Raw genomic sequence first — 57,671 nt, 5'->3', positions numbered from 1 at the left:
TCCTGAAGCTACTTTTGAAGTAACGGAAATTACTGAAGAAAACGGACAGAAAATGTTATCTGGTAACCTTACAATAAAAGAGGAAACAAAAAATGTTACTTTCCCGGTTAGCATTAACCAATCTGATGATAGTATTGAAATCACCAGTGAAGAATTCACTATAGACAGAACAAACTGGAATGTGAATTTTGGTTCTAAATCTGTTTTTGATGGACTTGGAGACAACTTTGTAAGTGACGATATTACTTTAAAAGTTAACCTTAAAGCTAATAAAGCTTAAGAAGATTCAAGATTTGAATACAAAAAAAAGGCTGCCAAATTTGGCAGCCTTTTTTAATGTTTAAAAACTTCAGGAACCCTAAATTAAATCTTCCAGGGCTTTAGAGAGGTTTACATACTTAAAAATATAACCTTCCTGTTCTATTTTATCACTACTCACCAATTGACTGGACAAAACCAGGCGGGACATTTCTCCCAGTACTAATTTAAGTGCTACTTTAGGAACATTAGGCAGCCAAACCGGTTTTCCCATTTGCGAGGCCACTTCGTTAACCAGTTCTTTATTAGTAACAGGATTTGGTGCTACAGCATTATAAACGCCGGTAAGCTCTTTTTCTAGAGCGAACATAAATATTCCACTAATATCGTCTATATGAATCCAGGATTGCCACTGTTTCCCGTTTCCCAATGGAGAGCCTACATTAAAATTTACGGGTTCTTTTAATTTTTGGAGCATTCCGCCGTTTTTAGCAAGAACAAGTCCTATTCTAATTTTAGCTACTTCAATGCCCAGGTCTTTAAAGTTATCTACAGCTTCTTCCCATTTTACCACCACTTCTCCTACAAAAGAATCATCTACACCCTGGTCTTCTTCAGTATATAATTTCTCTAGAGAACTTGGGTAAATACCTATGGCACTGGCTGAAAGCAGGTTTTTTACCTCGTGCTCATTTTCCTGTAAACAAGTGTAAAGTAAATTTGCCGTTTCGGTACGGCTCTTTAAAATTTTCTTCTTTTGTTCTGGCGTCCATCGTTCTGCAATACTGGCACCTACAAGATTTATTATAGTATCAACGCCTTCTATGGCCTTACTGTCTATTTCATTCTCGTTAGGATTCCAATAAAAACCCTTATAGTCTGTTTTGTTTTCCAGCTTGTCTTTACTGGTAGAGAGGTAATGAACTTCTATTCCTTTTTCCCGACACAACCGACTAATTTTAGATCCAATTAAGCCGGTAGCTCCTGTGATTAATACTCGCATTTTTCTTTACAAGATAGCAACAAGTATAAACCTCAACTAAAGTTTATCACCTATTTAACAGCAAAATAGCCTACTTTTTTAATGCTCTTAACATTTCTCGTTTACCTGGAGGCCCGGGAAGCCTTTCAACTATAAAACCTGCAGTTTGCATAGCTCTTCTTACACTGCCTTTTGCCGAATAAGTAACTAAAACCGAGTTACTTTTCATCCCAGCAAACATTCTGGCAAAAATATCTTCTGTCCACAATTCGGGTTGAACCCTGGCACCAAAGGCATCAAAAAACACTAAATTATATTTGTTAATATCTTCAATTTCTTCAAAGCGCTTCTGTTGTTTTTCAAGCTGAAAATTTTCTGAAATATCTACTTTATTATTCCACGGAATTTCGTGCATGCGTTGAAAAGTTTCTATTTGATTTTCTGCGGAAAGCATTTCGGCATAATTCAGGGCTTTTATTTCAGAAGTTGAAACGGGATAAGCTTCTACCCCAGTGTAGTCTATCTTTAGCTGAAGCTTTTGAGCTTCCAAAAAAGTAATAAACGCATTTAGGCCGGTACCAAAACCAATTTCCAAAATAGCGGGATTTTTTTCCTTATTTAGTCCAACCCAGTATTCCAGGCCCATTTTTATAAAAACGTGCCGGGCTTCCTGTATTGCACCGTGTTTGGAGTGGTATTGCTCATCCCATTCGCTTAAATGAATAGTAACCGAGCCATCGCCGGTTTTTATAATCTTTCTTTCCACATTATTCCTTTAAAAGTACTCCATTCGCAATAAACGCCCTGGAAACCTCAGGGGAAGTAATTGCTGCTATTTCTGCTTCAGATTTCCCTTCATCCTCGGCATAATGTTTTTGATCTTCAATAGACATTTGGTTTATAAAAGCTTTTCCTTCTACAATCACATCGGTATTTTCGCTGTCTTTGGGTACAAAAAATCCATAATCTTTAAAAGTTACTCTTACATCTTCCCCTTCAGGAAGTTCTAAAATCATCCAGCAACCTTTCTTTTTACAAACATTATTGATTTTTGAAGTAAATTTTAAATCTAAAGTATCACCGGGTTTTAGGGAATTGAATTTATTAAGAGCTTCGCTGGCAGAAATAGCACTTTCTGAGTTTATTTCGGCTCCAAAAGAATTATAGGAAGTAGTATTCTTTTCAGCTACAACTTCTGTCTCTTTATTAGATTTTTCATTTTTACAGCCTATAAATATTAAGGATAAAGCCAATATAGCGGCGAATTTTTTCATTTTCCTATTTTTAGTTAAAACCTTGCAGGTAAACAAATTTACCAAAACTTTAGATTTTGATTCTGTTTTAATTTAGGTAAATTTGTTAACTAAATTAATGATAATGAAATACGATACTAACCAGCTTGAAATTAATAAAGTCCAAAAATCTAAGATTGAAGAGGTAAATTTTGAAAACCTGGTTTTTGGCGAAATTTTCACCGATCATATGTTTGTATGTGATTATGAAAATGGCCAGTGGCAAACCCCTAAAATTACACCTTATGGGCCAATACAACTGGATCCATCGGCTAAAGTATTTCATTATGGGCAAGCAGTTTTTGAAGGAATGAAAGCCTACAAAGACGATGAAGACCAAATTTGGCTTTTTAGACCTGAAGAAAATTATAAAAGAATAAATAAATCCAGCGCCAGATTGGCAATTCCTGAATTTCCAAAAGAATATTTCTTCCAAGGATTGGAAGAATTACTAAAATTGGATAAGGATTGGATAAAGAAAGGTTTTGGGAACTCGCTGTACATTCGTCCGTTTGTAATTGCTACCGAGGAATGCGTTTCTGCCAATCCTGCAACAAAATATAAATTTATGATTATTTGTTCTCCCGCCCAGGCTTATTATAGCGGCGAAGTAAGAGTTCAGTTTTCAGAAAAATACAGCCGTGCTGCCGATGGTGGTGTTGGAGCTGCCAAAGCTGCCGGGAATTATGCCGCGCAGTTTTACCCTACCAATCTTGCTAAAGAAGCCGGGTTTCAGCAAATAATTTGGACCGATGCTAATACGCATGATTACCTTGAGGAAGCTGGAACAATGAATATTTTCTTTAGAATTGGAGATAAACTTATTACTGCTCCTACCAGCGATAGAATTTTAGATGGAGTTACAAGAAAATGCGTGATAGATCTCGCAAAAGATATGAATATTGAGGTTGAAATTAGAAGAGTTCCAGTTTCTGAAATCGTTGAAGCCGCCAGGAAAGGTGAGTTAAAAGAGATTTTTGGTTCGGGAACCGCGACAGTTATTAACCCTATTGCCGGTTTTGGATATAAAGACGAAAAATTTGAACTGCCAAAAATGGAAGATTCCTACGGAAAATCTTTTAAAGACCGCCTAATGAAAATTCAATATAACCAGGCTGAAGATAAGCACGGTTGGAGATACCAGGTGAAGTAATTTTTCCTGATTTTTATAAAAAAAACCTCACAGATTTAAAAACTGTGAGGTTTTTTTTGTTTTAACCTGAACTTATTTCAGGTTCTAATTTTGAACTATTCCTGATTAAAATTATTCCGATGGGAAACGTACCGGCAGCGTAAACTTTCTATCTAATTCAGGTTTTCCTGATGCATTTGCCTTTTCAAAGATTAAATAGCCTTTTTCATCCTCCGGAAAATTGCCAAAAGACAGTTCGGTAGAGAACGGCACAAAATCGTTAGTCATCCATTCCCCCTTCGCTTTTATAGAACTTTCTGCCAGGGTATTATAATTTTTATCAACTAACTTTACGGGCGCTTCGGCTTCAAAAAACCAGGTTCCGCGTGCTTCACCAGAAATTTGTATGGGAGATTTAATAAGCTTATTTACCGCGGGTTTTTCAACTTTTATAAGATCTGAAAGTTCTTTACGCTCTTCAGCATTCTTCCTGAAAAAATAAAGAGAGCTCATTATTTTATCCAGTTGCATCTTACTTTTTTCATTAATTTCTCCTGAAAACCTCACTTCATCTTCCCCCATTGAATCGCATTCTTGCATTGGCTTTGATTCTCCCCCGGTTGAAATGCAGGTAGCATTAAAATTTTCAATTTGATAATGCACAAAAATACCTCCGTATTCATCCCACTTTTCCGGAGACTGGTAAAATTTTAAATAATAAGCCCAGGCCTCACCGTTTTCTAAAAGATAAACCCGGGAATCGTTTTTATTAAAATTAAAAGATAAATCCAGGCCCGATTCCCAATTGTTAATAGATTTTTGCTTACCTGAAGGCCCATCTACGCCAAAACCTTTAGGTAAAAATGCGATATACGCTATTTCGGGTTCTTCGTGAATAGCGAGCGGTTTACTAATATCAACTTTTTTTGAATAAACATTTACTACAGGGCTGTTTGCCGGTAATTCGTCTTCTAAAACTTCAAAATTTGAAGGATATTCCAGGGCAAAATTCCAGGTACTATCAACATATTTTTGAACTTCATGACTGATTTTTTTAGTATCCTGTTCCTTTTGGTCGTTAGAAGTTTCAGCACTCCCAGGATTATTTTTGCAACCAAAAGCTACAAGAACCAGCAAAATAGCGAGTAACGAAATTTTCATACTATTCGGTTTTTAAATTAGTTAGCAGTTTTAATTTATAAATTCAACCTTTTAGCACTTTCACTATATTGGGTTTACAATAGTTAGAACCTTTAATAACTTTACCTTTTTCATTATAAAGTGGGTTTCCATCTTCACCAAGTTTACTCATATTACTAAGCTGAATTTCATTAAAAACAGCTTCAATTTTATGTTCAAGGCCGTGCTCAATAATGGTTCCACATAAAACGTACAGCATATCGCCAAGAGCATCGGCAACTTCAATCAAATCACCCTTACTTGCAGCTTCAAGATATTCTTCGTTCTCTTCCTTCATTAATTCATAGCGTAAACGATTCTTTGTAGCTCCCAAGGAAGCCTGCGGATTTTCTGCAATTCCCAGCCTAAAAGTTTTATGAAATTTCTTTACCGCAGCAAGTGTCTTTTTCATCTGTTTATAATTTAAAATCGATTAGAGGTTAAGCCTAAAACCTTAACTTTGCATAAAATTAAATAAAATGTTTAGCACCGGCCAACTCGTTTTCGCGGGTTTATTTGTGTTTGTTTTTATAATAATAATTGCATTTAGTTATAAAAAAGACACCGTATTACATAGAAAGCAATATAAAGGAAGTTTATGGGTGCTGATAGCATTTCTTGCTTTTATAGGACTTCTATTTATTTTGAAGGGCTTCTTAAATCCGTAGTTTACTTCTTATAAAGTGAATTACTAATTATGTTAAATTAAGTATCTTCGCTTATAAACCCACCAATATGAAAATTTTAAAATATCTATTCTTCCTACTGCTTATTGTAATAATTGCAGGTTCTATTTATATCGCTACAAAAGATGGTGATTACCAGGTTGAAGAAACCAGGGTAATTACAGCACCGGTAGAAATGGTTTTCCAGGAAGTAAATGAATTTCAAAATTGGGAGAATTGGGAACCCTGGTCGGCTGAAGCAGATGATATGATTATTGAGTATGGCGCAAAAACCAGCGGCGATAGCGCTTCTTATTCCTGGAAAAGTGATAACGCGGGCGATGGGGAAATTAAGACTATTTCAGCAAAACCTTATTCAGAAATTGAACAGGAAATAATTTTTAAAACTCCATTTGGCGAATCTACCAGTGATGTTTACTGGGAATTTAACGAGATAGAAAATGGCACTGAAGTTACCTGGGGAATGAAAGGCAAACAAAGTTTTATGGAGAAACTGGCCTTTACTTTCCAGGAGAAATCTATTACCGAAATGATGCGGCCAAAATTCCAGACCGGGCTAAATAATATGGAAAGTGTGGTGTTGAATAAGATGGATAAATATACTATTAATGTAGACGGAGTTATTCAGCACGGGGGCGGTTATTATATGTATACCACCACTGCCAGCAAAATTAGCCAGGTAGATGAAAAAATGGCTTCTATGTTTTCTGAAGTTTCTACTTATATGGATGAAAACGGAATAGAAAAAAGCGGCAATCCGTTTGTTCTTTATAACGAATGGAATGAAAATTCTGGAAACGTAATTTTTTCCGCTGGAATTTTCACTCCCAGCGAAGTAATTACTCCGGCTGCAAGCGAAATTTTAACCGGATTTTTACCAAACCAGAAAGTTTTAAAAACTACCCTAAAAGGAGATTATAAGAATTTAAAGGAAGCCTGGGATACTGCATATAATTATATTGAAGCAAACGATCTTGAAATAGCAGAAGACACAAAGAATTTTGAAGTGCATTTAACATCGCCAGAGAACGTGGCAAACCCTGCTAAATGGATTACACACTTATATATTCCGGTTAAATAAACAAGTATGCTTAAACAACTATTACTGATTTTCTTAGGTGGCGGACTTGGCAGTGCCTTGCGCTACCTCATCAGTAAGAGTTTAAATTTTGAAACTGCATTTATTCCTTTTGGCACTTTTACGGTAAATATCCTGGGAAGTTTACTTTTGGGATTAATCCTGGGAATCGCTGCTAAATCTGATTTTTTCTCGTCTAATATTGTTTTATTTCTTGCCGTGGGTTTTTGTGGCGGCTTTACTACCTTTTCGAGTTTCGCTTTTGAGAATCAGGCACTTTTACGTTCCGGAGATTATCTAAATTTCTTCTTTTACACTTTTGGAAGCATAATTCTGGGAATTTTGGCTGTCTTTTTAGGTCTTTTTCTCTCAAAATTGACCTAGACCCTGGTCAAAAAATTAGAAACAAATCAAAACACATATGTAATTTAAATGAACCCCTAATTTATTAGGGGTTGTTTTTATTTATTTCACATTAATTTAGCATATACCCCTATTTTTTAATGGGTGTTATGATTTTTTATACATTTACATCATCAAAATCAAGTTTTTATGAAAAAAATAGAAGCCATTATTAGAAAATCTACGTTTGATGAAGTTAAGAAAGCACTTCATGAAACCGAAGTCAATTTTTTTAGCTATTGGGATGTTACCGGAGTAGGTAATGAAAAACAAGGTCACGTTTATCGGGGAGTATCTTACAGCACTAGCGATATTCAGAGACGAAAAATTTCTCTGGTAGTATCAGATGAAAATGTTCATAGTACTGTAGAAACAATTCTAAAAGCTGCGCATACAGGCTCTGTAGGAGATGGGAAAATATTTGTATCTCCCGTAGAAGAAGCCTATCGCATAAGAACAAAAGAGAAAGGCACCGATTCCCTTTCTTAAACTAATCAACTCATTATAAAAATAACTTTTATGGAATTACTTACTACTAATAATGTTTGGATGATGGTGTGTACCGCGCTGGTATTTTTTATGCACCTGGGCTTTTCACTACTTGAAGTTGGACTTACAAGGCAAAAAAATGCCATTAATATCCTATTTAAAAATGTATTTATAATTTGTGCCGGGCTACTTACTTATGCCATTATTGGTTTTAACCTTATGTACCCAGGGTCTTTTATCGCCGGGTTTATTCCAGATTATTTCTTCGACCTTTTTGGGTTAAGCGCGCCGGTGGCAGATGGTGCTTTAGACTTAGCCTATAACGAAGGTTATACCTACTGGACAGATTTTCTCTTCCAGGGAATGTTTGCTGCAACTGCGGCTACAATAGTTTCTGGTGCAGTTGCAGAACGAATTAAACTGGGAAGTTTTATGCTGTTTTCTGTGATCTATATTACTATTGTTTATCCAATTGTTGGTTCCTGGAAATGGGGCGGCGGTTTCTTAGACGGACTCGGTTTTTATGATTTTGCCGGTTCTACCTTGGTGCATTCTGTAGGAGGATGGGCAGCTTTAATAGCTATTTATTTACTGGGTGCCCGCTTAGGGAAATTTGGTAAAGACGGGCAATCTCACGCCATCCCTGGCCATAATATTCCTTTAGCTACTGCGGGAGTATTTATTCTTTGGTTAGGTTGGTTTGGCTTTAATGGCGGTTCTGTACTTTCAGCTGATCCTTCTTTGACTTCTATTACCCTTGTAACAACCTGCCTGGCTGCGGCAGCCGGTGGTATTTCTGCCTTCGTGGTTTCTACAATTGCTTATAAGAACTACGATCTCACCATGTTCCTAAATGGAATTTTGGGCGGGCTTGTTGGTATTACTGCAGGAGCAGACCTTATGTCACCATTAGACGCTGTACTTATTGGCCTGGTAGCTGGTGGAGTTATTGTCTTAGGTGTAGCACTGGTTGAAAAACTTAAATTAGATGATCCTGTTGGTGCCGTGGCTGTTCATCTTGCCTGTGGTATTTGGGGAACTCTGGCGGTAGGAATCTTTGGAAGTATGGCTGGTCTAAATCAATTACTTATACAGCTGGCGGGCGTAGGAATAATTGGTGCTTTCTGCTGCATTACAGCTTTCGGGATTCTTTCAATTATTAAAGCCACAATGGGTTTAAGGATGGAAGAAAAAGAAGAAACTGAAGGCCTGGATGCTCACGAGCATGGGATGGATGCTTATGCCGAATTTGGGACAGTACAGGAAAGATAATTTTTTTTAAAAAAAAGGAGCGCTTGGCGGAGCGCTCCCTATAAAGTAAACCTCTCATAAAGCTTTGCTCAACACATTTCAACTTATTAAACAAGACTATTAATTATGAAAAAATTTACTATTACAAATATCCAAAAAATATTCCTTTTAGGCGTATTCTTCGGACTAGGTTCTAGCCTTCAGGCTCAGGAAACTGAAACAACTGAAGTTGAAAGCTTTATGTCAAATTTCAGTATAAGCGGTTCTGTAGACAGCTATTTTAGAACCAATTTTAATGGATTAAATAAGTACGAATATAATGATGCGGGGGAACCAATTGCAGGTCCACAGGCACCCGCTTCTTCTTTTGCCAACGATCCCGGCTTTGCGATTGGGATGGCCAATGTTATTTTAGGCTATGAAGGGGAGAAAGTTGGGTTTGTAGCCGATTTGGTTTTTGGACCTCGTGGAGAAGATGCGGTGTTTGCTTCTGCTGCACCCAGTAATATCGTAAACCAATTATATGTTTACTGGAACGTTTCAAACGCAGTTACTTTAACTATGGGAAATTTCAATACATTCCTGGGTTATGAGGTAATCTCTCCGGCGGCCAACTTCAATTATTCTACTTCGTATATGTTTTCTTACGGACCATTTTCTCACACCGGGATAAGAGCTGATTTCACCATTGATGATAACTGGAGCGCAATGCTGGCTGTAATGAATCCAACAGATTGGACTGAATTTAATCCTTACGGAAAATATTCTTTCGGCGGCCAACTTGGCTATTCAACCGGAGAAGGCAGTGCTTTTTTGAACCTAATTTACGGGGAACAAATGCCACTCTCAGATGAAGCCACTTTTCAAATAGATTTAACTACAGGATGGGATTTTAGCGATGCCTTTTATTTGGGACTAAACACCACTTATAATTCTACTGATGGAGAAGGGTTTTATGGAGCAGCTGTTTATCCACAAATCCAGACTTCAGAAAATTTTGCTATTGGTTTAAGAGCAGAATATTTTAAAGAATTAGAAGACGGTGGGCCGGTTTATGGTGCAGATGCCGAAGCCTTAGACTTCACCCTTACCGGAAGTTATACTCTTGGAAGCCTTACCCTTAAACCTGAATTGCGTTTAGATAAAGTATCTAACACAGCATCACCGGTGTTTTTAAATTCAGATTTGGAAGGAACCGATAATCTTTCATCTTTTGTGCTAGCTGCGATTTATGCTTTTTAAAACAAATATTTGATTTTTTGACACCTGTTGAAATAGTTCTTTCCGAATAATTATCAGGTAGGGAATTAACAACAAATAAATTACAATTATTAGCATAGAAAGGATTATGCAGTAAAAGATCAACAAATTGGAATCACCCTCCGGTATCCTTAAGTCTGAATACCGTCCGCCGGAGTTGGTGGTTTCGTAATTATTAAACTCTACGTTTCAACACTCGTGAGCATCAGCAGTTTTTTCCTGAATTAACCTTCAGCTTTATAATATTTTGCTTCTCCCAGGTATTCCCTGATTTTGTCGTTATAAGCTTCACTTAATTTAAGGTCTAAAATACCCTCAATCTCATATAAAGCTTCCATATCGTCAAACCCGGTTTTTAGTAAATCTTCAAGATATAAAAGGGCGGTTTCGTGATCACCATCGTGACCAGCGATTTTGATGATGTTTAAATAAGCCTCGGGATCTTCCTTATCAAATATAGTTCTAAGCACACTAACAAACACTTTAGAGCGCGGTGTGGCCTGGGAATTCACATACCCATCGTAATAATTTTTGCTAAGATTATCTAGAAAACCTTGCAGCCTGCTAGCCATTTTTTGTTTGGGACCGCTAAACTTTTCTTCGTTTTCCTTTAAATCTTCTATCTGGGCAGCCCACCAGCCCACATTTTCGAAGTTTGAAGTCACCACATCGGTTTCCATATAATAAATATATTCTTCCTGCTTGGCTTCTTCAGATGCTGCTACATTTCGGTAATCCCGCCTCTGCTCTTTAAAAGCTTTATTTCTTCTTATATTTCTTATTTGATCACGCAAATCTGCGCCTATATCAAAATCTTCATACTTATCTTCTATTTGCTTCAGTTTTTCGAAAGCCTGGTAATAATTTCTGGTACGCCTTAAAACTTCGGCATATTCTACTTCAGCATCAAAAAGTGATTTTACTAAAATTAAATCTTTAGTCCTTTTACCTTCTTTCATCGCATTTAGGGTAAAGCCGGCTACAGCATTCCTAATTAGATCTACATCTGGCCACTCTACATCTTTTTCACAGGTATAATAATTTATTTCAGTGGGAAAGTTTTTACTGTCCAGGTAATTTTCAATTTCCTCTAAAACGAACATAGAATTATTACTATCGCAAGCCACAGCACTAAACATAAACTTATTATTGGTATTTAAATATTCGGTATTTATCCAGGCATTTTCTACCGCCAATACTCCTGAAACGTTGTTGTAAAGAAAAGGCAGTGCTGTAGCCAATTGCCCGCCGGCTGAAAGACCCGCCACGTAAACCTGTTTGCGATCTATAGACAGCATCCCATCTACCTGGTTAATAAAGGGAGCTACTTTATCCAGGTTATTTTTTAAAGAATCTTGTTTTAAATTTAAATTAGAAGAGGCAATTATATAAGACTGTTCTTCGGCTACTGTCCTAAAAAGCTGGGTAGTTGCTCTTCCCCTGCCTTCATGATCAAAAACAAAGATTACCGGCCATTGTTCCTTTTGATTAAAATTTTGCGGCAGATAAATGGCAAAACTACTCGCCGTGGTATCGGCAGTTGGTATAGAATCTACAATTTTACCAAGAGGAAGTTCTATTTCTTGCGCATTGCCAAATTGAAAAATAAAAGTAAAAAGCAATATTAAAATTGGTATCCTTTTCATCATAATCTTAAATAATTAATATAAATATAAGCATAGATATCAAAGATCGTGCATAAAAAAGCCTTCATCATAGATGAAGGCTAAATAATTATATAGGTGAGATAGATTCTATTTTTTTATTCGTTGTAATCTCATTTGGTCTTTTCTAAAAAACAAACGTGCAACTAAAGAGACTACTAATAAGTCTGCAAAGATTAAAAACAACACCCTCACTACTTCAATACCGGCAAAATTTAATCCGGAAAATCCTATCGCACCCGTTAATGCCGCTACGATTAGATATAATGTACTATACTTTCTCATAATGTAATTTCTTTTTTGTAAAAATAGCTATAGTATAGTCGTCATGGTATTAACAAAATTACAATTTGCTATACTTTAACTAAAACAAAAATTGAATTAAGAATTTCGTTAAAAACAGGTGAAAAAGTAAAAGGATTTAACGAATTTCTGCATTTTAATTATTAAAAATTAGCGAGTCTAAAATTTGAAGAAAGGAAAGTATTAAAAAACATTAAGATCATTTCATTTTACTCTTATTTATAGCTGCAAAATCTACTACCTGGGAAAGCACAATATGGGTTTTGGTTTCACCATAAGTAATAAGTTTATCTATAAATTCTTCCAAATGAACCTGATCCCGAAGAACAACTTCCATAATTATATTTTCATTACCAGTAATGCGATAACAATTATTAACTTCTTTAAATTCTTTTACTTTTTCCAAAAATGGTTTTAATCTTCCCATAAAGGCCCTAAGCGTAATAATTGCTTTTAATTGATAGCCTGCCCTATGATAGGAAATTTGGGTTTTATAGCCTTTTATAATCCCGGCATCTTCCATTTTCTTTACCCGCTCAGCTACTGCCGGGGAGCTTAAACCTACTTCCCTACCAATTTCGGCAAAAGAATATCTGGCATTTTCCTGCAATCGTGTTAAGATTGCCCAGTTAAGTTCATCTACATGCATATTAAAGTTTTTAAATATAAATACCTTAATTTTAAAGGTAAAACCTATAATTGAAATTAAAACACAAAGATAGACTATTTAATTTCTCATTAATTTTATGCTGAAATTAAATAAAAATGGCTCAGGCTTTTCCTAATAATACATATCACATGCCGGTTTACCGGAAAGCGCTGGAAATCTTTAAACTTTCCAGGGCAATGGCGGTGCATTTTACCCAGGACAAGCACGTTGTGGAAATGGGATTTTCAGCCTGCCCTAAAGACCGTTATGCAGGAGACCTTGTATCTGAATCGCTTCAACTTGCTCCCGGTATAGCTTCAGTGGCAACAGCAAAAAGTTCTGGTTCTCGTTTAGAACGAATTAGAAATATTAGGAAAGCAAGTAAAAGTTTACAATTGCTTTGTAAAAATCTAGAATTTTCAGGAGCTAAAGAACATGAATTTCTAAATTTACTTAAGAAAGAAATTCATATTTTCGATAAGATGATTGCCGACTGGATTCAACAAATTAGAAAGGTGTAACCTTCAAATTTAGAAGAAAGCGATTTTAATTCCTTCAATAAGCATATTGGTTCCTATAATTGCTATTATTAGTCCCATTATTTTTTCAATCACAATAATCTTATTTTGTCCAATAAACCGCACCAGGTAATCACTGGAAATAAATGCCAGGTGGTTTAAAACCATAATTAATCCGAACATTGCTACAATAATCGCCATATCTACATAACTAGCGGTGGTAGTATAGTTCATGGCGGTTACAATAGTTCCCGGCCCGGCAAGAATTGGAATTGCCAGTGGAGAAATTGAGATTCCTTCGTTAAAATCAATTTCGGTTTGGTTATCAATACTAGATTGCTGCGCCCTAATCATTTCAAAACCTACAAAAAACACAAGGATTCCCCCGGTAATTTTAAAGGCAGGAATTGTGAGACCAAAAAGTTGAAAAATGTATTTTCCCAACAGAATAAATCCTGTAACAATTACGAATGCCGTGAAAGTCGCTTTTTTAGAAATAAAACGCTTTCTTTTTCCATCGGCCTGTTTGGTAAGGCTAAGAAATATAGGAATATTCCCCACGGGATTATTAATCGCGAAGAATGCGGTAAACGCACCTATGGCATATAACCAGATATTTTCCATAGATTTAAATTTTTGGCACTTACGAAGTTACAGGTTAAATTTTAGAAGCTGCAAAACTAATCTGAATTTTAGCGCTGCCCAATAAAAAAGATGAAAATTTTAAAGCACCTTCAAACCTTGCAATTAAAATATTCCGTTTTTAGAAAATTGAAGAAATAACCGGGGCGGTTCATGGAATGATATTACTGAAACCCTGAGATAAAATTATTCTTAAATTAAAAATCCCAATGAGGCTTTCGCCCATTGGGATGATTTATCAATAACTCTGTAATATTAAAGCCGTGATCGCCAGGCTCATCACTTCATTTTTTTTCTAATAAACTGCTTTAACAACATTCCGGTTTTAAAGATCCCGATATCGCTGCGCTTATCGGGATAAGCGATTCGCACGCATTCTCAAAGCTTTTCGCTTTGAGAATGCGGCTCTCTGCTTACATATTTCTTCTATATTGCCCGCCAACCTCAAACATCGCCTGGGTTATTTGGCCCAAAGAACAAACTTTGGTGGCTTCCATTAATTCTTTAAAAATATTCTCATTTTTAATAGAGGCCTCTTTAATTTTCTCTAAAGCTGCCTCAGCTGAATCTTCTTTTGCTTTATGAAGCGTACGCAAAGTTTTAAGCTGATGTTGCTTTTCCTCTTCCGTAGCTCTAATCACTTCACCCGGAGTTACCGTTGGCGAACCGGTAGAACTTAAAAACGTATTTACACCAATAATTGGATAATCGCCATTATGCTTTAAAGTTTCATAATGCAAGCTTTCCTCCTGGATTTTTCCACGTTGGTACATAGTTTCCATAGCGCCAAGAACTCCGCCTCTTTCGGTAATTCTATCAAATTCGGTTAAAACGGCTTCCTCTACAAGATCGGTTAATTCTTCTATAATGAAAGAGCCCTGAATTGGATTCTCGTTTTTCGCAAGTCCCAGCTCTTTATTGATAATTAACTGAATAGCCATTGCTCTTCTTACCGAAGCTTCGGTTGGCGTGGTGATCGCTTCATCATACGCGTTGGTATGCAATGAATTACAGTTGTCATAAATCGCGTAAAGTGCCTGAAGCGTAGTTCTAATATCGTTAAAATCTATTTCCTGCGCGTGTAGTGATCTACCTGAGGTTTGAATATGGTATTTCAACATTTGCGCCCTTGGGTTTGCACCGTATTTATGCTTCAGGGCCTTAGACCAAATTTTACGCGCCACTCTACCTATTACCGCATATTCCGGATCTATTCCATTAGAAAAGAAGAACGAAAGGTTGGGGCCAAATTTATTAATATCCATTCCCCTACTTAAATAATATTCCACGTAAGTGAAACCATTGGCCAGGGTAAATGCTAACTGTGTAATTGGATTTGCACCGGCTTCAGCAATATGATATCCGGAAATTGAAACCGAATAAAAATTCCTTACTTTTTCTTTAATAAAATGTTCCTGAACATCACCCATTAAACGTAAAGCGAATTCCGTAGAAAAGATACAGGTGTTTTGCGCCTGGTCTTCTTTTAAAATATCAGCCTGCACGGTTCCGCGAACCACACTGATAGTTTTTTCTTTAATTTCTTCATAAACCTCTGCCGGGAGAACCTGGTCTCCGGTAAGTCCTAAAAGCATTAAGCCGAGTCCGTTGTTTCCTTCGGGCAATTCCCCTCGATAAATAGGACGGTCTAAATCACGATCGTCATAAAGTTCTTTATATTTCGCCTCAACTTTATCCTCAAGCCCGTTTTCTTTAATGTATTTCTCACATTGCTGATCTATGGCCGCATTCATAAAGAAACCAAGCAACATAGGCGCAGGGCCATTTATCGTCATACTTACTGATGTCATGGCATCTGCCAGATCAAAGCCGGAATAGAGCTTTTTAGCATCATCCAAACAGCAAATAGAAACCCCGGAATTTCCAATTTTTCCATAAATATCGGGACGTTCATCTGGATCATTTCCGTAAAGCGTTACCGAATCAAAAGCGGTAGAAAGCCTTTTTGCGGGTAAGCCCATACTTACATAATGAAATCGGCGGTTGGTACGCTCCGGTCCACCTTCCCCGGCAAACATTCTTGTAGGATCTTCGCCCTGTCTCTTAAACGGATAAAGACCTGCGGTATATGGAAATTCTCCCGGAACATTTTCCTGAAGGCACCATTTTAATATATCGCCCCAGGCTTTATATTTTGGAAGCGAAACTTTTGGGATTTGGGTATGTGAAAGTGACTCGGTATGTGTATCTATTTTTATCTCTTTATCACGAACTTTAAAGGAATAAACAGGTTCTACATATTTATTTACCTTTTCCTGCCAGCTCTGGATCACTTCCCAGTTATAGGGATCGAGATCCATTTTTACACGATCAAATTCTGCAAAAAGAAGTTTTAGAAAATCCTTTTGGGAATCTTCAGCAAACTCATTTATTTCTTCCTGGTTAATTCCCTGTTTTTCTATATATTTAGATTGATTATTTGTCATTTCCAAACCAGAAACCAACTCGATAGTTTTAAAAACTCCGTAAAGCTTTTGCGCTACCTCAGCCTGGTTTGCGGCTTTCTCGTCGTAGCTTCTGTTATTTTCTGCAATTTCTGAAAGATAACGAGTTCTTTTTGGTGGAATTACGAAGATCTTCTCACTCATTTCTGCTGAAATCTCAAAGGTAGAATTTAGATCGGCTTTGGTTTTTTCAGCAATCTTATCCATAATTTGACGATATAGGGTGTTCATCCCCGGATCGTTAAACTGAGAGGCAATAGTTCCAAAAACCGGAAGTTTTTCAGCGTCTTCATGCCATAATTGGTGATTTCGCTGATATTGCTTTTTCACATCACGCAAAGCATCCTGTGCCCCACGTTTATCGAATTTATTGATCGCAACTAAATCAGCAAAATCAAGCATATCAATTTTCTCCAACTGCGTTGCTGCACCAAATTCTGGCGTCATCACATATAGAGCAACGTCGGAATGATCCATAATTTCGGTATCACTTTGGCCAATTCCTGATGTTTCCAGGATAATCAAATCAAATTCAGCAGCTTTTAGAACTTCAACGGCTTCAGCCACGTGTTTTGAAAGCGCCAGGTTAGATTGGCGGGTAGCTAGGGAACGCATATAAACGTGTTTATTGTTTATGGCATTCATCCTAATTCTATCTCCCAGCAAAGCGCCGCCGGTCTTCCTTTTAGAAGGATCTACTGAGATAATCCCGATATTTTTCTTTGGAAAATCACCTAAAAATCGGCGTACTAATTCGTCTACCAAACTAGATTTTCCGGAACCACCGGTTCCGGTAATTCCAAGAACAGGAATTTCGCTTTTATCTGTGTCTTCTCTTAAAGGTTCAAAATGCTTCAGAAAAGAATCGTGTTTATTTTCAGCAAGGGAAATTAGCCTTGAAATAGTATTTACATTCTTATTTTTTAAATCTTCAGCAACAGATTTTTCTTCAACCAAATCGCGAGTTTCAGTATCTACCCGCTTCACCATATCATTGATCATTCCCTGGAGTCCCAATTCACGACCATCATCTGGCGAGTAAATTCGGGTTATCCCGTAATCCATCAATTCCTTAATTTCTTCAGGAAGAATTACTCCGCCACCACCGCCAAAAATAGCGATATGACCGGCGTTTTTCTCCTTAAGCAAGTCGTGCATATATTTAAAATACTCGGTGTGACCTCCCTGATAGGAAGTCATTGCGATAGCCTGGGCATCTTCCTGGATAGCGCAATTCACCACCTCGTCTACACTACGGTCGTGACCAAGGTGAATTACCTCAACTCCCGTAGATTGGATGATTCGGCGCATAATGTTTATAGCCGCATCATGCCCATCAAAAAGCGAAGCTGCGGTAACGATTCTTATTTTATTTTTAGGCGTATATGGTTTTTGTTGTTCCATTTGTAATGATATCGTGTTTTTGGTACTGCAATTTACGAAAATTGTAATTCTCAAGAGCCTTCTGTGATATTAATATAATTCTAAAATCAGGCCTAATGAAACAGCCCAAAATGCTTAATTTTATCTTTTAAAATCCTGCTATGTCAAAAATTACGCTTCTTATACATTGCCCTGACACTTCAGGAATTATTGCTCACGTTACCTCCTTTTTTTATAAAAAGCAGGGCAATATTATTTATATAGATCAATATGTAGATGTAGAAAATACTGTTTTCTTTATGCGTCTGGAATGTGAGTTTAATGCGGAAACCAATATTAGCGCCACCAAAGAAGAATTTAAGGAAACTGTTGCTGAAAAATATAATATGTCCTGGGAAATGTATTCAGACAATACACTACCCAGAATGGCCGTTTTTGTTTCTAAATACGACCATTGCCTGTATGATATTTTAAGCAGATATAAATCAAACGAACTAAAAGTATTTATACCATTAATTATTAGCAATCATAAAGACCTTGAGCAGGTAGCCCAAAATTTTGGAATTCCGTTTCATCATATTCCTGCAACTGCCAAGACAAAAGAAAAAGCTGCTGAAATCCAGCTTGAATTGCTTCAAAAAGAAAAAGTAGATTTTATTGTCCTGGCCAGGTATATGCAGATAATACCAAAGTCTTTAATAGCAAGTTTTCCCAATCGAATCATTAATATTCACCACTCATTCCTGCCTGCATTTGCCGGAGCCAAACCATATCACCTGGCCTACAAACGAGGTGTAAAAATAATTGGAGCTACCAGTCATTACGTAACTGAAGAGCTAGACGCTGGCCCTATAATTGAACAGGATATTACACGCATTTCACATAGCCATTCAATTAAAGACCTTATTTTAAAAGGAAGAGACCTGGAAAAAATTGTCTTAGCCAAAGGAGTAAAATATCATATTGAAAGAAAAACCCTGGTTTTCAATAACAAAACTATAGTTTTTATTTAACAGCTGTTTTCTCGGCCAATCGGTTTCTTTGCAAAAATGGTACATTTGCAAAAAAGCATTCTATGAAAAAGATTACTCTCATTTTAAGCATATTTATTTTCTCCTCCTGTGCTGAATTACAAACTATAGCCGAAAATTACCCGCAAGCAGGCGTTAGCAATACCGAAATAGCTTCAGGTTTGCGCCAGGCTTTAGACATGGGAATTGAAAAGCAAGTCACAAAACTTACGGAGGAAAATGGGTTTTACAACAATAAACTGGTAAGAATTACTTTGCCGGCAGAACTGCAAAAGGTAGACAAAACCCTTCGTGATATTGGGCTGGACGCTTTAGCAGATCAAGGCTTAAAAGTATTAAACAGGGCTGCTGAAGAAGCAGTTAAAGAAGCCACTCCAATTTTTGTAAATGCCGTTAAAGAAATCACGTTTAATGATGCGCGAAATATACTATTAGGCCAGGATAACGCCGCTACAATGTATCTTACCGGTAAAACCGAAGAGCCACTTTACAGCAAATTTAATCCTGTTGTAACCAATTCCCTGGAGAAAGTAGGTGCTACTGAAGTATGGACCAATATTATAAACCGATATAACAGTTTACCGCTAACCAACAATGTTAATCCAGACCTGGCCGATTATGTAACCAATGAAGCTTTAAATGGTGTTTATACAATGATCGCGGTTGAAGAAAAAGAAATAAGAGAAAAGGTTTCTGCAAGGACTACAAATCTTTTACAACGAGTATTCGCACTGCAAGACAACCAGTATTAAAAGGGCATCTCTAATATTTTAACATTTAAAGCCTGAAAGAAAGATTTTTTACATGAACATTAACGCCGACTTAGCAATCCTTTGCGGTGTTGGCTCCTATCTTTGCATCAAAGACGAAAACAAAATTATGTTCAAAATCTTTGAAACAAAATCTACAGAAGAATGCCTGTGTGATAAGTATACTCACCTTATGCACAAAGCTTACAAGTTGGCGCTTACCGATAAAGAGGAAAGTGACCGGTTGAACGCTCGTGCAAAATCTATTCTAAGGGAACTTCGAAGAATGAATTATGATAAAATAGATTATTAACTTCTAAGCGTTTTAAAATAATCTATTGCTCCTACCAAACTTGACCCGTACCAGCTAAAATATTCCCCATCTACCAGTTGAATTTCAATATTTAATTCTGAAAAATATTCTTTATGTTTTTCCTTAAATGGATAAGGTTCTGAAGAAAGTAAAATTACATCGGGATTTTTAGCCTTTAATTCTTCAAGAGTTGTTTCTGGATACCTTGATTCCTTGAACACATTTTCAAACTTATTTAGTTTTAAAAGTTCATCTATAAAAGTGTCTTTCCCAGCAACCATTAAAGGTTTTTTCCAAATAAAATAAGCTACTTTTTTTACCGGTTTATCCAGAAGTTTTTCCTGAAGAACAGCAATCTTGTCTCTAATGGAATTCACCATTGTTTTCACTAAAGCTTCTTTCTGAAAAATATCCCCATATTGATGCATTAATTCAAAAGCATCTTCAATTTTCACAATATCTGAAACGTGTACGGGAGCAATTTCTTCCAGCTCCGCCACCATTTTTTGAGTATTCTCCTCTTTATTGCAAAGAATAATATCAGGATCTAGTGCTTTTATTTTTTCTAGTTTAACCTGCTTTGTGCCACCTACAACGGTTTTGGTTTTCCGAAGATATTGGGGATGAACGCAGAATTTTGTGATGCCTACCAGGTTTTCCTCCAAACCTAAGTCTACCAGAAGTTCGGTTTGACTGGGAACTAAGGAAATAATTCGTTTTAGAACGTTGGGAAGGGAAATCTTTCTTTGTAATTGATCTATCACTTCCATGTTAGAATTTTAAAGTTTCCTCAACTCTTCTGCCATTTGTTGCTGAAGCACTTCAGCTTTGGCTCCAGCTATTTCAGCGAAATTTGAAGATTCTGAAGCATAAATAATCTTTCGGGAAGAATTTACTAAAAGACCAACATTTTTAGTCATTCCGTATTTACAAACGTCTTCCAGTTTTCCGCCCTGGGCACCAACACCAGGTACTAACAAGAAATTTTCAGGAATAATCTCCCTTATTTCTTTCAGAAATTCAGCTTTAGTCGCTCCCACAACGTACATCAAATTCTCAGAATTTTTCCAGGTTTTAGAGGTTTTAAGTACTTTTTTATAAAGTTCTTCGCCATCAATTTGCTGAGTTTGAAAATCGAAAGCACCTTCATTAGAAGTTAAAGCCAGTAAAATTGCCTGGCGATTGTCAAACTCCAAAAATGGCTCTACTGAATCTTTTCCCATATAGGGCGCTACCGTTACCGAATCGAAACCGAGATCCTGGAGAAAAGTTTTAGCATACATTCTGGAAGTATTACCAATATCGCCACGTTTGGCATCAGCAATGGTATATATTTCGGGATATTCGTGGTGAAGGTAATTTATTGTCTTTTCTAAAGCCTGCCAGCCTTCAACTCCATTAGCTTCATAAAAAGCGATATTAGGCTTATAAGCCACGCAAAATTTATGAGTTGCGTCTATTATAGCTTTATTGAATTCAAAAATAGGATCGTCTTCAGACAATAAATAGGTGGGAATCCTATCTATATCCACATCAAGTCCCACACATAAAAACGATTGCTTTTTAAAGATCTGTTCAGTTAATTCTTGTGGGGACATAGGTTAGTTTTTTGTAATTAATAAGATTCAAAATAAAAAGAAAATTCCGCTTTCGCGGAAAGTAATTCTTAAAATAAAACTCGAGGCTATTGAAAACATAGAAAAATCGTCATACTGAATTCATTTCAGAATCTAATTAGTTAATATCTCAAACAAGTTAGAAGCTGAAACAAGTTCAGCTTGACGATAAGAGGCACCTCCGAAATTGTTAAAATATATCTGAATTTTCTTTAAGCTTCTCTGTATTTTCTACAAATCGCAATTCGTCCAGTATTTTCTGGATATCCCCATTTATGATGTTTGAAAGATCATAAAGGGTAAGGTTTATACGGTGATCTGTAACCCTTCCCTGGGAATAGTTATAGGTTCTAATTTTCGCACTACGGTCACCACTGGAAACCATAGAGTTTCTTTTGGCGGCATCGGCTTCCTGCTTTTTAGCAAGTTCCATTTCATATAAACGGGAACGTAATACTCTAAAGGCTTTCTCTTTGTTCTTATGCTGCGATTTTTGATCCTGGCACTGTGCCACCAATCCTGTAGGCTCGTGAGTTAATCGCACGGCAGAATAAGTAGTGTTCACCGATTGCCCACCGGGACCGGAAGAACAGAAATAATCTATTCTCACTTCTTTTGGATCTATTTCTACATCAAATTCTTCAGCTTCAGGAAGTACCATTACGGTAGCTGCAGAAGTATGCACACGACCCTGTGTTTCGGTTTGTGGCACACGTTGTACACGGTGTACACCGGCTTCAAACTTCATTGTACCATAAACATCTTCACCAGAAACTTCAAAAATCATCTCTTTAAATCCGCCACTGGTACCTTCGCTATAATCTACAATATTATGCTTCCAGCCTTTGCTTTCCACATATTTGGTATACATTCTATAAAGATCTCCGGCAAAAATACTAGCCTCATCACCACCGGTACCGGCCCTAATTTCTATTACCACGTTCTTGGCATCGTCTGGATCTTTTGGAACCAGCATCATCCTAATCTTTTCTTCCAGCTTTGGCACTTCCTTTTCGGCTTCTTCCAATTGCATTTTGGCCATTTCGGTCATTTCCGCATCGCTGCCATCGGCAATAATTTCTTTGGCTTCTTCAATATTATTGGTGAGTTCCAAATATCTTTCGCGCTCATCCATTAAAGCCCTAAGATCTTTATATTCTTTATTTAATTCTATGTATCGCTTTTGATCTGAAATCACATCGGGCTGAATAATAAGATCATTCACCTCATCAAAACGCTGCTTTACTATATTAAGCTTCTCAATCATATAATCATACTGATTTTAGGAAAACAAATTTACGATAAATTGGGCGAATTATAAGATTGAAAAAAGAATTGTAAATTGAAACGATCTTACAACTTTTATGATAAGCAAAACCAGGGCAATATTTTATTTTTACCGACAATTTATTTTGGGGTCTATTTTATTGAATTTCTTTTTCCTGTTTTTCGGGAATCCTGTAGTCTTAATTGTAATGTTCAAGATTTTCCTCTCTTTTTTAGTCTATTATTTATATAAAACTACTTACAAACACCAGCTTTACTTTTACCAAAACCTTTCCCTTAGCAGTATAAAGCTATTTATATTCAGCTTACTTATAGATTTTATTTTCATCTTAATCTCTGCCGGAATTTATTCTCTGATAATATGATCTTCGAAATTGATAATGTGGAACTTTATTTTGCCGAAAAGCAAATTCTTAACGGAGTTTACTTAAAGGCTGAAATAGGAAAAGTTACTGGAATTCTTGGCGCAAATGGCTGCGGCAAGAGTAGTTTGCTCAATATTTTCTTCGGAAGGCTTCAGCCCAGGCACAAACTTATTAGAATTGACAAGAAACCTTACCTGAAACCACTTTTTAAATACGGAATGGTAAGCTATTTACCGCAACAAAATTTTATTCCGCCAAAAATGAAAATTGAAACCTGCTTTCAACTTTTTAAAGTAGATCTAAAGGAATTTTTAAAGATTTTCCCTGAATTTAAGGCCACAAAAAACAATAAAATGCGAGAGCTTTCAGGTGGACAACAACGTGTAGTAGAAATTTATATTTGCCTAAATAGCAGAGCTAAACTTATTCTTCTAGACGAACCATTTTCGCATCTTTCGCCATTGTATGTAGAGAAAATTAAACATTTACTTCAAAAATTAAAGAAAGAAAAAGCCATAATTATTACCGACCATATGTATCGGCATATTTTGGATTCCAGCGATGAGATTTATCTTCTAAAAAATGGCAGTACACAGCTTATTAAAGAGGAAAAAGCTTTGGAAGATTATCAATATTTAAGAGTTGGTACGTTTTAGATTTATAGCCTAAAAAAACAGAAAATTTTAATTTAAGCTTTCTTCAACTTAAAGATTATACTTCAGCATCCACCCCCTCAATGTAGTTGAATTCTAAAGGTTTCATCCAGAAAAGAATAATTAAACCAAGGCTAAAAATATGAAGAAATCTATCGGGGTAATAAAATACGGGCATATCTAAATAGAAGGCAATAAAGAAATTCACATCAGAGAGGGCCAGGAAAAGTGCAGCCAGCAAAAAATAAGAACTTTTTTTGTTGCTGTACCTATTATTATAAGTAATTGCTGTTCCAACCAACATCATCGTTAGAATGGTAAAGCCCAAATAGGCCGGATCAAAATAATCGTATAAGTGAACTTCTGGGACCATATCTAAGAGTTCAAACAATAGATAAATATTAATACCTACCACTGCCAAACCCAGAAACAATTCAAAAAACCTAAATTTTATAGCCCTAATTTTAGGAAAAACAATTAAAATCAACGCAAAGAAAATCGAAGATCTGGAAATAAAAGTTATAAAATTAAAGATTTGATTTTCGTAAAAAAGGAGCGCTATATCGCAAATCCAAAAGGAAAATAATACGCAATGAATTTTAGATTTAAAAGCCTGGAAAGACAAACTCCATAAAATAAAATACGAAGATGTTGCGACCCTTACCCACCTGCTGGCTTCTTCAGTAAAAAAATAGAGACTAAGTAAATTGAGTATAACCCAAACAACGGTTGAGGCAAAAACAAATTTGGAGTTATATATATTCAATTTATTCGCCAATAGGGTATATTTTTAGAGGTAAGTAAAGAAACCTTAAAAACTTAGCTTGAAATTCTATGCAATCTATACTTTTCAAAAAATCACTACTATCAATAAACTAGAAGAAGGTTTTAATACTCAAATTTTCCAAACTCACTGTTAATAGTAAGTTTCTTTTTATCTGCAGCTTCCACCCTACCAACAATTTGGGCATCTACATTAAAAGATTTAGAAATAGCGATAATCTCTTCGGCAATTTCAGGATTTACATAAAGCTCCATACGGTGGCCCATATTAAAAACCTGGTACATTTCTTTCCAGTCGGTTTTGCTTTCTTGCTGAATGAGTTTGAAAAGTGGTGGCACCTCAAACATATTGTCTTTAACAATATGCAAATTATCTATAAAGTGAAGAATTTTGGTTTGGGCACCTCCACTGCAATGCACCATCCCATTAATTTCTTTATTGCTGAATTTAGAAAGTATCTTCTTAATAATTGGTGCGTAAGTTCGGGTGGGAGAAAGCACTAATTTCCCAGCGTCTAAAGGTGAATTTTCAACCTTATCGGTTAAAGATTTAGTCCCGGAATAGATCAAATCTTCAGGAATATCGTTATCAAAACTTTCAGGATATTTTTCGACTAAAACCTTAGAAAAAACGTCGTGGCGTGCAGAGGTAAGTCCGTTACTTCCCATTCCACCGTTATATTCCTTTTCGTAAGAAGCCTGGCCGGAAGAAGATAGACCAACAATTACATTTCCAGGTTTAATATTGGCATTATCGATTACGTCAGACTTTTTCATCCTGGCGGTAACGGTAGAATCTACAATAATAGTTCTCACCAAATCGCCAACATCGGCAGTTTCGCCACCGGTTGAATGAATTTCAACGCCGAAGTCTTTTAATTCGGTAATCAATTCTTCGGTTCCATTAATTATCGCTGAAATTACCTCACCCGGAATTTTATTTTTATTTCGGCCAATTGTGGAAGACAGCATAATATTATCTACAGCTCCCACACAAAGCAGATCGTCTATATTCATAATTAGTGCATCTTGCGCAATGCCTTTCCAAACCGAAAGATCTCCGGTTTCTTTCCAATACATATAGGCCAGGGAAGATTTTGTTCCTGCACCATCGGCGTGCATAATTAAGCAATGATCTGCATCTCCGGTAAGATAATCGGGCACAATCTTGCAAAATGCTTTTGGAAATAATCCTTTATCTACATTTTTAATTGCATTGTGCACATCTTCTTTACCTGCTGAAACGCCGCGCTGAGCATATCTTTTACTAACTTCCTGACTCATAATTATATTGTTGAAGCCCCAAAGATAAACAGATTAGCTTAGTCGCTGAAAGATTATAAAATAAAAAAAGCGATAGCAAAAAATCCGCTACCGCTTTCCCCCGAAAAGAAAAATCTTTATTCCCAGTCAGGCATCTTTGCATTAGAATATAATTCCTGCCTACTGGATGCCCCCCCGTTTTCAATAAGGGTTTGTTCTATAAACATTTCTGAAATCCCATCGTTAGAAGTATTTACATAAGTAACTTCAGCTTCACTTGGTGAAAATCTTGGATCTAAATCGTTTGTTCCTTCAGGTTTATCATCACTAATATCAGTACTTTGGTTGGTGTTGAAGTTATAAATAAACATCCTGGAATTAAGTTGACGATAGTCGGCACTCTCATAACCTGAGACATCCCGGGTATACAAAAGTCTTTGGTTGTCTACCGATAAATTTAAACCACCCAGGGCACCATCGAGTCCAGAAATTACAGATTTCATAAAATTACCAGACATATCTATGGTATAAATTTCAGCATTATAACCGGTGGCATTATTTACTAACAATGCAATTCGAGTATTATCATTACTAACATCAACCTCTGTTATAAACTTGCCGTTACGTTCTTCATAAATTAGGCTTGTTCCGCCGCCGGTTACATTTACCTTGTATAATTTTTCGAAATTTGGATAAACTAAACTAGCTCCATCGTTAGCCCATGAAAAATCTACTTTCTCGAGGTTAAAGCCGTTTACAGGAATATTGGAAGTGATTTGCGTTTGAGCCGATCCATCTAAATTCATAGTAAAAAGATGGGTTTGATTGCCTACCGTTCTAAGGAAAGCAATTTTATTGGTACGATGATTTTTACGTGGCCTAAAACTATTTTGACTGGCAGAAGTTAGCTGATATTCATTTCCGTTTAAATCTCGAGCAAATATTACGTTATTGTTATTCATCTCCCGCACATACATAAACCTTGTTTTAGGAAATTCTAACGTATTAAAAGAATATACTTCACTTAAAACGGGATCGTTAAGGCTATCTGAAACCTTTACCTGCCAAAAATATTTATACCCATAATTTAATCCTTCTACTGTTTGTACGGTATCACGAAGCTCTGTAAACCGAATTACTTCGTTATTACGATCGTTTCTAATTTCAAGTTCGTAAGTAAGGGTATCGTTATCTGCATCCCGGGATTCCCAGGTAAAATCTACAGTGGTAGGTATTCCTTCTGCATTGTCCTGAGGTGTCAACAAAGTTGGTGCATCGGGTTTTCTATTATTAGCATTTGCAGGTTGCATTTCAAAAATAACATTTACTTCAGCATTTGCTAAAACTTCAGCACCTTCAAATTGGGTTAACAATCCTTCTTTCCTGGCCTGCACAGAATATTCATCTACCGGAACGTTTTCAATTATAAATTCCCCGTTCTCATCGGTAAAAACTGTAGAAGTTGCCGGTGTGGTTGAAATGCGTACATTTTCTATTGGTTCAAAATCACCCTCGGTCACTACGGTTCCGGTTATGCTTCCGCTTTGTAAAGCATCAATCGTGTCTTCACTACACCCCACTGAAATGAAAATAAATAACAGCGGAAAAATATATTTTAGATTTTTCATTATTGATTGTTTAAGTTGTTATTTCTTTCACGTTTAGTTTTACCAAGGTGAAAATTAAGACCAATATTAAAGTTGAAATAATGGTCGTTTCTCTTACCGTGAACAAACCGGTCCAGTTCGTCGTTAAACATAAGGTTATGCTCTGCAAAACCTCTTATGCCCAACTTATCGGTAATCATATACTCGAGCCCCAGGCCATATTGAAGTTTAAAATGCGTTGAAGTCATTCCATCTGGCACCTCATCGCTATCCAAACCAAAAACAACGCCGCCTCCGGCAGATAAATAAGGTCCAAAGGTGTCGTTAGGCAAAACATTATATTGTCCATTCACATCAAGGCCTACAAACTTTTCTGAAAATGCGCCCTGGTTTTTAAGCTCAAATGCATTGGCTGCCAGATTCACAGATAGGGAAGGGAAAATATTATTGGTATAATCTAATCTTAACATTTCACCTGCCTCAGCGTTGGAGAAATCCCCGCTCATTAAAGAAGTCCCTACATTAACTCCAATAGAACTGCCGGTTTTATCTATAAACTTGCGGTTATATAACCTGTCCATCCCAGCATCTTCTTTTTCGGTATTATAGAGAGCAATTAACTCGTTTGCTAAAGGTTGCTGATCTTCTCTGGGAGTCCATAAATTATCCTGAATTCCCTCCAAAACCAGGGCTTCTACTCCTTTTTCTATAGCTTCGGTAACCGCTAATTGTACAGGCTCGTTTCGGGTAAAACCGGTTTCAGCTTCCATTAAACGCTGAAAACTCACATATTTAAATAAACTGGCATCTAAAGCCTGGGAAAGTATAGTTTTAGAAATGTAAACATTCTTTAAAATTCTTCCGCTAGAAGTAGAAACAGCTCTCAAATAAATAGTAACCCTGTCCTGTCTATACTGGGTAGAACCACCAACCCCAAAATACCTGGCCCCTAAACCACCGGTAATAATATTGGTATCGTAAGATACTATACCTCCTTCCAAAATAATTCCGGCGTAAAGCAAAGGTGGAAGTTGCGGTTCATTGGTATTAGAATTAGCCCTGTATTCCTGGCGGGTAGAACGAATTATATTTCTTTCGTTTAAAAGGTTTCCTACATTTTCTCTTTCTATGGTAGTAAACCATTTAGAGTCTTCAAGTGCTTTAATAAGAATTGAAGTAGCTCCCTGGGTTACGGCTGTACTAAAGGTACTCCCCATTTCTGAGGGTTTATACTGGCCGGTTAAATCTCTAAAATTATAGACTCCTACTACCACTGGTTCTTCGGGAAGAGGGAGATTTTTAAGGGCGGTTGTAGCATTTGTACTCTCCCCTATTCTAGCATCCTGATAGTCTACAGGTTGGTTAAAATAAGATCCGCAAGAACAAAACAGCACCACTACCCCCACTAAAATGGAGTATTGCAAAAATTTCATAAATAGGAGGTTTATTGTGGAACTATTATTTGAGTTTGCTCGCCGGTATTGGTATCAAGAATATTGATTACCAAACCTTCGTTAGAGGGAAAAATATCTATTGCCAAACTGCCAAAAGTATATTTACCTTCCTGTAAACCTGCTTCGCCAAATTCTTCAGTAAATAACTGCCGGCCTACCTGGCCCAGTAACTGTGAATTTAAACTTTGGGTAAATTGTTCCATTTCAGAAAGTTCCTTGCGTGCAGCATCAGGATCTTCAAAAGAATTTTGTGATTGCGCACTGCTTAAAAGCCACTGGTAGTTAAATGTATCACCACCAAATGCGGGATTTTTAGGTGTATAGACCAATTCTTGAGCAGATATTGGGAGACACCAAAAAAATAATAGAATTAAAACTAATCTTTTCATAATCGGGGGGATTAAAAAATTAATATTGTGAAATCTTTTCGCTTCGGTTTTTTAGGTATTCCATATACCTATTCACCTGCTGTAAGGCCGTAACAGCCTGTTCTTTTAAATAGTCTAATTTTGGTCTGGCAAAAAATTCATAAATCACCTTATCATCTACCTTTACCATTATTTTTGTTGTTCGGCCAAAACTTATCATTTCTTCTATTTCTATCATTTTATTACCTTCTACAGGATTTAGACTGTATTGCTGGTAAAAAAAGTCGTAGAAATCTTTTCCGGGTTTCGTTTTTGTTCTTTGAATAACCATACTGGTTAATTCAATTCCTTCGTTTCTTTTTTCATAAGAGAGTTGGTTTTCTTCTTTTTCCTCTGTTTTCTCTTCAAATACAATTCTACTGGTACCCATAACCTCATCATCTTCGTTATAAATTATTAAAAGAATAATGCTGCGTTGTTGTGGGTTAATTGAAACTGTAGTTGAAGAAAGTTCCCGGGTTTCAAAAGGCTCTAAAGTGAACCGGCCCGTTTGAGAATTTTTGGAAGAATTATTATCTCCAGATGAAGTAATTACCGATAACTCGTAGTGCAAACTATAAGTAGCCTCGGTTAAATTTTTAGAAATTCCCGTAATCTCCAGGAGATTATCCTTATTATCATTGGTTTTAATAGAAGCTTCTACTTCTGAATTAAAATTTTGAGCTTCAGCAGAAACTGAAATTAAAAATATTAGAACCAGTAAATTCAATGGTCCCGATATTATTTTTCTCAATGAAATCATTTAAAATTTCTTACAATTAAAGAGCGTGAATCACCATTCATATGAAATTTCAGATTATTTCCAATAGAATTAGAACCATATTGTTCAAAATGATGGTTTTTCCCTTGCTGATTAAGCTCTAAACTTATTTCTTCTCCAGGACTGTTCACAAAATTGAAAGCCTTATGCCTGTCTCCATTTTGTACAATTGAAGATGAAAAGGTTGTGGCAGTAACATTAGAATAAATATTATTAAAATTTCCATTTTGAATGTAAACAGATTTATTCTCCTGGGCTCTTACCGAAGTATATACCTGGTTTCTATCTCCAATTTGATTTATGAAGACTTCATTATTTACCTGTTTATTCTCCTTTTGCACACTTGCCAAAAGATTTACTACAACCTGATTTTGAATTCGATTATGAGTTAAATTATCCTGGGCAGTTAACTGGAAATTAAAACAAAGCAGTAATAAAAAAGTGCTAAAACCAATACTTCTCATAAGATGAATTTTAAAATAAAAATAACCCGGATGCCTAAAATACATCCGGGTTATTTTCTATTTATTAATTAATTTGCTGATGGAACTAGGTTACCCTGGTTAACCATTGAAGTGTTATGGTTTCCACTCTGGTTCACTAAGCTCATATGCATGCTACCACCTTGAGTAACAGTGCTGGCGTTATGATTTCCAGATTGCATAGACCAGGACATATGGCGATCTCCTTTTTGTTCTACATCACTAGTGTTGTGATCTCCAGTTTGGGTTACGTAAGAATTACTTCCCCATCCGTTTTGGTAAACATCACTCTCATTGTGGTTTCCAGATTGAAAGGTATAAGATTCATGACTTGCACCAGTTTGAAAATCATCAGCAGAGTTATTATCCCCAGACTGCGTTTGAACAGAAACATGGTTGCTGTTTAATTGCTCGATACTAGCATCGTTGCCGTTTCCAGATTGTATTTGTATAGCCATACCATTTACAGTTCCGCTTCCTGCACCATTTGTATATGGAGAATCTTGAGAAATTACAGCTTCGTTGTGGCTACCACTTTGATATTGTATAGATAAATTCGCCGCTGGTCCTTGTAGACCATCATCATTCTGACCTGAAATAGCAGAGTTATGACTTCCGGTTTGAATAACAAAAGCTTCATTATACTCAGCTTTTTGATCTACATCAGCAGAGTTATGATCTCCAGATTGAGAAACAAAAGACAGGTTAGATAATCCTTGTTGATCTACATCAGATTGGTTATGATTACCAGATTGACCAACAAGACTTGAATTACTTTGAGCAAATGCAACTGCCCCAAACATTAGCGCGCTAGCGCAAAAAATCACTTTTTTCATAATAAAAAATTAAGGTTAAAAAAATATTTAAATTAAAAACTTACAATTTCACTTTGGGGCAAAACGAGTCTTCTTCATAACTATAATAAAACTATACTATAGAAATAGAATTAATGTTGGGGGCATAATGTGTAGGGAGTTAGAATTTGACGCAACCTTGGGGGGAAGGTTTAGGGGGGTGTTAAATTCTGATGCTAATATAGGATGGATTTTAGGACGAAAATATACTTTTCGATGAAGAGCTACATTTTTTGACAAGATGTGAAATGAATCTTAAAGGAATAATTATACGGGAAAACCCGTATGCACTTATTTGAATTAGTAGGAATTTTCTTATCCTCTTTATATTTTATATAATTCATTGAAAAGCAGATTCTAAATCTTTAGTTTTCAGTAGATTTATAAAAATTACAGTTATAAAAATTTTAAAAATTTAATAGGAAGAAATAAAATTATAGCCGCGCTCTAAAATCTTTAAAAAAATTGAATTAATCGATATGGTGTGAAATTTCCTATAAAATTTATCCAAATAATAAGCTCATTTCAAAAGAAGACTAAAACACACATAAAGCACTGATTTATAATAATTTATAATTATTTTACAAGTCCCCGATAAAAATTGAAGAAATTCTGCGCTAAAAAGCAGTTTAATACACGCTAAAATAAAAATTGTAGGAAATAACTTATAATTCTTAATAATAATAAAGGTAGTTTCCGGTACGGGAAAGCTCCAAAAATGCGGAAATCCTCTTAAAAACAGAAAAAGTCTTCTGTAATAGAATTAAAATAATGAAAATAGTACTCAAATTAGGTAATTAAAATTTTTAAAATTAGTTCTGAAACAAAAAAACCACGTGTTTGCACACGTGGTTTTTATAATTATATATTTAAAATTACCTGGTAAAAAGTAACTCTCTGTACTTAGTTAACGGCCATAGCTCATCATCTACCAGAAGTTCCAATTTATCACAGTGGTATCTTATTTCATCAAAATAAGGCTTTACATCATCACAATAAGCGAAGGCTCGTTTTTCAGAATCTTCTATCTTATTAGCTACTTTCCTGGCCTCTATCATAGCTTTAACTCCGCTGTTGATCTTAGCGATATGTTCAGAGATCTCTTCAATGAGTTCCAGTTGCTCGTTAGAATGCTTCTTGAAGTCTTCGTTATAAATATGCTTCAGGCCTTCTACGTTCTCTATAAGGATGTTCTGGTAACGGACTGCAGTTGGGATAACATGATTTCTGGCAATATCTCCCAGGATTCTACCTTCAATCTGGATTCGCATCGCGTAATCTTCAAGTTCAATTTCGTGACGCGCTTCAAGTTCCACTTTGTTCATCACCTTCATTTCTTCATAAAGAGCGATTGTTTTCTCAGAAATTTGAGCTTTTAAGGCTTGTGGAGTAGTTCTATTATTACTTAAGCCACGTTTTTTAGCTTCCTTCTCCCAGGCTTCACCATAACCATCTCCTTCAAAACGAATGTTCTTAGATTGCTTGATGTATTCTCTAAGTACATTAAAGATAGCATCATCCTTCTTCATTTTCTTGCCTTTAATCAACTCATCAACTTCAGATTTAAAGTCGTTTAGTTGTTTGGCCATAATGGTATTAATAACCGTCATTGGGTTAGCGCAGTTTGCGGTAGAACCAACAGCTCTAAATTCAAATTTATTACCGGTAAAGGCAAAAGATGATGTACGGTTACGATCGGTATTATCCAGTAAAATTTCCGGAATCTTACCTACAACATTAAGTTTTAGCTCGGTTTTTTCCTGCGGAGATAGTTTTCCGTCGGTTACCTTTTCTAATTCATCCAACACTTCGGTTAACTGAGAACCAATAAATGCTGAAATAATTGCGGGCGGTGCTTCGTTTGCTCCCAACCTATGATCGTTAGATGCACTTGCAATAGCTGCTCTTAATAATTCTTCGTTATCATGTACTGCTTTAATAATATTGATAAAGAAAGTTAAGAATTGAAGGTTCTTCATTGGTGTAGAACCCGGTGCTAATAAGTTTGTCCCGGTATCTGTTGCTAAAGACCAGTTGTTGTGTTTACCACTACCGTTAATACCGGCAAATGGTTTTTCGTGAAGAATTACCTTAAAGTGGTGTTTCTCGGCAATTTTGCTCATAATATCCATAATTAATGAATTATGGTCTACGGCAAGGTTACCTTCTTCAAAAATAGGTGCAAGCTCAAACTGGTTTGGTGCAACCTCGTTATGACGCGTTTTTACCGGAATACCAAGTTTCATACACTCAATTTCCAGGTCTCGCATATAGGCCAATACCCTGGATGGGATTGAACCAAAATAGTGATCGTCTAATTGTTGTCCCTTTGCAGGAGAATGTCCCAACAAAGTACGCCCTGCCAAAGAAAGGTCCGGACGCGTGGCCGCCAAAGCAGAGTCAATAAGGAAGTATTCCTGCTCCCAGCCCAAAGTAGCGGTTACTTTTGTAACATTTTTATCAAAATATTTAGCTACAGATGTTGCTGCCTGGTCTACAGCTTGTAATGCTCTTAAAAGAGGTGTTTTATAATCTAAAGCTTCACCTGTGTAAGAAACAAAGATTGTTGGAATACAAAGCGTTGTTCCCCAAAGAAAAGCAGGAGAAGTAGGATCCCATGCAGTATAACCACGGGCTTCAAAAGTATTTCTAATTCCTCCACTTGGGAAACTTGAAGCATCTGGCTCTTGTTGAACCAAAGCACCTCCACCAAATTTTTCTATTGCAGAACCATCGGCCTGGGTTTCAAAAAAGGCATCGTGTTTTTCAGCCGTTGCGCCGGTTAATGGTTGAAACCAGTGTGTATAATGGGTAGCTCCTTTTGAAATGGCCCATTCTTTCATCCCAGTAGAAATGTGGTCTGACACTCTACGGTCAATTTTCTTACCGGTTTTTATAGCTTCCATCACATTTTCGTAAGCTTCCTTGGTAAGGTATTGCTTCATGGAGGCTTCGTTGAACACATTTGTTCCAAAAAGCTCAGACCTTCTGGCCGGCTCTTTAATCTTAACCGGCTTGCGGTTAAAGGTTTCTTTTAAAGCTTCAAATCGTAAAGTTGACATATTGGTGTGTTTGATAAATTTTAAATTTCAGCTACCAAATGTATGTATTTTTACAGACACCCCGTTAAAAATCAAGCCTCTGATTTAAATTTTTATGTATTTATTAATACACCCCCTTAAAATTAACCCAAAAATGCAAGACCCGTAAAAATTACATAGCTTACGAATAAAATCACACCTTTATACCTGTTGAAAAGAAAGCGTTTTGGTAAAAAAGCTAGCGGTGCAATGGCAAAAGCAATCCCAATCATCCAGAAAATGTCGTTGGTAAGTATTTGATCTGACTGAATATAAATAGGTTGAATCATTGCGGTGATCCCCAAAACCGAAGCAATATTAAAAATATTAGAGCCTATAAGATTCCCCAGCGAAAGTGCTTTTTCCTTTTTTAAGGCTGCAATAACCGATGCTGCCAGTTCTGGTACACTTGTCCCAATTGCAATCATAGTCACAGAGATTACCCTTTCACTTACTCCTAACATTGTTGCCAGGTCTACAGCTCCATCTACCAGTAATTCTGAACCTCCCCAAAGTGCCACGCCTCCTATTAGTAACCAGATAATCATTTTGAAATTTGAAGTCTCTTTAAGTGAGTCGTCTATTCCCTCAACTGCAATTTCAGTTTTTCTACGAGATCTTCTTATTAATAAAATTAGAAAAACGATAAGACCTATAAATAATAAGAGACCTTCCAGTCGCGAAATATATTCACCGGTATATAAGAAATAATAAAGTACAATAGAGAAAAGCATCATTGCCGGCCAGTTAAACCGGTAAAACTCCCTGTCTACAGAAATTGAGGTGATTATGGCCGTAATACCCAGTACCAAACCTAAATTGGCAATGTTAGAACCTATCACATTTCCCAGGGAAATATCTGAAAAACCACTTAGTGCAGCCTGTAAACTTACCAGAAGCTCGGGAGCCGATGTAGCAAACGATACCACCGTTAAACCAATTACCATTTTGGAAATATTGAACTTAAAAGATAGCGCTACAGAAGCTCTAACTAAAAATTCTCCACCTACAACCAACAAAACAAGCCCAATAAGAATAAAAACAATACTCATCTATTTTTTTTTTGCGAAGATAAAATAATCCTGTGAGCTAAACTTAAAAGCATCATAAATCAAAAAGAAACTATTTAATTAGTAATCAAACTATTTTTTTAGTTATATTTGAAATAACCAAACAAAATCAAAATGAAAAGATTAACTAATAAAGAGGAAGAAGTGATGCGTATTCTCTGGCAATTGGAGAAAGCATTTGTTAAAGAAATTATTCCGCACATACAGGATAAAAAATATCATTACAATACAGTCTCAACTATTGTGAGACATTTAGAAGACAAAGGCTTTGTTGGCCATACAGCGTATGGAAATACACATCAATACTATCCCGTAATTTCTAAAGAAGAATACAGGAAACATATTATGAGTCTGACCTCAAAACGTTTTTTTGATAATTCTTATAAAAGTATGGTTTCCTTTTTTGCTAAAGAAGAAAAGATTAGCGCAAGGGAACTTCGGGAAATTCTTGAAATTATAGAAAAGGAGAACAAAGAATAACTTATGGAAGCATTCTTAACCTATCTTCTTAAAAGCGCCGGATTGCTAAGTATTTTTTACCTGGCCTATATTATTTTACTAAGAAAAGAAACCAGTTTCCAGATAAATCGTAGGTTTCTGATGGGTGGAATTTTAACTTCAGCAGTTCTACCGGCAATTTATTTTACCCGGAAAGTGATGGTGGAAGCTAATAACTTTTTTTTCCACGAGTTTCCTGCAAGCACAAATATTACTTCAGAAAATATAGCATCCAATTTTGGCGCCTGGGAAGTCCTGGGTCTTGCTTATTTAAGTGTTGCCCTGTCTTTCCTAACAAAAATTTTTGTGCAGCTTTTCAACATTTGGCAACTTATTAAAAAAAGCCAAATTCATAAAATAGATGGTTTTAATTTTCTTACAACCAATACTACGGTAAGTCCGTTTTCATTCTTTAAATTCATTGTTTATAATCCTGCGGCGCATTCAGAAAAAGACTTGCAAATGATTTTGCAACACGAAAAGATACACGCGGCGCAATGGCATTCTATAGATATATTAATAGCAAATCTTACTACCGCCCTACTTTGGTTTAACCCGTTAAGCTGGTTGTATAAAAAAAGCGTTGAACAAAACCTGGAATATATAGCCGACAGGGAGACGGTGGCTATTTCGGGAGCAAAAAAATCCTATCAGCAGGCTTTGGTGAAAGTTTCAATTTCAAATTTACAACCTGCACTTACCAATCATTTTTACCAGTCATTTATCAAAAAACGAATTCTTATGTTGAATAAAAAATCATCTCAAAATACCGGGCTATGGAAACTAAGCCTTGTTTTTCCATTTGTCCTGGCTTTTATGCTCGCTTTTAATGTAAAGACCGAAGCCCGTGTGACTACTTCAGAAGACAAAAAAATTCTGAATATCAACACTGAAGATCAAAAGCTATTAGAAGCTCATTTTTCAGAAAACACTTCAAAAGAAGACCTAAAAAAATACCGGGATGCATTCGCTGAAAAAAATGTAAAACTTGAGTGGAAAAACATTCAGTATTCAGATAATAAACTAAAGAATATACATATAACCTATACTTTAGAAACTGGAGACAGCAGGGAATTTCAGTCAGAAACTGATGACGCAGGGAATTTGTTAGCGTTTAAAATTGGTACCCGTTTTCACGAAAACGGAAAAATAGCTTTTATTTCAATTAATAGTAAAAAAGTGAGCGAACCCGCTAATTCTCAATTAGTGGAACAGGAGGTTCCGCCAATAAAGCATAAAAAACTTCCTGAAAATATAGTTTATAAAATTGATGGGGAAATAGTTTCTATGGAAGATGTAGAGAGATTAAAACCCGAGGAAATAGCCGAATTGCAAGTGCTTAAAGGTGAAAAAGCCATTGATGAAGTTGGAAAAAAAGGTGAAAATGGAGTAATACTTATCACTACAAAAACTCCTGAAAATTCTCAAGAAATCCCCGGCGATCCCCTTTATATATTAAACGGTGAAAAAAGTAAGAAAGAAATTATTGAGTTAATAGATAAAGGCCTAATTAAAAGTGTAAATGTTCTTAAAGGCGAAAGCGCAACTTCTCTTTATGGAAAAGACGCCAAAGATGGAGCGGTGATTCTTACTACCAGGGTTTTGGATAAATCTAAAAAGAAAACTGAAAAAAAGGTGATAAAAACCCAAGCTCATTCAGTCGGATTTCAAACATTCAAAAAGAAAACAGATTACGAAATAATAACCGGCAAAAGTTTAAGTTTTTCTAATTCCAAAGATATAAACGCTTTTCATAAATATGAAGAAGATAAAAAATCAGATAACTCAACAGGCTATACTGTTAAGGCCAATATTTTCACGAATGGGCATAAGCAAGCTTCGCCTCTAGTTATAATTGATGGAAAAAAGGAAAGTGCAGAGTTTATGGAAGAAAAACTACAACCCGAAGATGTTGAAAAAATTAATGTTCTTAAAGGTACAGTTGCTTTAGAAAAATATGGAGAAGATGCCGAAGTCGGGGTTATTGAAATTACTACTAAAAAAGATAAAAAATAATTTTCTTTTCATTTAAATTTGAATTTAAAGGCAGGCTAATTCCCTGTCTTTTTCTTTTGCCTCATTTTCAATATCTTTGAAGTAAACCGCTTTGAGGCAAATTCAGGAAGAATTGAATATGTGAATACAGAGGCTAGCCTCAGCGCATTCAAATCTCGATTATCGAGTAAACCAACCAAAAATGAAAAAGAAATTTTTTAAAGCACTTTCTAAACTTAACAAGAAGGTTCTGCCCAGCTACACTAAAAAAGAACTGGATCTAAGAAAAGCCAGTAAAGTACAAATGGCCATTATTGGCTGGAAATCCTGGGTTACCAGGAATTCTTTGGACTAAAAAAAGCCCTTAAGACAATTCTTAAGAGCTTCCTGTATATATTCAAGTTTCCCCTACTTACTCATTTCTTTAGCTTTCTCTTCCAATTTTTTTACATCAGTAGGATACGGATTTTCCTTTAAGGTTTTTGCCAAATGCACCAGGTTGTGAGCCATAAGCAACATCATATTATTGGTGAATTCGTGTTTATTCCCTTCGGCTTCAATATAACTTGGCCCGGGCCCGGCTTCACCCACATAATAGCAAAATCCGTTTACGGGAACAGTAAATCCGTGTTCAGAGAGGTCAAAAACCATACTGGAAATTGCTTTTTTAGCACCGTCTTCATTCCCATCTACCATAACTCCGGCTACCTTATTATAAGTTGGAAATTGCCCGTTTTCTTCACTTCCCTCTTCCATTATTCCATCAAAACGTTCGGCAACCATTTTAGCAACGGCACCACGATCTCCACGCCAAATAGGAGTAGCAAGAATTAAAATATCGGCAGCTTTTACCTTCTTTAAAATCTTAGGCCATTCATCTCCATTTTCTTCATCTGAGGTAACTCCAAATTTTACATCATGGTCTACTACGCGAACAATTTCGGTAGAAACATCAAGGTCTTTAAAAACCTTTTCAGCTTCTTCAATAAAGGCTTCGGTATTAGATGTTTTGGGAGATTTTTTAAGTGTACAATTTAAAAATAAAGCTTTCAGTTTCATAATTTAGATTTTATGGTTTACTATGCAACTTATTAAAAAGGGAGACTTAAAGCAGTTAAGGCTTGGTTAAACCTACCTTAGTGTTTTGTTAGAAGCCTTATATTTATGATAAAGTATTAATTATGATGAAAAAATACCTTTTACTTAGTATTCTTTGTTTTTCGGTAATTAGCCTTAATTCTCAATCCTGGAAAACTCTTCCTGCAATTGGAGAAGCACAGGAACGCCATGAGAATGCTTTTGTACAGGCAGGAAAGCGGTTTATTTTAATTGGGGGTCGCGGTAATAAACCAATTGATATCTACGAAACCGAAAACCAAAAATGGAAAAAAGGAGCACAACCTCCCCTGGAAATTCACCATACACAGGCCGTGAGCCTGGACGGACTTGTATATATTTTAGGCGCATTTACCGGTGGCTGGCCCAATGAAGATCCTATTCCCAATATTTATATTTATGACCCCTTAGAAAATTTATGGGTAAAAGGACCCGAAATTCCTGAAGACCGTAGACGTGGTGCTGCCGGCGTTGCAATAAAAGATAAAAAAATATACCTGATAAACGGAATTACCAATGGGCATACTTCCGGTTGGGTAAATTGGTTTGACGAATATGATGTTTATAAAAATAAATGGAAAATACTTCCAAATTCGCCTAATGAACGGGATCACTTCCAAGCAATAATCACCGGGGATATACTCTTTGTTGCCGGCGGAAGAAAATCTGGAAGTGTTGAAGGAAACGGATTTGCCGGTACAGTGAAAGCCACAGATATCTACGATTTTAATGCGGGAAAATGGAAAAGCATTTCTGAAATTCCTACGCCAAGAGGCGGCACGGCAGTTGGAATTTTAGATAATAAGCCTGTAATTTTGGGAGGTGAAAGTGATGCCCAGGAAAAAGCGCACAATGAAGCTGAAATCTTTAATTTTGCTGAAGGAAAATGGGATAGTCTGCCTCCATTAAAACAAGGCCGGCACGGCACCCAGGCAATTACCATTAATAAGCAAATTATTATTGGTGCCGGAAGCGGAAATCGAGGTGGCGGCCCAGAGTTAAATTCGTTTGAAGTTTTTGCCAAAGACAATTCCCTTAATTTTAGTACCGATGCTATTCTGGCAGGGGAATTAAAAGCATCACAGGACAATCTTGATTTTTCAAAACAAGAAATAAAAAGTCTTAGAATTTCTCATAAAGGAGGTAACCAGGCTATTATAATTACCGAAATAAACATTAGCGATAATTTTAGTATTGTTAATAACAAAAGTCTTCCATTCATTTTAGCCCCACGTTCAGAATTTGAATTAAAAATAAAAGGAAATCAAAAGCCCGGAGAACTGTTTATTAAAAGAACGGGTAAAAAAGAAGGTCTTAAAGTAACCTTGAATAAGAAAAACGAGAAGTAACCCCTTAACCTCATTATAAAATGGAATAAATTTGCATCCCAATTAATATAATACCGGGAAACCTAATCTAAAATAAAGCAAGAACAAGCGTTAAAATTTGATTAAACCCTAATGAAAAATTCTTTTGAAAATTATTTTTGCATATTATGGAAAATCACTTTTTAAACTGCATAGTATTACTTAATGAGCAAAACTAAACCAGGTACTCCGGTAAAAAGACTTTGGAATTTACTAAAATTAGATAAACGCGATGTAAGTCATATTTTATTTTATGCGCTTTTCGCGGGTTTATTAAATTTGGCAGTTCCCCTGGGTATACAGGCTATTGTGAATTTAATTCAGGGAGGAAAAGTTAGTACCAGCTGGGTGATTTTAGTGATTTTAGTTACGCTCGCAGTAGGTTTGGTTGGTGTTTTTGAGTTACTGCAACTTAGACTGGCAGAAAATATTCAACAAAAAATATTTACACGTTCCAGTTTTGAATTTTCCTACCGTTTTCCCAAAATTAAAAGTGAAGCTTTACAAAATATCTATCCGCCAGAACTGGCAAACCGGTTTTTTGATACCCTAAAAGTTCAAAAAGGAGTAAGCAAAATTTTATTAGATCTCCCGGCGGCCACAGTCCAGGTTGTTTTTGGAGTTATACTACTCTCCCTTTATCACCCATTTTTTATTTTATATGGACTATTACTGGTATTATTAATTTATATAGTCTTTAAATTTACCGCTGCCAAAGGTTTAAAAACCAGCTTAGACGAGTCTAAAAACAAATACCAGGTAGCTCACTGGATTCAGGAAGTTGCCCGAAACTTAAACAGTTTTAAAATTTCTGGCCGAAGCAAGTTGGCGCTGGATAAAAACGATAAGCTTACCGAAAAATACCTGAGGGAACGGGAAGAGCATTTTGGCGTTCTTAAAATTCAGTACATTAAACTTATTATTTTTAAGGTTTTGGTAGCCGGTGGTCTCCTGGCTATTGGAGGAATGTTGGTTCTAAACCAGCAAATGAATATTGGTCAATTTGTAGCCGCCGAGATCATTATTCTCTTAATAATCTCTTCCGTAGAGAAAATGATACGAGGCCTTGAAGATATTTACGACACCCTTACCTCGCTGGAGAAACTGGGACAGGTAGTAGATAAACCCTTAGAACCTTCAGAAAATCAAAATTCGGTAAACGCTCTTAATGGTATTAAACTGGAATTTAAAGATGTGGCATTTGAGCCGGAAGGTTATTCAGTTTTAAAGGGAATTAATTTTGTAGTGAACCCCGGAAAATCGCTTGTAATTACCGGGCCGGCAGGAAATGGAAGAACCAGTCTTTTAAAACTAATTTCAGGTATTTTTAGTCCTACAAAAGGTAAAATTTATGTAAACGATCTCGCCCGGCACACCCTTGTTTTAAATGAATATCGGCAATATCTAGGGACTTTATTACCCGATGAAATTCCGTTTGAAGGTAGTCTTTGGGAGAATATAACTTTTGGAGATGAATCTATTTCAGACCAGGATATAGATTGGGCTTTAGAACAGGCTGGCTTAAAAGATTTTGTAAAAGAGCAAAACAATGGTATTTATACTCAAATTCATCCTGAAGGTAGATATTTATCTTCCCTTATTTCACAAAGAATTATCCTGGCCAGGGCTATTGTAAATAAGCCTGCAATACTTATTTTAAAAGAACCTTTTACGAAATTTGAACCTCAGGAAAAGAAAAGGATATTAAAGTTTTTAACCGATCCGCAGCAAAAATGGAGCTTAATTGTAGCCAGTAATGATGATTTATGGAAAGAAATTTGTGATGAGCGCCTGGAATTAGAGGACGGTAAAATCGTTAAATCCCTGTAGATATGCTGAATATTTCTGAAGAAAAATTAAACGAGCGTATAGATATTTCTGACTCTAGATCGGGGAAATTCGTTTTTAATAGAAAACACTACACTATATTTAATAAGGTGCTAATTGGCCTTTTTTTATTATTTGTAATTATTCTCTTTTTACCCTGGACACAAAATATAAGATCTAGCGGAAATGTTACCACGTTAAGCCCAGAACACCGCCCGCAAACCATACAATCTCCTATTCCGGGGAAAATTGAGCAATGGTATATTAACGAAGGGGATTTTGTAAATAGAGGAGATACTATTTTAAGAATTTCAGAGGTGAGTAGTGATTATTTTGATCCTTTATTAATCAATAGAACTTCCAGTCAAATAGACGCCAAAAGCCAATCGGCCGACTCCTATGACGAGAAGATAGAAGCACTTAGGCAACAATTAGAAGCGCAGCAACAGGAACGGGAGTTAAAGCGAAGTATGGCTACTAATAAACTGGCGCAGGCTGGCCTAAAGGTTCGTAGCGACAGTATTAAATTGGAAGCAGCAAAAACCGAGGTAGAAATTGCCAAAACGCAATTTGAACGTATGCAAACCCTGCAGGAAGAAGGTTTAAAATCTTTAACCGATTTGGAAGCGAGGCGTTTAAGATTGCAGGAAGCCCAGGCCCAGCTAATTGCACAGGAAAATCAACTTTTAGCCAGCCGTAATGAAGTAATAAATGCTGAAATTGAAATAAACCGAATTTCTGCTGAATACGCTGATAAAATTTCTAAAACCAGGCAGGAAATTTTTACTACTCAAAGCAACCAATTTGGTACTCGCGCTGAAGTTGATAAACTTCAGATTCAGCTTTCAAATTACCAACAGCGTAGCAATTTATATTATATTCTTGCACCCCAGGATGGTTACGTAAATAAAGCCATACGCGCCGGTTTAGGTGAAACTTTTTCTCAAGGAGAGCAATTAGTAGGTATAATGCCTTCCAATTATCAAATGGCGGTAGAAACTTATGTTAGGCCATTAGATTTACCACTTATGCATGTGGGAGAAGAGGTTCGTATTCAGTTTGATGGTTGGCCCTCAATAATTTTTAGCGGCTGGCCCAACCTTTCTTATGGTACTTATGGCGCCGAAGTGGTTGCGGTAGAAAATTATATTTCAAAAAATGGTAAATACCGTGTTCTCCTCGCACCTGATCCTGATGATAATCCCTGGCCGGAACAAATTGGGATTGGCAGTGGTGCGCAAACTATAGCCCTCTTAGAAAATGTTCCTATATGGTATGAATTATGGCGGAACTTAAACGGTTTCCCACCAAACTATTACGAACCGGGAACCGGTGACAATACTGAATCTCAAGCGGCAAAAAGTAATAATAAAAAGTAGCCAAATACATGCGCTTTGTACACTATTTTACTATCCTATTCTTTATTTGTTCTTCGGCAATTGCCCAAACAGACAGCCTGAGTTATACCGAATTTTTAGATATTGTAATAAGTGAACATCCTGTAGTTAGCCAGGCAGGATTGGTAAGGAATATAGGTGATGCCGAAGTACAGGCAGCAAGAGGCGCCTTTGACCCACGCTTTGAGGTAGATTATAAAGAAAAGGAATATAAAGGTACCGAATATTACGACCTTCTTGATGCCCAATTACAGGTGCCTATGTGGTACGGATTAAAATTAAAAGGCGGATTTCAACAAAGTCAGGGCGCTTATGTAAATCCGCAGAACAAAGTGCCAGAAGCCGGTTTATTTCAGGCAGGCGTAGTTTTATCGGTGGGAGAAGGACTTTGGATCAATTCTAGAATGGCGGGGTTACGCAAAGCCCAGGCCTATCGGGAACAAAGCCGGGCCGAGCAGCAATTAATGATAAATGATATTCTTCTGGATGCTTCGTTTGTATATTTTGAATGGTTAAGAGCACATCAGAAATTACAGATTTTTGAAGATTTTCTGGAAAATGCAAATGAACGCTATCGCGGAATTAGGTGCGGCGCTCAAATGGGTGAAGTTGCAGGGATAGACACCGTAGAAGCAAGCCTAAATATTCAAAAACGAAGACTCCACGCTAACCAGGCCATTGTAGAACTCAGAAAAAAACGGCTGGAACTTTCTACCTATTTATGGGACCAGGATCAACCGCTTATTTTACAGGAACAGGTAAGACCCGTAACTACCGAAGAAGTTTTCCGTACTTTAATTTCTGAAATTCCTGAAGCAAATTTAGATACCCACCCGCAATTAGAATTTTACAGGAGAAAAATTGAAGCGCACCAAATAGAAAAACGCTATCGCATTAATCAATTATTACCCAAAATAGATTTGGAGTATAATTTCCTTTCAGAAGAACCCGAAAACTTTGAAACTTTTAATGCCAGTGCTTACAAAGCGGGTGTAAAATTTTCTATGCCATTATTTTTAAGAAGGGAACGCGGCGATCTCAAGATAGCCGAATTTGAGCTGCAGGATGCCAAATTGGAGCTAAACCTTAAAGACAACCAGTTACAAGCCAAAATTAATGCCCTGGAACAACAGCTCCAGGCCTTTTTAGAGCAAATTGAAATGACAGAACAAATGGTGGTAGATTCTAATGCATTACTTCAGGCAGAAGTGCGTAAATTCAATTTTGGAGAAAGTTCAATCTTTTTAATAAATACCCGCGAAACCCGGTTTATAGAGGCCAGGCTGGAGCAATTAGATCTTCAGGTTAAATATTTAAAAACCCAGGCAGAGTACCTGCAGGCCCTGGGGAGAAATCCTGTGCAATAAATTTCACTGCACACGTAATTACTCGTTTAGGTTTATTCTATCCAAACATATTATTTGTAACTTTAAAATCAGATAATCAAAAAATTAAAATTATGAGCAGTAAAATTTTTAAATCCGTTGCCTTTTTAGGTATTTTTCTTTTTATGGTTTCTTGTGGAGAGAGTACTGATACCGTAGAATCTGGAACTTACGAGGGAACAATAGAAGAGGTTGAACCTTCTAAAGATGAGATTTACGTTAAAACAAACGATAACAAGACTTTAGAGTTGTATTTCAAGGAAACTACCGAGTTAACCCGAAATGGAAGCACGGTAGATTTTTCAGAATTGAAAGAAGGTCAAAAGGTTGAAGTAGAAGTAGAAAAAGTGGGAAAACGTTTAGATCCCATTTCTGTAAAAATTATGGAATAAAATGAATCAGTTACCTGATTTTTGGCGGACAGAGGTTTTTCATCCTCTGTCCGTTCATTTTCCTATCGCCATTTTATTAGTTGCTTTTTTGTTTAAGTTAATAGCACTGGGCTCGGCAAAAGAAGTCTGGAAACAAGGAGGAACTATACTACTTTTATTAGGGACAATAGGAGTTTGGATTGCAATTTATACCGGTAATCTAGCCGATGGTATTGTTTCACGAAAAATTTGTGATCCCACAGTTCTTAAACAACATCAAAACCTGGCGTATTTGACCGCCTGGCTTTTTACGGCTTCCCTCCTTCTTGATCTATTAAAATTTTCAAGAATTCGATTACTTACCCAAAAGAAGAATTTATTATCCATTCTTTGTATCGTTACATTATCAATAGGCTCCGGTTATCTTATGTATGTTGGGCATTTAGGCGCCACCTTAGTTTACCAACAGGGAGCAGGCGTTTATCAGCCATCAGGCGATTGCGCTGAATTTAATTAACAGACTTTATTTTAAAATAATTTCAGATTAACCAAAACTCCCTCAAATTAAAAAAAGCTTAAGTGCTGCTGATAAAAAGGAGAAGCTGAAAAAAACAACAATCAATTTCCCCATGTATTATTCCGGGATGTTCTAATTAATGAGCAACGAATCATTAAAGCATTAACTAAATAAAAAAGCACCGCTCTGGCGGTGCTTTTCAGTATAAAATTTAAGCTATTTTTTAGTGTACAATAATCGCATCTGCAGTTCCATCTGGATCTCCATTTACAGTTCCATCAGTAGAGGCACTTCCTAATAATAGAACTCCGGCTGCATGTGGTGAAGCCATAGAAGTACCGCTTATTGAATTATAACCACCGTCTTTCCAGGTTGAATTAACCGCAACTCCCGGAGCAGCGTAATCTACCGGCGGATTTCCGTAGTTAGAGAAAGAAGCCCAGTTATCGTTAGAATCCATTGCAGAGATCGTTACGATATTTGCTCCGTTTACTCTGGCAGGAGAACTGGTATTCGCATCAGAACTTTCATTTCCGGCTGCAAGAGCGAAAATAATTCCGTTTTGTGAAGCTGAAAGTACTGCGCTATCTAAAGCATCTGAAGTTGGCCCGCCAAGACTCATATTGGCAACATCGCCAGCACTTCCGTAAGCAGCAACGTGATCTACACCAGCTATTACGCCAGAGTAAGAACCACTACCACGACTATCCAAAACTTTTACAGGAATAACTGAAGCTCCCGGTGCTACCCCAACAACTCCAAAATCATTATTTAAAGCTGCGATAGTTCCGGCAACGTGTGTTCCATGACCATTGCCATCATCGGTAGATTTTCCATCTCTTCCAGAGGTAAATGCATTAAATCCTCTTGAAGCATCTACATTAAGATCTGGATGATCTGTGTCTATTCCGCTATCAATTACCCACGCAACATTAGAACCAGTGTAAGAAGCTACACCATTAACCCGGGTAATTCCGTAAGGTACATCCTGGGAAGAGTCTCCTCCCCCATCGTCTCCATCTCCCGGATCTTCATCACAGGGCCCGCCGTTTGGCGTTCCACAAGGAGGGGCAAATTGCACAATTCTATCTTCCTCGATAAAAGCAATTTCTTTTTTACCTCTTAAAGCTTCCACCTGCTCCAGGTTAAGTTTAAGCGCTGCACCATTAATTGTTTTACTGTAAACAGCTAAAAGTTCGGTGTCAGGAATATTAGCTTCAGATAATACCCTTTTGGTAGTATTAGCCACTTCTTCCTGTGCCTTGGTATAACTTTCCGGATATTTTGAAGAAGCATTTCCGGTAATATCTTCATTAAAAACCACGATATACTGGCCTTCGATAATATCGGCTGAAGAAGGAGCTACCAATTCTTCATCCATAGGTTGTTCTCGTGCTTGGTCCTGAGAACATGAAACAAAAAAAGCGGCAGCTATTGCAGTTACCGCGAACGATTTAAAGTTTTTTAAATCCATAAAAATAAAATGTTTGATTAAAAAAAGGTTAATAGATTCGTCTAATCTATCACTTTATCGACAATTTCCAAACTTTTATCCTAATAATTTGATAATATGATTATTTCAATTTTATAGAATTTTCAGTCTGGTCCTATTTATTTCAAGGGATTCTTAAGGATAAAATTATTTTTTTATGTAAGTATTTTCTTACTACGAATTAAAATTTCAGCAGGTTTCCAAAAACCTGATTATGCTCATAGGACACTAAAAAATATTCCCGTATACCCACCTGTCAACCAGACCTCTATGTAACAAAAGTTGCTTCCCACAGGTAATCCACCCATTAATTTTGTCATCTAATTAGAAATAAAATTGTTTGAGTATTGACCTCAACAACATAAAAATTGAATAATGAACAACCTGCAAGACTACTTAAGAGAAATCCTGATAGAATTTCCAAAAACTTTGGCTTCTACGGTGAATCCCACAGCACCAGCTGAAGCTATTGCAATAAGCATTCACAGCATCAATTTTAAAAATAATCAATTATGAAAACCATCTTAGTATTAGGAGCCGGACAAGGCGGAATTGTCACTGCAAGAGAGCTGAGCAGACATAGCGGAAACGAAGAAGATATCAATCTTGTAAAGATCCTGGTTTTCGAGAAAGAGGAAACCAACGTGTATTCGCCTTCTCTCCCATGGGTGATGGTTGGAAAAAGCAAACAGCAGGAGATCACAGAGCGTTCAGATAAACTGCAGGCTTCAGGCCTGGAAGTTATTAGAGGGGAAATAGAAAATATAGATCCAGAAAATATTGCTTTAACCGTAAACGGGAAGCAGTATAAAGGAGATCATATGGTAGTTTCCCTGGGCGTGGAGCAGGCAGATATTTATAACCTTGATCAATTTGGCTTTAATTTCTTTACCCTAAAAGGAGCTCAGGATTTTTATGCTGAATTAAAAAAATTTGACGGAGGTGAAATTGCTATTTTAGTTTCTTCCCTTCCATTTAAAAGCCCGGCGGCGCCTTATGAAGCTGCGATGCTTATAGAAGATTTTGTAAGAAAGAACAACCTTCCTAAATCCACTAATGTTTCTCTGTATACGCCTGAAGCCGGCCCAATGGAATTCGCCGGCGCTGAAGCTTCGCGGGAACTAAAAGAACTGTTGGAAAAGAAAGGGATCAAATATTTCCCAAACCACGAACTGAAAGCTGTTTCAGGAAACGCACTGGAATTCAGCAATGGGGAAACCTATGATTATGATCTTCTGGCTTATACTCCACTGCACCAGCTACCCGAAGTGATCAAAAAGAGCGATTTAGCAGGAAATTCCGAGTGGGTAGATGTGGATAACAAAACCTTGCAAACCAAATTCGAAAATGTCTATGCCATTGGGGACATCACCCACGTAACAGCTGAAAACGGATCTGTACTTCCAAAGATTGGAGTATTTGCAAGACAGCAGGCAGCGGTTGTAGCTCACAATATTGGCAGAATACTTTCAAATCAAAAACCAGATCAAACTTTCGTTCCCGAAGGAAAATACTTTATCGAAGCGGGTGAAGGAAAGGCCAGTGAGACGGGCGGAAGATTTTCGGCTACCGGAAAGAATGAGGTCAAAATGAAAACTCCCGCCCAGTGGGGACATTTCTCCAAATGGTGGGATGAAAAATTTTGGTTCTTCAAAAACTTTTAATCAGAGATAATAGACAAACGATGAACATCAAATATATATTTACAATGTTGGCTTTACTGCCGGGGCTGTGGTTACAGGCACAGGAAACGAAGCCCATATCCTTAAGTGAAGCCATACAGCTGGTAAAGGAAAACAACAGGGAGATCAAGATCTCACAGCAGGAGTTCCTCGAATCCAGGGGAGATTACCGGCAAACGAATTCCATCTTTTTACCCAATGTTGCAGTCTCACATACGGGAATGACCACTACCAACCCTTTGATGGCTTTTGGATCAAAACTGAACCAGGAAATTGTTACGCAGAGTGACTTCAATCCCGATTTTTTAAACAACCCTAAAAGGATCGACAATTTTGCTACCAAAATTGAAGTGGAACAGCCACTTATTAATGTAGACGGGATCTACCAGCGAAAAGCGGCAAAAAAGAAGATGGATGCCACTGCTTTACAAACAGATCGCACCATAGACCATATGGTGCTGGAGGTAGAGAAAGCTTATATGCAACTGCAACTCGCGCACCAGGCAGTAACTGTTTTGGAAAGCGCTCAAAAGGCAGCGCTCGCCAACCAGAAACTGGCAAATGACAGCTATAAACAGGGATATCTGCAAAGATCAGATGTGCTTTCAGTAGAAATTCGGGTTTCTGAAGTCAATAATCAGCTGCAGTATGCAAAAAGCAACGTGATCAATGCATCAGACTATCTGGCGTATCTTTTAAACGAACCATTGAATACGATTTTTGAGCCTACAGATCCTTTGGAGATTTCGATTCCTGTTCAGGGAAATATGGAGGCTGTTTCTAAGGACCGTGCAGATATTAGAGCGATGGAACTGGCGACTGAGGCTTACGGCGAAATGCTGCAGGCAGATAAAATGTCCTTTCTCCCTCGTCTGAATGCCTTTGGAAGCTATGAACTTTATGATGATGAAATATTTTCTGGCGATGCCAGCGGATATCTCGCAGGCATTCAGTTGAAATGGGACTTATTTGAAGGTTATAAGCGCTTCGGAAAACTTCAGAAAAGTAAGGCAACTTATGAAAAAGCCAGGCTGGAATTTGATTCCTATGTTTCCAAAAGCGAGATGGAACGAAACAGGGCAGGCCGGGCAGTAAAAGATGCCGAAAATAAGCTGAACCTCACCCGACTTGCACTGGAACAAGCCGAAGAATCGTTGCGCATACGTTACAACAGGTTTGAGCAGGGGCTTGAGAAAACCAGCGACCTACTTACGGCCGAAGCACAATTTTCGCAGAAACAACTGGAATACGCACAAACCATTTTTGAATACAATTACGCACAGGTACAACTCGATTTTTTAATTAAATAAACAGTCAATATGAAATCCAAATTATATATCCTGAGTCTTTTGGGAGCAACGATCCTACTCTTTAGTTGCGGAGACTCTTCAGAAAAAAATATTACAGAAAATACTCCGGCGGTGGCAGTTACCGTAGAAACTCCTTCAAGATCTGACCAGTCCTTCCTCACTTTTAGCGGAAAAATAGAGGCGGTTGAAAATGCCACTTTAAGCACCCGAAATATGGGCTATGTTACCCGCGTAAATGCAAAGGTGGGCGATGTGGTAGAAAAAGGTCAGCTGCTTATCGAGATTAATAATGCCGACCTGCAGGCAAAGCGGGCGCAGGTGAATGCAGGAATTACTGAAGCCACAGCGGCTTTTAAAAATGCAGAAAAAGATTATGAGCGCTACAGCTCATTGTTTGAAGATAACAGCGCCACTCAAAAGGAAATGGATGATATCACGGCGAGGTACCAAATGGCAAAAGCCAGACTTGAAGCCGCAAGGCAGCAAAAGAATGAAATCAATGCGCAATTCGCTTATTCCAATATTGTAGCTCCCTTTAGCGGAGTGGTTACTTCAAAAAATGTTGAGGTTGGGGATATGGCAAATCCCGGTATGCCGTTGCTAAACCTGGAAGTTCCCGGAAAATTTGAGGTAAGGGCAAGTGTTCCGGAATCTGAAATAGCTTCAGTTAAACAGGGAACAGAAGTGAATGTGCAGGTTAAATCTTCAGGAGAAATCTTAAAAGGAATGGTTTCAGAAATAAGCACTTCCGCAAGGAATTCAGGCGGGCAGTATGTGGTAAATGTCGCATTAGACGAGACCGATGCTTCGATTTACTCGGGGATGTATGCCAGCGTTCAGTTTCCTACCACAGCCGTGAACGAACGAGAGGTTGTTCTCATTCCGTCCTCAGCACTTGTAACCCGCGGAGACCTACACGGAATTTATACGCCAAGCCAGCAAAATACCGCCATCCTAAGATGGGTGCGACTGGGAAGAACGGTTGGTGACGAGGTGGAAGTTCTTTCGGGTCTTAATGCCGGGGAGTCTTATATCTCTTCAGCCGAAGGGAAATTATATAATGGGGCCAAACTTGAAATTCGATAAGCCTTCAGCAATAAAAATATTACGGAATGAAAGAAGGATTAGCAGGCAAAATTGCCAAAGGTTTTATGGAGTCGAAGCTTACGGTGCTACTAATGATCGTGTTTATGGTCATTGGAGTGTACAGTTCGTTTTTGATCCCCAGGGAAGAAGAGCCCCAGATTGACGTGCCAATGGCCGACATCTTTGTTGGTTATCCAGGTGCAAGCCCCACAGAACTTGAATCGCGGGTGATAAAACCGCTTGAAAAAATGGTTTCCAATATTCCCGGGGTAGAATACATCTACTCCACTTCCATGAAAGAACAGGGAATGGTGACCGTGCAATTCCTGGTGGGCGAAGATATTGAACGCTCCTATGTAAAGCTTTATAATGAACTTATGAAGCATATGGACCAGATGCCGCTGGGCGCCACGATGCCGCTGGTAAAAACCCGCGCCATTGATGATGTACCCGTGCTGGGCCTTACTTTGTGGAGTGAAACTTATGATGATTACCAGCTTAGGCAAATTGCCAATGAGCTTACGCACGAAATAGAAAAAGTGCCCGATGTTTCCATTACTAACAAGATTGGTGGTCGTAGCAGACAAGTGCGCGTCGTGCTGGACAAAGATAAAATGGCATCCAGTGGAGTGGATTTTCTTGGGGTGGCTGAAATGATTCAGGCCAGCAACCAGCAGCTTTCCTCCGGCAGTTTCAATCAAAATGATACTGAATTTCTGGTGAACACCGGAAGTTTCCTCGAATCTGCTGAAGATGTGGAGAACCTGATCATTGGCACTCAACAGCAACAACCGGTCTATCTGTACCAGATTGCTGAAGTGATCGAAGGACCGGAATTACCCAAGGAATATGTTTCTTTTGGCTACGGAAAAGGCTCTGCAGCGGGAAGTAATTTTTCTTCGGAATATCCTGCAGTGACCATATCGGTGGCTAAGATCAAAGGGGCGGATGCTATGAAAATAGCCGATGTGATCATTGATAAGGTGGAACACCTGAAAACAAATCTTATACCTGATGATGTACACGTTGAAGTTACCCGAAACTATGGAGAAACAGCTTCTCATAAAGTGTCAGAATTACTGCTGCATTTGATCGGGGCCATTATCGCAGTTACCCTGGTGGTGATGCTGGCTATGGGCTGGCGCGGCGGACTAGTGGTTTTCCTTTCTGTCCCTGTGACTTTTGCACTTACGCTGCTTAGTTACTATTTGCTGGATTACACGCTTAATAGAATTACCCTTTTTGCTCTGGTATTTGTAACAGGAATCGTGGTAGATGATTCCATTATCATAGCCGAAAATATGCACCGGCATTTCAAGATGAAACGGCTGCCGTTCAAGCAGGCGGCGCTTTATGCCATTAACGAAGTGGGGAACCCGACTATCCTGGCCACTTTCACGGTGATTGCTTCGGTATTGCCAATGGCTTTTGTAAGTGGATTGATGGGACCTTATATGAGCCCGATGCCTATTGGAGCTTCCATTGCAATGATCCTGTCATTATTCGTAGCACTAACTATTACACCATACCTGGGGCTCATCTTTTTAAGAGAGAAAAGCAAAGGCAAAGACAGTGTTGAGGAAGAATCTACAGGACAAATCGAAGACACTAGAATCTATAAGATCTATAATAAACTGGAAAGGCCGCTTATTGACAACAAAAGGACCCGTTGGATCTTCCTGGGTACCACTATGCTGTTGTTGTTGGGCTCTGTAGCCTTGTTCTTTACCAAATCGGTCGCTGTGAAAATGCTTCCGTTTGACAACAAGAATGAATTCCAGGTGGTGATAGATATGCCCGAAGGCACAACTTTAGAGCGAACTGCGACTGTTTCCAGGGAAATTGGGCAGTACCTGTCCCAAAGACCGGAGGTGGTGAATTATCAGAGTTATGTGGGGACATCTGCACCCATAACCTTTAACGGACTTGTTAGACATTATGACCTGAGAGGTGCAAGTAATACGGCCGATATTCAGGTGAACCTGAAGGACAAGAGCGAAAGAAGTGAGCAAAGCCACGACATCGCGAAATTGCTACGACCCGATATTCAGAAGATTGCGGCAAAATTTGATGCCAATGTGAAGATCGTGGAAGTACCACCGGGACCTCCTGTAATGTCAACAATTGTTGCTGAAGTTTACGGACCCGATTACGATAAGCAAATGGAAATTGCTGATGAGATCCAGGGAATCTTGAAACAAACCCCAGATGTTGTGGATGTGGATTGGATGGTAGAGGCAGACCAGGCCGAATATCATTTCGAGATCGACAAAGAGAAAGCAATGCGCTATGGAATTGCTCCGCAGCAAATTGTTCATACAATGAACTCCGCACTGGGAGAAAGTGCAATTGCACATTTATATGATGAAGATGCTACCCAAAGAGTGGGGATCCTTCTTGCCCTGGCAGAGCAGGAAAAATCCACTCCGGTAGATATTTCCCAGATCAAAATGGTATCGCAAACCGGACAAATGGTGAGTGTGGCAGATCTTGTTCAAATCCAGGAAAAGCTTAGGGAAAAAAGCATTTTCAGAAAAAATCAAAAGAGGGTGGTGTATGTTCTGGCAGATATGGCCGGAGAGCTTGAAAGTCCTGTTTATGCCATCTTAGGAATGGAAGAGAAATTAAAAGAGATCGAACTTCCTGCCGGTTATGAACTTGATGAGCTTTACATACAACAACCCGAAATGGAAGATGATTATACCGTAAAATGGGATGGGGAATGGCAAATCACGCTGGAGGTCTTTAGAGATCTCGGGATTGCCTTTCTGGGAGTGATTTTCATCATCTATATCCTCATCGTTGGCTGGTTCCAAAACTACCGTGCACCAATCGTGATGATGGTAGCTATCCCGCTTTCCCTTATTGGGATCGTGCTTGGGCATTGGATTATGGGTGCTTTCTTTACCGCTACTTCTTTTATTGGGATGATCGCGCTTGCGGGAATTATGGTTAGGAACTCGGTGTTGCTCATCGACTTCGTGAACCTGCGACTGGAAGACGGAATTCCGTTGAAACAGGCAGTGATAGAAGCCGGTGCTGTGCGAACTACACCTATTCTTTTAACTGCAGGAACTGTTGTAATAGGCGCATTCGTGATACTATTTGATCCAATTTTTCAGGGACTTGCAATTTCCCTAATGGGAGGAACTATTGTCTCAACTATTCTTACCCTACTGGTAGTGCCGTTAGTGTATTATATGATAGAACGTAAGAAGTATGAAGCACGAGATGAAAAGACAGATGTGATGGAAAAAAGAGAGCAAGAAGAAATTCTTTAGTTGTGAGTTGTCGGTTGTCGACAACCGATAACCTCAATCACCGTTATTGTTTAACTCAGAATTTTAAACCTTAAAAAATGAAACTACTAATTGTAACAAGTGTTGCGGAATTTCAAAAAGAAATCCTCAGCATTTTTAAAAAGGCAAAAATTGAAGCCTTCAGCCGTACTGAAATAGACGGTTATAAAAACACCAATTCGGTCATTGCAACCAGAAGCTGGTTTCCAGGAGAAAAAGGCGGCAACGAATCGCTTATGTTCTTCTCTTTTACCGAAAATGAAAAAATAGAACTACTGTTCAAATTGGTTTCAGAATTCAATGAAAACCTGGAAACCAATAATCCCATTAGAGCTGCCGTGGTGAACATTGAAAACTATATCTAACCTAAAAATTTTTTAAAATGAAAAATCGAGTTGTACGTGGAATTGCAGGAACTTTTGTGCTTGTAAGTCTTTTATTAGCCATTTATGTAAATATTAACTGGTTGTGGTTTACCGCTTTTGTGGGGGCAAACCTGCTTCAATCTTCGCTTACCCACTGGTGCCTTATGGATAAAATCCTGGAAAGGCTGGGAGTATCAGATGAAGTGAAACCCGGCCAGAAGTGCTAAATAATCGAGCAGATTCCTGGAATTCAGCTTAAAAATAGTTTAAAACTGGATCTGGATTATTTTCTAAAAATAAGCTTGAGGAAAAAAAATTCTTAGGAAATTCACACAAGATTAATAATTCCTTTTTCTTCCCTCGCTAGAAAACAATTAACTTTAAGGGTAACCAAAAAATTTATATTATGAGCTATTATTTTTCAAAAGTCCTTAACGATTCATTCGATGAGGCTATAGATAAAGTGACCAAAGAATTAAAAGAAGAGGGTTTTGGTATTCTTACTGAAATAGATGTAAAGGAAACCTTCAAAAAGAAACTCGATGTAGATTTTAGAAAGTACAGAATTCTTGGAGCCTGCAACCCGAAAATGGCCCACCAGGCAATTTCTGCTGAAAGCAAGATTGGCACCATGCTACCCTGTAACGTAATTGTACAGGAAACAGAAGATGGAAAAACTGAAGTTTCTGCCGTAGATCCTGTGGCTTCTATGAGTGCCGTAGAGAACCACAAACTTGGAAATATTGCACAAGACGTGCGCTCTAAACTCAAAACGGTGATTGAAAGACTTTCTTAGATTTCGAGCATCAAATTTCTTAAATATTAATGTCAGGATGGTCATTATACCATCCTGATTTTTTTTTTTGCTTTCTCTTTGTTTTTTAATTGGTTATGTAACAAAGGTGACTGTAGCAAGAAGGTATTCGTAGTAATTTTGTCTTTCAATTCTGTATTCTTCAATACAGATTAAAATGATTTTCAAATAAAATATTTAAAGATGAAAACAGAAGATTTAATTAAAAATAATAAGGGAACAATAGTAGATGTAAGAACCGTTAACGAATTTATGGGAGGAAGTGTTTCTACAGCCGTAAATATCCCGTTAAATGAAATTCCACTAAGGCTTGATGAGTTAAAAGAATTGGAATCTCCTTTGATTCTATGTTGTGCCTCGGGAAATAGAAGCGGACAGGCTGCAAATTATCTAAGCAGCAAGGGATTTGATTGTGTAAATGGCGGATCGTGGCTTGAAGTTAATTTGCTAACCTCAGAAACAGCCTAATTATGATTTCAAAACTTAAAGAGCTTTTAGGAATAAAACCTGCTCCTAATTATAAAGAACTCCTGCAGGAAGGCGGAATTATCGTAGATGTAAGAAGTAAAGCAGAATTCTCGGGCGGTCATATTAAAGGATCAAAAAATATTCCTTTACAAACACTATCTGCAAATCTTGAAAAATTAAAAGATAAAAATAAGCCAATAATTACCTGTTGCGCTTCGGGGATGAGAAGTGCTTCCGCTAAGAGTGTACTAAAATCTAACGGATTCTCAAATGTGCATAACGGCGGAAGCTGGGCCGCACTAAACGGCAAAATATCATCTTGATATGCTAAAAAGAATTGCTAGCGGTTGGACCTGGGTAAGAGCTGCCTATTTTTTAATAGGAACCTTTGTAATCGTGCAAAGCGCATTTGAAGGAGAATGGATTGGTATTCTTCTCGGCGCCTGGCCTGCTGCTATGGGGCTTTTTGGACTTGCCTGTGCGGGAGGAAATTGTTCTACCGGAACTTGCGAAGTAAAGACAGAGGACTCTAATCTTTAGATAATATTGTTCTAAAAGCTATCTATAGGTAAGTTCTCTACTTTTTCAATTCTTATAAATAAAAAAGCTTCTCAGAAATGAGAAGCTTTTTTTGTGCGGGCAAAGATTCTTCCCAATGTTCATCGGGATAAACTTGGATCATTCTCAAAAGTTGTGTGTGAATTGAAATATTAGTTTGATTTTTGTTTTCTAAACAGGAAGCATTGGATCCATACATAGACCTACTCAAGATATTATTACCAGAACTATTAATCACCCATTTTGATCTTACCGGACATCAAACAGAAGGAGATGTATTACACCTGCATTTTGAAGAGAAGCCGGAGATTCCTAAAGAGTTCTCCTCCCAACTGGTCATAGCACACGGGTTCCATAAAGAAATAACAATCCAGGATTTTCCTGTGCGTGGTAAAAAGGTTTTCCTGCATATAAAACGCCGTCGCTGGCTGGGCAAACAAGACAAAAAAGTTATGCAGCGTGACTGGAACTTAGTAGCACAGGGAACCCGAATGACCGTCGAGTTTGCTGCTTTTTTAAAAGTACTTAGTCAGTACTAAAGCCTCGGACTGTCATACCATCGGTGCATGTTACGGGGTCAATGGAAAGAAGCTCCAGCGCCAGTACAAAGATTACCTAAGCGATTTTAAAGAGTGGGATCAAAAACCTCATTCCAAAGAATGGCTCATCTTCCCCGAGAATATCAGCTCAAAGCTT

At 37.4% G+C, this 57,671-nt stretch carries 58 protein-coding genes (1 of these 58 running past the window's edge); 33 read left to right on the top strand and 25 right to left on the bottom strand.

Features of this window, described 5'->3' with window-relative positions; genetic code table 11:
* Nucleotides 1–280, top strand: the 3' portion of a protein-coding gene (locus J0871_RS08665; RefSeq protein ID WP_208224871.1) for a YceI family protein. It extends 389 nt beyond the left edge of the window; only the last 280 of its 669 coding nucleotides appear in the window; its start codon lies beyond the left edge, outside the window; its stop codon occupies nt 278–280.
* 78 nt (nt 281–358) lie between these two features.
* Here J0871_RS08665 and J0871_RS08660 read toward each other — a convergent pair whose 3' ends face one another.
* From J0871_RS08660 to J0871_RS08650, 3 genes are all read right to left on the bottom strand, one after another.
* Nucleotides 359–1,261: a TIGR01777 family oxidoreductase gene (locus J0871_RS08660; protein WP_208224870.1), complete on the bottom strand. Its 903-nt coding sequence runs from the start codon at nt 1,259–1,261 to the stop codon at nt 359–361.
* A gap of 70 nt (nt 1,262–1,331) precedes the next feature.
* Complete coding sequence (gene mnmD / locus J0871_RS08655) at nt 1,332–2,006, bottom strand: tRNA (5-methylaminomethyl-2-thiouridine)(34)-methyltransferase MnmD (RefSeq protein ID WP_208224869.1); 675 nt, start codon at nt 2,004–2,006, stop codon at nt 1,332–1,334.
* A gap of 1 nt (nt 2,007) precedes the next feature.
* On the bottom strand, nt 2,008–2,514 hold the full coding sequence (locus J0871_RS08650) for a DUF4920 domain-containing protein (RefSeq protein WP_208224868.1): 507 nt from the start codon (nt 2,512–2,514) through the stop codon (nt 2,008–2,010).
* A 103-nt stretch (nt 2,515–2,617) separates the two neighbouring features.
* Between J0871_RS08650 and J0871_RS08645 the strand changes: the two genes are divergently transcribed.
* The gene (locus J0871_RS08645; protein WP_208224867.1) at nt 2,618–3,685 is read left to right on the top strand and encodes a branched-chain amino acid aminotransferase; all 1,068 of its coding nucleotides are present in this window, start codon (nt 2,618–2,620) and stop codon (nt 3,683–3,685) included.
* A gap of 111 nt (nt 3,686–3,796) precedes the next feature.
* Here the strand turns inward: J0871_RS08645 and J0871_RS08640 are convergent, their stop codons facing one another.
* Complete coding sequence (locus tag J0871_RS08640) at nt 3,797–4,825, bottom strand: Gmad2 immunoglobulin-like domain-containing protein (protein ID WP_208224866.1); 1,029 nt, start codon at nt 4,823–4,825, stop codon at nt 3,797–3,799.
* Nucleotides 4,826–4,868: 43 nt separating this feature from the next.
* Nucleotides 4,869–5,255 carry a nucleoside triphosphate pyrophosphohydrolase family protein gene (locus J0871_RS08635; protein WP_208224865.1) on the bottom strand — a complete coding sequence of 129 codons (387 nt, stop codon included), beginning with the start codon at nt 5,253–5,255 and terminating at the stop codon, nt 4,869–4,871.
* A 323-nt stretch (nt 5,256–5,578) separates the two neighbouring features.
* On the opposite strand from J0871_RS08635, the gene J0871_RS08630 reads away from it, so the two are divergent.
* The 5 genes from J0871_RS08630 (at nt 5,579) to J0871_RS08610 (ending at nt 9,991) form a co-directional block, all read left to right on the top strand.
* Nucleotides 5,579–6,610 carry a GyrI-like domain-containing protein gene (locus J0871_RS08630; protein WP_208224864.1) on the top strand — a complete coding sequence of 344 codons (1,032 nt, stop codon included), beginning with the start codon at nt 5,579–5,581 and terminating at the stop codon, nt 6,608–6,610.
* 6 nt (nt 6,611–6,616) lie between these two features.
* Nucleotides 6,617–6,991, top strand: coding sequence for a fluoride efflux transporter CrcB (gene crcB, locus J0871_RS08625; protein WP_208224863.1), 375 nt, complete (start codon nt 6,617–6,619; stop codon nt 6,989–6,991).
* A 168-nt stretch (nt 6,992–7,159) separates the two neighbouring features.
* Nucleotides 7,160–7,498, top strand: coding sequence for a P-II family nitrogen regulator (locus J0871_RS08620; RefSeq protein WP_075326155.1), 339 nt, complete (start codon nt 7,160–7,162; stop codon nt 7,496–7,498).
* Nucleotides 7,499–7,528: 30 nt separating this feature from the next.
* The gene (gene amt / locus J0871_RS08615; RefSeq protein ID WP_208224862.1) at nt 7,529–8,770 is read left to right on the top strand and encodes an ammonium transporter; all 1,242 of its coding nucleotides are present in this window, start codon (nt 7,529–7,531) and stop codon (nt 8,768–8,770) included.
* A gap of 105 nt (nt 8,771–8,875) precedes the next feature.
* The gene (locus J0871_RS08610; RefSeq protein WP_208224861.1) at nt 8,876–9,991 is read left to right on the top strand and encodes a porin; all 1,116 of its coding nucleotides are present in this window, start codon (nt 8,876–8,878) and stop codon (nt 9,989–9,991) included.
* 242 nt (nt 9,992–10,233) lie between these two features.
* On the opposite strand, the gene J0871_RS08605 is transcribed toward J0871_RS08610, so the two are convergent.
* From J0871_RS08605 to J0871_RS08595, 3 genes are all read right to left on the bottom strand, one after another.
* Nucleotides 10,234–11,658, bottom strand: coding sequence for a hypothetical protein (locus J0871_RS08605; RefSeq protein WP_208224860.1), 1,425 nt, complete (start codon nt 11,656–11,658; stop codon nt 10,234–10,236).
* Nucleotides 11,659–11,763: 105 nt separating this feature from the next.
* Nucleotides 11,764–11,958 carry a DUF1328 domain-containing protein gene (locus J0871_RS08600; RefSeq protein ID WP_075326151.1) on the bottom strand — a complete coding sequence of 65 codons (195 nt, stop codon included), beginning with the start codon at nt 11,956–11,958 and terminating at the stop codon, nt 11,764–11,766.
* A 217-nt stretch (nt 11,959–12,175) separates the two neighbouring features.
* Nucleotides 12,176–12,625 (bottom strand): Lrp/AsnC family transcriptional regulator, encoded by a 450-nt coding sequence (locus J0871_RS08595; protein WP_208224859.1) that lies wholly within the window; start codon nt 12,623–12,625, stop codon nt 12,176–12,178.
* Nucleotides 12,626–12,741: 116 nt separating this feature from the next.
* Between J0871_RS08595 and J0871_RS08590 the strand changes: the two genes are divergently transcribed.
* Nucleotides 12,742–13,146: a hypothetical protein gene (locus tag J0871_RS08590; protein WP_075326150.1), complete on the top strand. Its 405-nt coding sequence runs from the start codon at nt 12,742–12,744 to the stop codon at nt 13,144–13,146.
* Nucleotides 13,147–13,155: 9 nt separating this feature from the next.
* Here J0871_RS08590 and J0871_RS08585 read toward each other — a convergent pair whose 3' ends face one another.
* Nucleotides 13,156–13,767 (bottom strand): MarC family protein, encoded by a 612-nt coding sequence (locus J0871_RS08585; RefSeq protein WP_075326149.1) that lies wholly within the window; start codon nt 13,765–13,767, stop codon nt 13,156–13,158.
* Between the two features lie 431 nt (nt 13,768–14,198).
* On the bottom strand, nt 14,199–17,654 hold the full coding sequence (locus J0871_RS08580) for a methylmalonyl-CoA mutase family protein (protein ID WP_208224858.1): 3,456 nt from the start codon (nt 17,652–17,654) through the stop codon (nt 14,199–14,201).
* 140 nt (nt 17,655–17,794) lie between these two features.
* Between J0871_RS08580 and purU the strand changes: the two genes are divergently transcribed.
* The 3 genes from purU (at nt 17,795) to J0871_RS08565 (ending at nt 19,726) form a co-directional block, all read left to right on the top strand.
* Complete coding sequence (purU, locus tag J0871_RS08575; protein WP_208224857.1) at nt 17,795–18,646, top strand: formyltetrahydrofolate deformylase; 852 nt, start codon at nt 17,795–17,797, stop codon at nt 18,644–18,646.
* Nucleotides 18,647–18,708: 62 nt separating this feature from the next.
* Nucleotides 18,709–19,416 (top strand): DUF4197 domain-containing protein, encoded by a 708-nt coding sequence (locus J0871_RS08570; protein ID WP_208224856.1) that lies wholly within the window; start codon nt 18,709–18,711, stop codon nt 19,414–19,416.
* Between the two features lie 127 nt (nt 19,417–19,543).
* Nucleotides 19,544–19,726 carry a Lacal_2735 family protein gene (locus tag J0871_RS08565; RefSeq protein WP_075326145.1) on the top strand — a complete coding sequence of 61 codons (183 nt, stop codon included), beginning with the start codon at nt 19,544–19,546 and terminating at the stop codon, nt 19,724–19,726.
* On the opposite strand, the gene J0871_RS08560 is transcribed toward J0871_RS08565, so the two are convergent.
* The 3 genes from J0871_RS08560 to prfA all read right to left on the bottom strand — a co-directional run bounded on the left by J0871_RS08560 (nt 19,723) and on the right by prfA (nt 22,609).
* Entirely contained in the window at nt 19,723–20,496 is a 774-nt protein-coding gene (locus J0871_RS08560) for a helical backbone metal receptor (RefSeq protein WP_208224855.1), read from the bottom strand. The genes J0871_RS08565 and J0871_RS08560 overlap by 4 nt on opposite strands.
* Nucleotides 20,497–20,505: 9 nt before the next feature.
* Nucleotides 20,506–21,324, bottom strand: coding sequence for an orotidine-5'-phosphate decarboxylase (gene pyrF, locus J0871_RS08555; protein WP_208224854.1), 819 nt, complete (start codon nt 21,322–21,324; stop codon nt 20,506–20,508).
* 208 nt (nt 21,325–21,532) lie between these two features.
* Entirely contained in the window at nt 21,533–22,609 is a 1,077-nt protein-coding gene (gene prfA / locus J0871_RS08550; protein ID WP_208224853.1) for a peptide chain release factor 1, read from the bottom strand.
* Nucleotides 22,610–22,990: 381 nt separating this feature from the next.
* Here prfA and J0871_RS08545 point away from each other — a divergent pair, with 381 nt between their 5' ends.
* On the top strand, nt 22,991–23,650 hold the full coding sequence (locus J0871_RS08545; protein ID WP_208224852.1) for an ATP-binding cassette domain-containing protein: 660 nt from the start codon (nt 22,991–22,993) through the stop codon (nt 23,648–23,650).
* 55 nt (nt 23,651–23,705) lie between these two features.
* Here J0871_RS08545 and J0871_RS08540 read toward each other — a convergent pair whose 3' ends face one another.
* The 10 genes from J0871_RS08540 to J0871_RS08495 all read right to left on the bottom strand — a co-directional run bounded on the left by J0871_RS08540 (nt 23,706) and on the right by J0871_RS08495 (nt 35,410).
* Complete coding sequence (locus J0871_RS08540) at nt 23,706–24,038, bottom strand: hypothetical protein (protein WP_208224851.1); 333 nt, start codon at nt 24,036–24,038, stop codon at nt 23,706–23,708.
* A gap of 497 nt (nt 24,039–24,535) precedes the next feature.
* Complete coding sequence (locus J0871_RS08535; protein WP_208224850.1) at nt 24,536–25,714, bottom strand: AIR synthase related protein; 1,179 nt, start codon at nt 25,712–25,714, stop codon at nt 24,536–24,538.
* 116 nt (nt 25,715–25,830) lie between these two features.
* Nucleotides 25,831–27,321 (bottom strand): carboxypeptidase-like regulatory domain-containing protein, encoded by a 1,491-nt coding sequence (locus J0871_RS08530; RefSeq protein WP_208224849.1) that lies wholly within the window; start codon nt 27,319–27,321, stop codon nt 25,831–25,833.
* A complete protein-coding gene (locus tag J0871_RS08525) occupies nt 27,321–28,733 on the bottom strand; it encodes a CsgG/HfaB family protein (protein ID WP_208224848.1) in 1,413 nt (470 codons plus the stop codon). Before J0871_RS08525 ends, J0871_RS08530 begins: the two co-directional genes overlap by 1 nt.
* Nucleotides 28,734–28,744: 11 nt before the next feature.
* Nucleotides 28,745–29,143, bottom strand: coding sequence for a curli production assembly/transport component CsgF (locus tag J0871_RS08520; protein WP_075326136.1), 399 nt, complete (start codon nt 29,141–29,143; stop codon nt 28,745–28,747).
* A 19-nt stretch (nt 29,144–29,162) separates the two neighbouring features.
* Nucleotides 29,163–29,915, bottom strand: a complete 753-nt coding sequence (gene csgH, locus J0871_RS08515) for a curli-like amyloid fiber formation chaperone CsgH (RefSeq protein ID WP_208224847.1) — start codon at nt 29,913–29,915, stop codon at nt 29,163–29,165.
* A 5-nt stretch (nt 29,916–29,920) separates the two neighbouring features.
* Entirely contained in the window at nt 29,921–30,406 is a 486-nt protein-coding gene (locus tag J0871_RS08510) for a hypothetical protein (RefSeq protein WP_208224846.1), read from the bottom strand.
* Between the two features lie 68 nt (nt 30,407–30,474).
* On the bottom strand, nt 30,475–31,260 hold the full coding sequence (locus tag J0871_RS08505; protein ID WP_208224845.1) for a hypothetical protein: 786 nt from the start codon (nt 31,258–31,260) through the stop codon (nt 30,475–30,477).
* Between the two features lie 893 nt (nt 31,261–32,153).
* The gene (locus tag J0871_RS08500; protein WP_075326132.1) at nt 32,154–34,340 is read right to left on the bottom strand and encodes a glutamine synthetase III; all 2,187 of its coding nucleotides are present in this window, start codon (nt 34,338–34,340) and stop codon (nt 32,154–32,156) included.
* Nucleotides 34,341–34,462: 122 nt separating this feature from the next.
* Nucleotides 34,463–35,410: a calcium/sodium antiporter gene (locus tag J0871_RS08495; RefSeq protein WP_208224844.1), complete on the bottom strand. Its 948-nt coding sequence runs from the start codon at nt 35,408–35,410 to the stop codon at nt 34,463–34,465.
* A gap of 132 nt (nt 35,411–35,542) precedes the next feature.
* On the opposite strand from J0871_RS08495, the gene J0871_RS08490 reads away from it, so the two are divergent.
* The 3 genes from J0871_RS08490 to J0871_RS08480 all read left to right on the top strand — a co-directional run bounded on the left by J0871_RS08490 (nt 35,543) and on the right by J0871_RS08480 (nt 38,276).
* Entirely contained in the window at nt 35,543–35,908 is a 366-nt protein-coding gene (locus J0871_RS08490) for a BlaI/MecI/CopY family transcriptional regulator (RefSeq protein WP_208224843.1), read from the top strand.
* Between the two features lie 3 nt (nt 35,909–35,911).
* Complete coding sequence (locus J0871_RS08485; RefSeq protein ID WP_208224842.1) at nt 35,912–37,942, top strand: M56 family metallopeptidase; 2,031 nt, start codon at nt 35,912–35,914, stop codon at nt 37,940–37,942.
* Between the two features lie 181 nt (nt 37,943–38,123).
* Complete coding sequence (locus J0871_RS08480) at nt 38,124–38,276, top strand: SsrA-binding protein (protein ID WP_075326128.1); 153 nt, start codon at nt 38,124–38,126, stop codon at nt 38,274–38,276.
* A gap of 53 nt (nt 38,277–38,329) precedes the next feature.
* Here the strand turns inward: J0871_RS08480 and J0871_RS08475 are convergent, their stop codons facing one another.
* Nucleotides 38,330–38,980 carry an NAD(P)H-dependent oxidoreductase gene (locus J0871_RS08475; RefSeq protein WP_208224841.1) on the bottom strand — a complete coding sequence of 217 codons (651 nt, stop codon included), beginning with the start codon at nt 38,978–38,980 and terminating at the stop codon, nt 38,330–38,332.
* Between the two features lie 122 nt (nt 38,981–39,102).
* Here J0871_RS08475 and J0871_RS08470 point away from each other — a divergent pair, with 122 nt between their 5' ends.
* From J0871_RS08470 to J0871_RS08445, 6 genes are all read left to right on the top strand, one after another.
* Nucleotides 39,103–40,386 carry a galactose oxidase gene (locus J0871_RS08470; RefSeq protein ID WP_208224840.1) on the top strand — a complete coding sequence of 428 codons (1,284 nt, stop codon included), beginning with the start codon at nt 39,103–39,105 and terminating at the stop codon, nt 40,384–40,386.
* A gap of 183 nt (nt 40,387–40,569) precedes the next feature.
* Nucleotides 40,570–42,234, top strand: a complete 1,665-nt coding sequence (locus J0871_RS08465) for an ATP-binding cassette domain-containing protein (protein WP_208224839.1) — start codon at nt 40,570–40,572, stop codon at nt 42,232–42,234.
* A 2-nt stretch (nt 42,235–42,236) separates the two neighbouring features.
* A complete protein-coding gene (locus J0871_RS08460) occupies nt 42,237–43,610 on the top strand; it encodes a biotin/lipoyl-binding protein (protein ID WP_208224838.1) in 1,374 nt (457 codons plus the stop codon).
* An 8-nt stretch (nt 43,611–43,618) separates the two neighbouring features.
* Nucleotides 43,619–44,995 (top strand): TolC family protein, encoded by a 1,377-nt coding sequence (locus J0871_RS08455; protein WP_208224837.1) that lies wholly within the window; start codon nt 43,619–43,621, stop codon nt 44,993–44,995.
* Between the two features lie 92 nt (nt 44,996–45,087).
* Entirely contained in the window at nt 45,088–45,405 is a 318-nt protein-coding gene (locus J0871_RS08450) for a hypothetical protein (RefSeq protein ID WP_208224836.1), read from the top strand.
* Between the two features lies 1 nt (nt 45,406).
* Nucleotides 45,407–45,901 (top strand): DUF2231 domain-containing protein, encoded by a 495-nt coding sequence (locus J0871_RS08445; protein WP_208224835.1) that lies wholly within the window; start codon nt 45,407–45,409, stop codon nt 45,899–45,901.
* Nucleotides 45,902–46,124: 223 nt separating this feature from the next.
* Here the strand turns inward: J0871_RS08445 and J0871_RS08440 are convergent, their stop codons facing one another.
* Complete coding sequence (locus tag J0871_RS08440) at nt 46,125–47,375, bottom strand: S8 family peptidase (protein ID WP_208224834.1); 1,251 nt, start codon at nt 47,373–47,375, stop codon at nt 46,125–46,127.
* Between the two features lie 393 nt (nt 47,376–47,768).
* On the opposite strand from J0871_RS08440, the gene J0871_RS08435 reads away from it, so the two are divergent.
* From J0871_RS08435 to J0871_RS08380, 12 genes are all read left to right on the top strand, one after another.
* A complete protein-coding gene (locus tag J0871_RS08435; protein ID WP_208224833.1) occupies nt 47,769–47,909 on the top strand; it encodes a hypothetical protein in 141 nt (46 codons plus the stop codon).
* Nucleotides 47,906–49,057 carry an FAD-dependent oxidoreductase gene (locus tag J0871_RS08430; RefSeq protein ID WP_208224832.1) on the top strand — a complete coding sequence of 384 codons (1,152 nt, stop codon included), beginning with the start codon at nt 47,906–47,908 and terminating at the stop codon, nt 49,055–49,057. The genes J0871_RS08435 and J0871_RS08430 overlap by 4 nt, the downstream gene beginning before the upstream one ends.
* A 20-nt stretch (nt 49,058–49,077) precedes the next feature.
* The gene (locus tag J0871_RS08425) at nt 49,078–50,385 is read left to right on the top strand and encodes a TolC family protein (RefSeq protein ID WP_208224831.1); all 1,308 of its coding nucleotides are present in this window, start codon (nt 49,078–49,080) and stop codon (nt 50,383–50,385) included.
* 9 nt (nt 50,386–50,394) lie between these two features.
* Nucleotides 50,395–51,471 (top strand): efflux RND transporter periplasmic adaptor subunit, encoded by a 1,077-nt coding sequence (locus J0871_RS08420; RefSeq protein WP_208224830.1) that lies wholly within the window; start codon nt 50,395–50,397, stop codon nt 51,469–51,471.
* Between the two features lie 26 nt (nt 51,472–51,497).
* Nucleotides 51,498–54,752, top strand: a complete 3,255-nt coding sequence (locus J0871_RS08415) for an efflux RND transporter permease subunit (RefSeq protein ID WP_208224829.1) — start codon at nt 51,498–51,500, stop codon at nt 54,750–54,752.
* Nucleotides 54,753–54,829: 77 nt separating this feature from the next.
* Complete coding sequence (locus tag J0871_RS08410) at nt 54,830–55,135, top strand: hypothetical protein (protein WP_208224828.1); 306 nt, start codon at nt 54,830–54,832, stop codon at nt 55,133–55,135.
* Nucleotides 55,136–55,152: 17 nt separating this feature from the next.
* Nucleotides 55,153–55,362, top strand: coding sequence for a DUF2892 domain-containing protein (locus tag J0871_RS08405; protein WP_208224827.1), 210 nt, complete (start codon nt 55,153–55,155; stop codon nt 55,360–55,362).
* Between the two features lie 179 nt (nt 55,363–55,541).
* Nucleotides 55,542–55,931 (top strand): DUF302 domain-containing protein, encoded by a 390-nt coding sequence (locus J0871_RS08400; protein WP_208224826.1) that lies wholly within the window; start codon nt 55,542–55,544, stop codon nt 55,929–55,931.
* 201 nt (nt 55,932–56,132) lie between these two features.
* Nucleotides 56,133–56,417, top strand: a complete 285-nt coding sequence (locus J0871_RS08395) for a rhodanese-like domain-containing protein (protein ID WP_208224825.1) — start codon at nt 56,133–56,135, stop codon at nt 56,415–56,417.
* Nucleotides 56,418–56,419: 2 nt separating this feature from the next.
* The gene (locus J0871_RS08390; protein WP_208224824.1) at nt 56,420–56,740 is read left to right on the top strand and encodes a rhodanese-like domain-containing protein; all 321 of its coding nucleotides are present in this window, start codon (nt 56,420–56,422) and stop codon (nt 56,738–56,740) included.
* Nucleotide 56,741: 1 nt separating this feature from the next.
* Entirely contained in the window at nt 56,742–56,957 is a 216-nt protein-coding gene (locus tag J0871_RS08385) for a hypothetical protein (RefSeq protein ID WP_208224823.1), read from the top strand.
* Nucleotides 56,958–57,160: 203 nt separating this feature from the next.
* Nucleotides 57,161–57,514, top strand: a complete 354-nt coding sequence (locus tag J0871_RS08380; RefSeq protein ID WP_208224822.1) for a transposase family protein — start codon at nt 57,161–57,163, stop codon at nt 57,512–57,514.
* Nucleotides 57,515–57,671 lie beyond the last annotated feature (157 nt).

The organism is Salegentibacter sp. BDJ18, from assembly GCF_017579965.1.
Lineage (GTDB): Bacteria > Bacteroidota > Bacteroidia > Flavobacteriales > Flavobacteriaceae > Salegentibacter.
The sequence above is the reverse complement of the archived record's forward strand: the minus strand, read 5'-3'. Positions and strand labels throughout refer to the sequence as shown.

Excerpts from the sequence above, each read along its gene's own strand:
- J0871_RS08660 (WP_208224870.1), bottom strand. The coding sequence starts at position 1,261 with ATGCGAGTATTAATCACAGGAGCTACCGGCTTAATTGGATCTAAAATT.
- J0871_RS08650 (WP_208224868.1), bottom strand. The coding sequence starts at position 2,514 with ATGAAAAAATTCGCCGCTATATTGGCTTTATCCTTAATATTTATAGGC.
- J0871_RS08645 (WP_208224867.1), top strand. The coding sequence starts at position 2,618 with ATGAAATACGATACTAACCAGCTTGAAATTAATAAAGTCCAAAAATCT.
- J0871_RS08640 (WP_208224866.1), bottom strand. The coding sequence starts at position 4,825 with ATGAAAATTTCGTTACTCGCTATTTTGCTGGTTCTTGTAGCTTTTGGT.
- J0871_RS08635 (WP_208224865.1), bottom strand. The coding sequence starts at position 5,255 with ATGAAAAAGACACTTGCTGCGGTAAAGAAATTTCATAAAACTTTTAGG.
- J0871_RS08630 (WP_208224864.1), top strand. The coding sequence starts at position 5,579 with ATGAAAATTTTAAAATATCTATTCTTCCTACTGCTTATTGTAATAATT.
- crcB (WP_208224863.1), top strand. The coding sequence starts at position 6,617 with ATGCTTAAACAACTATTACTGATTTTCTTAGGTGGCGGACTTGGCAGT.
- J0871_RS08620 (WP_075326155.1), top strand. The coding sequence starts at position 7,160 with ATGAAAAAAATAGAAGCCATTATTAGAAAATCTACGTTTGATGAAGTT.
- amt (WP_208224862.1), top strand. The coding sequence starts at position 7,529 with ATGGAATTACTTACTACTAATAATGTTTGGATGATGGTGTGTACCGCG.
- J0871_RS08610 (WP_208224861.1), top strand. The coding sequence starts at position 8,876 with ATGAAAAAATTTACTATTACAAATATCCAAAAAATATTCCTTTTAGGC.
- J0871_RS08605 (WP_208224860.1), bottom strand. The coding sequence starts at position 11,658 with ATGATGAAAAGGATACCAATTTTAATATTGCTTTTTACTTTTATTTTT.
- J0871_RS08600 (WP_075326151.1), bottom strand. The coding sequence starts at position 11,958 with ATGAGAAAGTATAGTACATTATATCTAATCGTAGCGGCATTAACGGGT.
- J0871_RS08595 (WP_208224859.1), bottom strand. The coding sequence starts at position 12,625 with ATGCATGTAGATGAACTTAACTGGGCAATCTTAACACGATTGCAGGAA.
- J0871_RS08590 (WP_075326150.1), top strand. The coding sequence starts at position 12,742 with ATGGCTCAGGCTTTTCCTAATAATACATATCACATGCCGGTTTACCGG.
- J0871_RS08585 (WP_075326149.1), bottom strand. The coding sequence starts at position 13,767 with ATGGAAAATATCTGGTTATATGCCATAGGTGCGTTTACCGCATTCTTC.
- J0871_RS08580 (WP_208224858.1), bottom strand. The coding sequence starts at position 17,654 with ATGGAACAACAAAAACCATATACGCCTAAAAATAAAATAAGAATCGTT.
- purU (WP_208224857.1), top strand. The coding sequence starts at position 17,795 with ATGTCAAAAATTACGCTTCTTATACATTGCCCTGACACTTCAGGAATT.
- J0871_RS08570 (WP_208224856.1), top strand. The coding sequence starts at position 18,709 with ATGAAAAAGATTACTCTCATTTTAAGCATATTTATTTTCTCCTCCTGT.
- J0871_RS08565 (WP_075326145.1), top strand. The coding sequence starts at position 19,544 with ATGTTCAAAATCTTTGAAACAAAATCTACAGAAGAATGCCTGTGTGAT.
- J0871_RS08560 (WP_208224855.1), bottom strand. The coding sequence starts at position 20,496 with ATGGAAGTGATAGATCAATTACAAAGAAAGATTTCCCTTCCCAACGTT.
- pyrF (WP_208224854.1), bottom strand. The coding sequence starts at position 21,324 with ATGTCCCCACAAGAATTAACTGAACAGATCTTTAAAAAGCAATCGTTT.
- prfA (WP_208224853.1), bottom strand. The coding sequence starts at position 22,609 with ATGATTGAGAAGCTTAATATAGTAAAGCAGCGTTTTGATGAGGTGAAT.
- J0871_RS08545 (WP_208224852.1), top strand. The coding sequence starts at position 22,991 with ATGATCTTCGAAATTGATAATGTGGAACTTTATTTTGCCGAAAAGCAA.
- J0871_RS08535 (WP_208224850.1), bottom strand. The coding sequence starts at position 25,714 with ATGAGTCAGGAAGTTAGTAAAAGATATGCTCAGCGCGGCGTTTCAGCA.
- J0871_RS08530 (WP_208224849.1), bottom strand. The coding sequence starts at position 27,321 with ATGAAAAATCTAAAATATATTTTTCCGCTGTTATTTATTTTCATTTCA.
- J0871_RS08525 (WP_208224848.1), bottom strand. The coding sequence starts at position 28,733 with ATGAAATTTTTGCAATACTCCATTTTAGTGGGGGTAGTGGTGCTGTTT.
- J0871_RS08520 (WP_075326136.1), bottom strand. The coding sequence starts at position 29,143 with ATGAAAAGATTAGTTTTAATTCTATTATTTTTTTGGTGTCTCCCAATA.
- J0871_RS08510 (WP_208224846.1), bottom strand. The coding sequence starts at position 30,406 with ATGAGAAGTATTGGTTTTAGCACTTTTTTATTACTGCTTTGTTTTAAT.
- J0871_RS08505 (WP_208224845.1), bottom strand. The coding sequence starts at position 31,260 with ATGAAAAAAGTGATTTTTTGCGCTAGCGCGCTAATGTTTGGGGCAGTT.
- J0871_RS08500 (WP_075326132.1), bottom strand. The coding sequence starts at position 34,340 with ATGTCAACTTTACGATTTGAAGCTTTAAAAGAAACCTTTAACCGCAAG.
- J0871_RS08495 (WP_208224844.1), bottom strand. The coding sequence starts at position 35,410 with ATGAGTATTGTTTTTATTCTTATTGGGCTTGTTTTGTTGGTTGTAGGT.
- J0871_RS08490 (WP_208224843.1), top strand. The coding sequence starts at position 35,543 with ATGAAAAGATTAACTAATAAAGAGGAAGAAGTGATGCGTATTCTCTGG.
- J0871_RS08485 (WP_208224842.1), top strand. The coding sequence starts at position 35,912 with ATGGAAGCATTCTTAACCTATCTTCTTAAAAGCGCCGGATTGCTAAGT.
- J0871_RS08480 (WP_075326128.1), top strand. The coding sequence starts at position 38,124 with ATGAAAAAGAAATTTTTTAAAGCACTTTCTAAACTTAACAAGAAGGTT.
- J0871_RS08475 (WP_208224841.1), bottom strand. The coding sequence starts at position 38,980 with ATGAAACTGAAAGCTTTATTTTTAAATTGTACACTTAAAAAATCTCCC.
- J0871_RS08470 (WP_208224840.1), top strand. The coding sequence starts at position 39,103 with ATGATGAAAAAATACCTTTTACTTAGTATTCTTTGTTTTTCGGTAATT.
- J0871_RS08465 (WP_208224839.1), top strand. The coding sequence starts at position 40,570 with ATGAGCAAAACTAAACCAGGTACTCCGGTAAAAAGACTTTGGAATTTA.
- J0871_RS08460 (WP_208224838.1), top strand. The coding sequence starts at position 42,237 with ATGCTGAATATTTCTGAAGAAAAATTAAACGAGCGTATAGATATTTCT.
- J0871_RS08455 (WP_208224837.1), top strand. The coding sequence starts at position 43,619 with ATGCGCTTTGTACACTATTTTACTATCCTATTCTTTATTTGTTCTTCG.
- J0871_RS08450 (WP_208224836.1), top strand. The coding sequence starts at position 45,088 with ATGAGCAGTAAAATTTTTAAATCCGTTGCCTTTTTAGGTATTTTTCTT.
- J0871_RS08445 (WP_208224835.1), top strand. The coding sequence starts at position 45,407 with ATGAATCAGTTACCTGATTTTTGGCGGACAGAGGTTTTTCATCCTCTG.
- J0871_RS08440 (WP_208224834.1), bottom strand. The coding sequence starts at position 47,375 with ATGGATTTAAAAAACTTTAAATCGTTCGCGGTAACTGCAATAGCTGCC.
- J0871_RS08435 (WP_208224833.1), top strand. The coding sequence starts at position 47,769 with ATGAACAACCTGCAAGACTACTTAAGAGAAATCCTGATAGAATTTCCA.
- J0871_RS08430 (WP_208224832.1), top strand. The coding sequence starts at position 47,906 with ATGAAAACCATCTTAGTATTAGGAGCCGGACAAGGCGGAATTGTCACT.
- J0871_RS08425 (WP_208224831.1), top strand. The coding sequence starts at position 49,078 with ATGAACATCAAATATATATTTACAATGTTGGCTTTACTGCCGGGGCTG.
- J0871_RS08420 (WP_208224830.1), top strand. The coding sequence starts at position 50,395 with ATGAAATCCAAATTATATATCCTGAGTCTTTTGGGAGCAACGATCCTA.
- J0871_RS08415 (WP_208224829.1), top strand. The coding sequence starts at position 51,498 with ATGAAAGAAGGATTAGCAGGCAAAATTGCCAAAGGTTTTATGGAGTCG.
- J0871_RS08410 (WP_208224828.1), top strand. The coding sequence starts at position 54,830 with ATGAAACTACTAATTGTAACAAGTGTTGCGGAATTTCAAAAAGAAATC.
- J0871_RS08405 (WP_208224827.1), top strand. The coding sequence starts at position 55,153 with ATGAAAAATCGAGTTGTACGTGGAATTGCAGGAACTTTTGTGCTTGTA.
- J0871_RS08400 (WP_208224826.1), top strand. The coding sequence starts at position 55,542 with ATGAGCTATTATTTTTCAAAAGTCCTTAACGATTCATTCGATGAGGCT.
- J0871_RS08395 (WP_208224825.1), top strand. The coding sequence starts at position 56,133 with ATGAAAACAGAAGATTTAATTAAAAATAATAAGGGAACAATAGTAGAT.
- J0871_RS08390 (WP_208224824.1), top strand. The coding sequence starts at position 56,420 with ATGATTTCAAAACTTAAAGAGCTTTTAGGAATAAAACCTGCTCCTAAT.
- J0871_RS08385 (WP_208224823.1), top strand. The coding sequence starts at position 56,742 with ATGCTAAAAAGAATTGCTAGCGGTTGGACCTGGGTAAGAGCTGCCTAT.